Raw genomic sequence first — 55,955 nt, 5'->3', positions numbered from 1 at the left:
GGCTTCGACCTGGGCGCAGCGTGGGCACAGGCAGGACTGATCGCGCAGTTCGGCCGGCAATGCTTCAAGCACCGCCGGGTCGATGCTCACGCCATAACACCAGCAGGCCCGGTCGGCGGTTCGTGGGTCGGCCAGGGTGCAGTCGTTGGTGCCGCCGCAGGCCGGACAAAGGTCGGGTTTATTCATAACTGGAGTGAGGCATGTCCACGCAGGTTCGGTTGCGCCCGGTCTGCCGGGCGCGTTGCAACGCATGATCGGTCCGCGACAGCAAGCTGTGCAAGGTGTCTTCGTCCTGCAAGGTGGTGAGGCCGAGGCTGACGGTGACCAGCAATTGTTTACCACTGCAGAAATAGCGCTGCTTTTCGATGTGCTGACGAATTTTCTCCGCGATTTTCAGACCGGTCTGTCCGTCGGTGTCCTTGAGCAGGACGACAAAGGCTTCGGCGCTCCAGCGACAGACGATGTCCGAATGCCGCAGGCTCTCAGTCAGGCTGCGGGCGAACCCGGTCAACAGTTGATCGGTGGCGATATGACCGTGAGTGGTGTCCAGCCGCTTGAAGTCGTCCAGTTCCACCAGCAGCGCCGTCAAGGGTCTGGGTTCGCGCTGGGCTTCGTGCAGGGCTTGCACGGCCAGCAGGTCGAAGCCACGGCGGTTTGGCAATTCGGTCAGGCTGTCGAGGGTGGCCTGGGCGTCGATGCGTTGCTGGTAGTTGTTGATCAGCCGACAAAGAATGGCCAGGACCGCCAGCGTCACGAGCAGGCCGACCAACAGGTTCACGTACAGCGTCTTGAGAATGTGATCGCGTATCGAGGTATGGGCGGCGTAATAGCCCAACAATGAAATGATCAGGAAGCTTGTACCAAGCAACGCCACCACGACCAGCAGCGGCTTGCGCTGGGAATACAACGGCGAACGAAGCGACATGGCGATTCCCTTGGCTAGGACCCAATGGAGTCAGTTTAGTGGCCTTGTGGGAAAAGACAGTCGAATTTGCAGGTTTGCAAGATTGTGGCGAGGGGATTTATCCCCGTTGGGCCGCGAAGCGGCCCCAATGCATTCTGTCTGATACACCACGTTGACAGGTTTTGGGGCTGCTGCGCAGCCCAGCGGGGATAAATCCCCTCGCCACAGGGTACTGTTTACTCAAGGGTCGTTAGATAAGCCCGCCATCCCCCCAGATGGCTGATGTCCCGTGCGCCTTCCAGGCCATACGACTCACAGATGAATCCGCTTTCCCAGCGCCCATCGGCCAGTTGCACCTTGCCCAGTCCCAACGGTGCGGGAATGCCCGTCAGGAACGAGCCCAGTTCACTACTCGGCAGCTCCCAGACTTCGACCTCGATCGCCACGCCGCCTTCACGAACCCGAACCATGCCGGGACGCAAGGGTGGGCCGCCGGCCAACGCATGGAGGCGGTAGTCCGGCGAGCTTTGGGTAGCCTCGATCAGCCGGGCACCGCGTTGCTTGAGCTGCCAGTTCAGTGCCAACCCGTCCAGGTGTGCGCCGCACACGACCAGCCGCGCCCGGTCGTGGCGCGCCGGGTGGGCGGGCACGGGCAAGGTTTTGTCCTGTTGACGCTGCAAGGCATCGGCCAGGCCCAAGAGGTATTGATCGGTGAAGGCTCGGCCGAACAGCGTCACGCCCCAGGGCAAGCCGTTGGCCATGAACGCGCTGGGAACGGCGACGGCGGCGTAGTCCAGCAGGTTCATGAAATTGGTGTAGTAACCCAGTTCCGAGTTGCGTAGCACCGGTTCGGCGGTCAGTTCGGCGAGGGTCACTGGCCGGCCGATGGTCGGTGTGAGTACGCAGTCAAACGCGTCCATGGCCCGGTCGCATTGGGCTTTGAGCGCTTGCAAACGGTAACGGGCGCGGAAGGTTTGTACGCCATCTACCGTAGGCGCTTTCGCCAATACGGCACGGATGACGGGCAGCACGGCGTCGGGCTCGCGCTCCATCAATGGGCCGGCGACGCTGTAGCGTTCGGCCACCCACGGGCCTTCATAAAGCAGCCGTGCGGCCTCCAGGAACGGCGACAGGTCCAGTTCCACGGCTTCGCCGCCCAGACGTTCGAGTCGCTCGATGGCATCCAGAAACAGGTGCGGACCTTCAGGACAGCCGAAAAACGCCAGGTCCTGCTGGCGCGGCACACCGAAACGAAAGCGCCGAGGCGCGCCGAACGCAGAGCCATCGTTCCACTGCGGATTGTGGCGGCTGTAGTCGTCACGAGAGTCTGGACGGGCCGTCAGCGCCAATAATTGGCTGGCTTCCTTGGCCGTCGCCGTGAAGGTCGTGACGCAGTCCAGTGTGCGACAGGCCGGGACCACGCCCGCCGTGGAGATCAAGCCCAGGGTGGCTTTCAATCCCACCAGATTGTTCAGCGCGGCGGGCACCCGACCGGAGCCGGCGGTATCGGTGCCCAAGGCAAAACTCGCCACCCCCAGGGCCACGGCCAGCGACGAACCAGCGCTCGAACCACCGGCCGGATAGTCGGGCAACACGCTGTTGCGGCAGGCGCCGTAGGGCGAGCGGGTGCCATTGAGCCCGGTGGCGAATTGGTCGAGGTTGGTCTTGCCCAGGGGGATCGCGCCCAGTGCCAGCAATTGCTCGACGATGGTCGCCGAGCGTGGCGGCACGTAGGCAAACGCCGGGCAGGCTGCGGTGGTCGGAATGCCGGCCAGGTCGATGTTGTCTTTGATGGCAAAAGGTACGCCATACAGGGGCAAGCTTTCCAGGTCGCGGCCTTCCAACGTGGCCAGGTAGGGCTCCAGTTCCTCGACTGTCAGCAGGTGGATGAACAGGTGATAGTCCGGGTTCAGCGCCGCGGCTTTTTCCCGCAGGTCCAACAGCAATTTGCGAGGCGTCAGTTCGCCGCTGCGGTAGGCATTGCGCAGGTCGTCCAAGCGAAGCGAGAGGTTCATGGTGTTAATCCTTTGATTGAGTTCAGTCACGTTCCAGCACCACGACGCGCTGTCCGGCGCGCACCGCCGAACCGGCCTGGACGCGCACCTCGCGCACCACGCCGGCCGAGGGCGCAAGCACCGGGATTTCCATCTTCATCGACTCCAGGATGACCAGCACATCACCGGCGGCCACCCGCGTGCCAACGTCGACCTGCACTTGCCAGAGGTTGCCAGCGATGTGGCTGTCGACGCTCAGTTGACCTTCGGTCAGCAGCGAATCTTCGCTCGGCGCGGTGGTTGGTTCTTCACTGTCGAAGTGCGCCTGGCCGCTGGCGATCCAACGCTCGCGCTCGGCATCGAAGGCACCTTGTTGCTGTTGTCGGAACGCGGCGATGCTGTCGGCTTCCTGCACCAGGAAACGCTGGTAGTCGGCGAGGTTGAGCTGGCTGTGCTCGATCTTCAGGTCGAAGCGGCCCAGGGGGAATTCGCGGCGGATGTGCAGCAACTCATCGGCGCTGACCGGGTAGAAGCGGATCTGATCGAAGAACCGCAGCAACCAGGGCTTGCCGTCGAATGCGGCGACCTCCCGATAACGGTTCCACATCTGCAGCGTGCGCCCGACGAACTGATAGCCGCCCGGGCCTTCCATGCCGTACACGCACAGGTAGGCGCCGCCGATGCCCACCGAGTTTTCCGCGGTCCAGGTCCGGGCCGGGTTGTATTTGGTGGTCACCAGTCGATGGCGAGGGTCGAGCGGTGTGGCGACCGGTGCGCCGAGGTAGACGTCCCCCAGACCCATCACCAGGTAGCTGGCGTCAAACACCGTGCGTTGCACCGCGTCGAGGTTGGGCAGGTCGTTGATGCGTCGAATGAACTCCAGGTTGCTCGGGCACCAGGGCGCGTCCTTGCGCACTGTAGTCATGTATTTCTCGATGGCCAGCTGACAGGCCGGATCATCCCAGGACAGCGGCAGGTGAACGATGCGCGACGGCACTTGCAGGTCCTGGGCGGCACACACGGCGTCCCACTCACCGGCGACGATGCTCAGTAGAGCGGCCAGGGGCAGTTGTTCGGGTTGATAGTGCACCTGCAGCGAGCGAATGCCCGGCGTCAGGTCGATCACACCGTGCAATTGTTTGTGTTCCAAAGCCTGCATCAAGGCATGGGCACGAAAGCGCAGCACCAGGTCCAGTTCGGGGGCGCCGATTTCCAGCAGCAGGTGGGTGTCGCCGGCTAATCTCGCCACCAGATGGGTATCGTCCTGGCCGATATCCAATACCACAGGCGACACGATCCCCTGTGGGAGCGAGCTTGCTCGCGATAGCGGCGGGACATCCAGAATCGATGGAACTGACAGATCGCTATCGCGAGCAAGCTCGCTCCCACACTGATGCCATTTCAGGGCCAGTGAACGTGCGGTCGATATATCCACCGGCACAAACCGCACCTTGTCCCCGGCCTTGAGTTGCCCCAACTGCCAGAGATCCGCTTCGATCACCGTCACCGGGCAGACGAAACCGCCCAGGCTCGGGCCGTCGGGGCCGAGGATGACGGGCATGTCGCCGGTGAAGTCCACGGCGCCGATGGCGTAGGGGTTGTCATGGATGTTGGAAGGATGCAGCCCGGCCTCGCCACCGTCGGCGCGAACCCATTCAGGTTTCGGCCCGATCAGTCGGACGCCGGTGCGGCTGGAGTTGAAGTGCACTTCCCAGGCGGTGTCGAAGAACGTCTGGATGTAGCGTTCGGTAAAATATTCGGGCGCGCCGTGGGGGCCGTAGATCACACGGATCTGGCGCACGCTTGGCAATTCGAGGATCGGCGCGCTGGTTGGCGCCGGGGGCGTGTGATCATCCAGCGGCACCAGATGCAACACATCGCCGGTACACAACGCCCGTCCGCCATGGCCGCCGAACTGACCGAGGGTAAAGGTGCTTTTGCTGCCCAGGTAATCCGGCACTTGTACGCCACCTTGCAGGCACAGGTAGCTGCGTGCCCCGGCACCGGAAATATTGCCGATGGCGAGGGTGGCGCCGGCAGCGATCGACAACGGTGTGTTCATCGGTACGGCTTCACCGTCGAGCGTGAGGGCAATCACCGCACCGGTCACCGCCACCCGGGCATCGCAGTTGAAACGCAGCAGCGGCCCGTTCATGGTGATTTCCAATGCCGCCGCACCTTCTTCATTGCCCAGCAGGCGATTGCCCAGGCGTAACGAACGGCTGTCCATCGGTCCTGACGGCGGCACCCCCACCGCCCAGTAACCGAGGCGGCCGGGATAGTCCTGGACGCTGGTCTGGGTGCCGGGGCTGAGCACTTCAACGGTGTGGGCACGGTAGACCAACGCGTCCAGGCAGCGGGTCCAGGGCTGGCCGTTGGCAAACGGTGCATCGAGGAGAATCTGTTGCAGGTAGTCGCGATTGGTTTCGACGCCGTACAGCAGGCTTTCCTCCAGCGCTTGGTGCAAGCCCAGGCGGGACTGTTCGCGGGTTGGCGCCCAGCGAATGACCTTGGCGATCATCGGGTCGAAGTAGGGCGGGATCTGGCAACCGGCCTCGACCCAGGTGTCGATGCGCAACTGTTTGCCGTCGGCCTCGGGGAATTTCACGGCGGTCAAAAGCCCCGGGCTTGGCTGGAAATCCCGGCCTGGATCCTCGGCATACAAGCGGGCCTGGATCGCGTGGCCCTCGGCTTTTAAACCCACGCTCAACTCGTTCAGTGGCGGCAGGTCTCCGGCAGCCAGTTGCACCATCCAGCGCACCAGGTCCACGCCCCACACCTGTTCGGTGACACCGTGCTCCACTTGCAGGCGGGTGTTCACTTCCAGGAAATAGAAGCGCCCCGCATCGCTGTCAAAGACGAATTCCACAGTGCCGGCGCTGCGGTAGTTCACGGCCTGGGCCAGTTGGATCGCCGCTGCGCAGAGTGCGTCGGCCATGCCCTCGGGCAGATTGGGGGCCGGCGTTTCTTCGAGGACTTTCTGGTTGCGCCGTTGCACCGAGCAGTCGCGTACGCCCAGGGCGATCACCTGGCCCTGGCCATCGCCGAACACCTGCACTTCCAGATGCCGCGCGCGTTCGATGTACTTTTCGATGAATACCCCGGCGTCGCTGAAGTTGTTCTGGCCCAGGCGTTTGACCGCTTCGAAGGATTCGCTCAGCTCGGCGGCGCTGCGACACACGCGCATGCCGATTCCGCCGCCGCCGGCCGTGCTTTTGAGCATCACCGGATAACCGATCCGGGTGCCGGCCAACAGTGCGGCGTCGAGGCTGTCGAGCAGTTCGGTGCCTTCGAGCAGGGGCACGCCGTGTTGCCGCGCCAGGTCGCGGGCGGTGTGCTTGAGACCGAACACGCGCAGTTGTTGTGGCGTCGGACCAATGAAGGCGACACCGGCCGCTTCGCAGGCTTCGGCGAAGGCTGCGTTTTCCGAGAGAAAACCGTAGCCGGGATGAATCGCCGTCGCGCCGCTGCTTTTGGCAATCGCCAGGAGCTTGTCCACCGCCAGATACGTATTGGCCGCCGCGCCTTCGCCCAGGCAGTGGGCTTCGTCGGCCTGCAGGATATGCAGGCTGGCGGCGTCGGCTTGGGAATACACCGCGACGCCCTGGACCTTCAGTTCGCCCAGGGTCCGCAGGATGCGGCAAGCGATGGCGCCACGGTTGGCGATGAGGATTTTTTCGAACATGGCATTGCCCCCTCAGGCTTGCGTGCTGCCTGAACTGGGATGCGGGCCGTCCCGCAGTTGTCGATGGCCACCGGGGTCGTCCCAGGTGGCAAACCTCCAAACATCACTGCGCCCCTTGTGGGAGCGAGCTTGCTCGCGATTGCGGTCTGTCAGTCACATTGATGCTGGATGTACCACCGCTATCGCGAGCAAGCTCGCTCCCACAGGGGATCAGGGCGTTATTTGATGCATTGCCCCGATCGGCTCTGGCACAGCGTGAACAGCCAGCGACGCAGGCGGGTGAGTTTCAGTTCCATATCAAAAGCTCCGCTGGCGTGGGGTTGTAGGCGTTGCACGGGTTATTCAGTTGCGGGCAGTTGGAGATCAGCACGATCACGTCCATCTCGGCCCGCAGGTCGACGTATTTGCCTGGCGCCGAGATCCCGTCTTCGAAGGTCAGCCCGCCGTCGGCGGTGACCGGCACGTTCATGAAGAAGTTGATGTTCGGCCCGATATCGCCCTTGCCCAGGCGACCATCGTGGGCGCAGGCCCGCAGGTAGTTGTCACGGCAGCTGTGCATGTAGCGTTTTTCCAGGGCGTAGCGCACGGTGTTGCTTTCCTGGGCGCAGGCGCCGCCGAGGGTATCGTGGCGTCCACAGGTGTCTTCGACGATGGTCAGCATCGGGTGGCCGAGGTTCGAATAGAGCACGCTGCCGGTGCTCAAATAAACGCTGTTTTGCCGGCGCAGGGTGCGCTGTACGTCGTAGCGTTCCTTGGAGTTGGCCAGGCTGTAGAACAGCGTATCGACGGCCTGGTTGCCTTCCAGGTCGAGGATGCGCAGGGTCTGGCCGGCCTTGACCTCCACCAGCCAGGGTTCCCCGGCGGGAATCGTGGCACGGTAGACGGCGGTATCGGGTTGCTTGTGTGCGGTGGCGATGGCGAGTGACATGGCAGCGATCCTCAGGCGAACAGGCGGTCGGTGTTGATGAAGCCGCGCTGGTTTTCCGGGCGCGAAAGGCGGCAGTGCTCGGCGACGCTGGCGTCGGCGTTCATCCAGCTGAGCTTGATCGGTTGCGGGGCGTATTGCGGGTTGGGGTCCATCGGGTGTTGCAGCGCGGTCAGCACCACCAGGGTATCCATCGGCGCGTACAGCTCGATGTAGTCGCCGGTCAGGGAATTGCCCTCGACGAAGTGAAAGTTTCCCGCCTCATCGACATCGACCCGGCTGAACAGGTTGAGGGTCATCAGCAGGTCGGACAGGCCCAGGCCCCATTTGCCCAGTTCCACCAACAGGTTGTCGGTGCCGTTGCGAAAGAAACCGTTGCGCAGTTCCTGGTAGCGGCCCTGACCGTATTTTTGCGCGACTTCCTCGGCGCAGAGCACGCCGCCCAGGCTGTCGCTCCAGCCGCAGGTGTCGGCGGTGATGGCCGCCAGCACCCGGCCCATGTCCGAGTAGAGGCAGTGGCCGGCGGTGAGTTTGGCGGTGTGTTGGCATTTGAGGCTGTCGGGCAGGTTCAGGCGTTCGGTTTTCTCGTTGGCATTGAGTAGCGTCAGGCTCACGTTGGCCCCGCCGCGCAGATCGGTCAGGCGCAGCAGCTGGCCGCGCTTGAGCACGAACGAACGGTGGCCGCCGCCGGGCAGCAGTTCTTCGGCGAAGGGGGTAAACAAGCGGGTCGAGTCGGGCATGGAAAAACTCCTTTCAAGCGATACGCAAGGTGCCGGCCAGTTCGGCGGGCAGGGCGTCGACGGCGGCACGGGCGGTGCGGCGGTCGCTGTTCAATGGAATGTCGTAGGTGATGCGTGCGCCATAGGCGCCAGGGGCGTGGGGATCGACACGGACTTTGTCGAACACCAGCAGGCGCGTGCCGAGGCTGAAGCCTTCGGACAGGTCATGGGTGACCATGAACACCGTCAGGCGGGTTTCGCGCCACAGCTCCAGCAACAAGGCATGCATGTCCTTGCGAATGCCCGGGTCGAGGGCACCGAAGGGTTCGTCCAGCAGCAGGACCCGCGGCTTCATGATCAGTGCCTGGGCGATGGCCAGTCGCTGCTGCATGCCCCCGGACAGTTGCGTCGGGTATTTATCCTGCCCATGGCCGAGTCCGACCTTGTCCAGCAAGTGTGCGGCTTCTTCCCGGGCCTGACGCTTGGCACTGCCGAACAGACGGCCCAGCAGCGGCGAGCGCGGCAACTCCAGGCCCAGGGCGACGTTGTCCAGCACGCTCAGGTGCGGGAACACCGAATAGCGTTGGAACACCACGCCCCGGCTGGCATCCGGCTCGCCGGCCAAGGGCTCGCCATCCAGGAGAATCTGTCCGCGACTGGCACGTTCCTGGCCCAGCAGCAAGCGCAGGAAGGTCGACTTGCCGCAACCCGACGCCCCCACCAAGGTGCAGAACTCACCCTCGGCGACACTCAGGTTCAAGCGTTCGAGCACGACTTGGTCGCCGTACTGTTGCCAGACATTGTTCACGTTAATGAAACTCATGCCTTCGTCCCCTCATACCAGGGGAACGCTTGCCGGGTCAGGCGCTTGAGGCCCCAATCCATCAGCCAGGCGAGCAAGGTGATCCACACCACGTACGGCAAGATCACGTCCATCGCCAGGTAGCGCCGCACGAGGAAAATCCGATAGCCCAGCCCATCGGTGGAGGCGATGGCTTCGGCGGCGATCAGAAACAGCCAGGCCGAACCGAGCATCAGTCGCAGGGAAATCAACAGGCGCGGCAGCAGTTGCGGCAGCACTACCCGCAGCATCAGGGTCCAGGTCGAAGCACCGAGGGTCTGGGCCTTGATCAGCAGCTCGGTGGGAATTTCCCGGGCGCGCTGTTCCAGGTCCCGGGCCAGGCACGGTGTGATGCCAATCACGATCAGCATCACTTTCGACAACTCTCCCAGGCCGAAGACGATGAACAGGATCGGCAGGATAGCCAGCGGCGGCACCATCGACACCACGGTGAGCAGCGGCGATAACGGCGCGCCCAATAGCGGCAACGTGCCGGCGGCAATGCCCAGGCACAGCCCGGCCAGGGCACTGATGCCCAGGCCGATGACCAACCGGCGCAGGCTTGAGGCGGTGTCTTGCCAGAGCAGGTATTCGCCGCTGCGGGCATCAGCGGTGAAGGCCAGGCGCTTGACCGCATCGGCCATTTGCACGGCGCTGGGCAGCAGTTTGTCGTTGGGGTTGTCCGTCAACCGTTCGGCCGAGCCCATGAAGTAGGCGAACAACACCAGCGCGAAGGGCAGGATCACCAGCAACAAGCGGCTGGGACGATCCGGGTAGCGGTTGATCAGGCGCATGCCAGGTCCTCCAGTTTACAGCTTGGCGTCGGCGGCCAGCTGTACGTAGGTCGGGTCGAAACGCAGCTTGAGGTTGGCCTTGTCGCCGCGGGTCACGCCATTGGCGAATGCCATGCCGACCGCGTTCGTGTCCTTGGCGCCTTCGCCCAGCAAGCCGTGCTGGAACGAGAATTCGGCGACTTTGCCCATGGTGGCGGGCAGTTGTTCGCTGGTGGCGAAACCGAGGGCTTCTTTGGGCGTGGCGAACAGCTTGGTGGTGTCCAGTTGCGCCTGGAAACCTTTGAGGTCGGTGCCCGAGGCTTTGGCCATGTGTTCCAACGCGGCCTGGCTGGCTGCGTTTTTCGCATTCATCAGCGCCACCACTTCAAACCAGGCGCCGGTCAACGCTTTGCCCAGGGCCGGGTTGTCCTGCAGGGTCTGGGTGTTGACCACCATCATGTCCATGATCTCGCCGGGAACCTGGCTGGAATTGAACACTTCGCTCACGCCTGGCTGGGCCTTGATGTCCGAAAGCATCGGGTTCCAGGTGGTGACGGCCTTGACCTGATCGGTGTTGAACGCGGCGGAGATGTCGGCGTCGGAGGTGTTGACGACTTTCAGGTCTTTCTCGGCGAGGCCCACGGAATCCAGGGCGCGGGCCAGCAGGTAATGGGACACCGACAGTTCCACCAGGTTGACGTCCATGCCCTTGAGGTCGGCCACTTTCTTGCCTTCGCCCTTGAGGACGATGCCGTCGTTGCCGTTGGAGAAATCGCTGACGATCAGCGCGGTGCTGTCCACGCCACCGGCGGCGGGAATGGTCAGGGCGTCCATGTTGGTCATGGTGCAGCCGTCGAACTGACCGGCGGTGTACTGGTTGATGGATTCGACGTAATCGTTGAGCTGCACGACGTCGATCTTGATGCCGTATTTTTTCGCCCATTTGTCGACGATGCCCTGGCTGCCGGCGTATTCCCAGGGCATCCAGCCGGCGTAAATGGTCCAGCAGACGCTGAAGTGGTCTTTTTGTGCGGCGGCGGATGAAAAGCTCACGAGGGCCGAGAGGGCGGCGAGGAGCAGGGCGGACAGACGAAGCTTGAGCATGGTGGTTCTCCAGTTGATCAAGGGCGGACAGGAGCAACGCGGCACCGCGAACGGTGGCTTGTCTCCCGGGCTTTTGTCCCGCCGTGTAACCTCAACTGGAGGTCGCCAACTCTCGGACCAGCCACTCGCCAGAAGCGAGCCGGAACCCTAGTCAGCCATTGCAAATTGTGGTGCCGCGAACCTGTGATGACTCCTGCACGGAGTTTGTTAAAGCGAGAGCCGTGCCAATTCCGGCAAAGGCCCGGGCCAGAGAGGGCAGGTGTTGAAGAAGGAGGATCGAGGGCGGATTTGTGCTTGCTTGTGGTGCTCTCGCGCACCGGAAGAGGGCGACGAGGGACATGTTTCTAGTTGTTGCCAGGTCGCACCAGATTCCGATTTTGCTGTCTGAATATGCGTCAGTCACACAAAGTTGACTGCCGCCCATCAGCGTCGCTGATGTGGCCCATCCGCGGTCCAGGAGGCCGCCATGTATCGACGACTGCTCCTCATTGCGTTTCTCGGTTTGACTCTTTCGGCCTGCGTGCCTTATTACGACGGAGACTCGAGCTACTACCGTTCCGAGGTCTACACCTCACCGGCGCCGGTCTATTACGGTGGCGGGAGTTATTATTCGGCGCCGCGTGGCTATTACGCCCCGCGGTATTACCAACCGGCGCCGCGCTATTACTCGGCACCGCGTTACTACCAACAAGGCCCGCGCTACTACTCGCCACCGCGAGCGGCGTACCGGTCTTATCCGAATCGGGGCGGCTGGGATGGCCGTGACCGGGGCGGTTGGAATGACGACCGAGGCGGTCGAGGCGGACGTGATCATCGGGGACGCGGTGATCATGACGGAAGGGGCGGTCACCGCTGATCCCGGGGCAACAGAAAGCGGCGCATTGAGCGCCGCTTTTTTTGTGCCTGCCATAAACCCGATGGGATAACTCTTGTGGGAGCGAGCTTGCTCGCGATGGCGTCGGGTCAGCCAGCATTGATGTGTCTGACATGCCGCCATCGCGAGCAAGCTCGCTCCCACAGGGGGGGCTGGCTCGTTACTCGTTGGACAAATCCGCCAACGGATGCCGCCCTTCCCATGTCTTGTGAAAGTGCGCCTCGACCGCCGCTTCGGGCACGTGATTGATGTCCGGCCAGTGCCAGCGTGGCTTGTGGTCCTTGTCGATCAATCGCGCCCGCACGCCCTCGCTGAATTCCGGATGACGGCAGCAGTTGAGGCTCAAGGTGTATTCCATCCGGAACACACCGGCCAGGGACAAATGCCGAGCCCGGGCGATCTGCTCCCAGACCAGATGAGCGGTCAACGGCGAGCCTTCGGCCATGGTCTTGGCGGCCCGGGCGATCAGTGGATCAGGGTGGTCCACCAACAGGCTGAGGGCTTTCCAGGCGCAGCGCACATCGCTGACATCCAGCCACTCGTCGATTTTCGGCCGCCGCGGCAGCCATTGGGCTTCGGGCAGTTGGGCGGCAGCTTCCTGCTGCAAGGCCTTGAGCAGGCTGTTGAGTTGCATCTCGGTCTGCTCTTGCCAGTTGAGTTGCAGCAGGCCTTCGATCAGGTCGTCCTGTTGTTCATCCAGCAAGAAGCGGTCGGCCAGGCCCAGGTCGATGGCGTCCCGGGCATTCATGTGGGCGCCGGTCAGGCCGAGAAACAGCCCGAGCTTGCCGGGCAAGCGTGACAAGAACCAACTGGCGCCGACATCCGGGTACAGGCCGATGCTGATTTCCGGCATGGCCAGGCGGCTGCTTGGCGTGACGATGCGGGTACTGGCGCCTTGCAGCAGCCCCATGCCACCGCCCAGTACATAGCCGTGGCCCCAGCACAGCAAGGGTTTGGGGTAGGTGTGCAGGTTGAAGTCCAAGCGGTATTCCGCCGCGAAGAATTGTGCCGCCAACGGCGGTACTTCGCCGGGATGTGCGCGGCAGGCCTCCACCAGGCTGCGCACCTCACCGCCGGCGCAGAAGGCCTTGGCGCCATTGCCACGCAACAGCACACAAACGACCTGCGGTTCCCGAGCCCAGGCATCGAGGCGATCACGCAAGGCGTTGATCATCGGCAGGGACAGGGCGTTCAGGGATTTTTCGGCATCCAGGGTGGCGATGCCGATGCGGGCACCGTCGATACCAGTGAGCTCTTCGAAGTGCAGATTCATCGTGACCTCGATCAGAAATTTGAATGTTCAGTATGACCGCTATGTAGGAAAGTGCCGGTTCTGCGTCAGATCAATTGACAAGCCCTGTAGGCTTTCCTAGGGTGCGGCCATTGTTTTTTACCGGATGCAACCATGACTGCCGACGACCGTATCAAACTCGAACCGAGCTGGAAGCAGGCCCTGCGTGCCGAGTTCGACCAGCCCTACATGGCGGAGTTGCGTGAGTTCCTACGCAGTGAATACGCCGCTGGCAAGGAGATCTATCCGCCGGCTTCGCTGATTTTCAACGCCCTCAATTCCACGCCGCTGGATAAGGTCAAGGTGGTGATTCTCGGCCAGGACCCTTACCACGGTCCAGGCCAGGCCCATGGCTTGTGCTTCTCGGTTCAGCCGGGCGTGCCGACACCGCCGTCCCTGGTGAACATCTACAAGGAATTGAAGCGCGACCTGAACATCGACATCCCGAATCACGGCTACCTGCAAAGCTGGGCCGACCAGGGCGTGTTGCTACTCAACACGACCCTGACCGTGGAGCGCGCCAATGCCAACGCCCACGCCAAAAAAGGCTGGCAGCACTTTACCGACAGGATCATTGAAGTCGTCAGTGAACACCAGCCGCACTTGGTGTTCCTGTTGTGGGGCGCCCATGCCCAGAGCAAGCAGAGGCTGATCGATGCGACCAAGCATTTGGTGCTGACTTCGGTCCACCCGTCGCCGCTGTCGGCCCACCGAGGTTTCATCGGCTGCGGGCATTTCAGCCGGACCAACAAGTTTCTCCAGCAGCATGGCGAGACGCCGATCGATTGGCGGTTGCCGCCGCTTTAAGTGGTCGGCAGTCAGGGCCCCATCGCGAGCGAGCTCGCTCCCACAGGTTCAGGGCAACACGAATCCCCTGTGGGAGCGAGCTTGCTCGCGATGAAGGCGTCGCGGATGATCAGGCCGAACTCGACTGGCGCATCCAATACCTGAACAACGGCTCCGCCAGAAACAGCACGAACAGCAACCGCATCACCTGCAACGCCGTCACCAATGGCACCGACAGTTGCAGCGTCTCCGCCGTCAGGCTCATTTCCGCGATGCCGCCGGGCATCATGCCCAGCGTCAACGAACGCAGATCCAGATGGGTCAAGGTGCTCAAGCCTAGGGCTGCAAGCGTGGCGATCAGCATCGTCAATACCGTGCCAACCAACGTGCGGCCCATGAACGACGGTGCCCGACGAAAGAACTGCCGGTTGAAATGACAACCCAACCCGCTGCCGATCAGCCACTGGCCGATCTGGCTGGCGCCGTTGGGCAGGCCGATGTGCAGGTCCCAACCGACGCTCACCGCCGCGCTCACCAGCAACGGCCCGAACAACCAGGGATTGGGTTGGCGCAAGCGCTCCCAGACCCAGGCGAGCAGGGCGCCCGCCGGAAACAGGAGCGCCAGCCACAGCCAGTCCACTGTCGTGGCATGTTGCACCGGAGCACCTTCGCCCAACAGGTACTTGAAGGCCGCCGGCACGCACAGCACCACCACCAGCACCCGCAAGCTCTGGCCCGCGGCGACACGGCTGAGGTCCGCGCCGTTGCGGGCACCGAGGTTGACCATTTCGCCGGAACCGCCGGGCATGCTCGAGAAAAACGCGGTAGCACGGTCCTCGCCGGTGCGACGCATCAGCCAGACACTTACCACGCTGGACACGCTGGTGATCAGCGCGCCGAAAAAGATCAGGCCGAAGTGGCTCAGGACCTGTTCCATCACCACCGGGGTGAAGTGCAGGCCGATGCCGATGCCCACCACCCATTGGCCGCATTTGCGGCCGCCGGGGATTTCCGCCAATTGCCACGGCGTCAGGCAGCGCACCAGGATGATCGCCAGCAACGAGCCGACCATCCAGGGCAAAGGCCAGCCGATCAGGCTGGCCAGGTAACCGCCGGCCAGGCCGACCAGCGGTGTTCCCCACCATTGTTTGAAAGTCGCTTCAGACATTGGCCAGGGCGCGACGTTGTGCGGCGCGGCGACGCCAGATCCGCAGCAATGGCATGAACAGCATGATCGCCGTCAGGATCCAGCAGCCGAAGGTGATCGGGCTCGACCAGAGGATTTCCAGCGCACCGTTGGAGATCGACAGCGCACGCCGCAGGTTCTGCTCCATCAGGCCGCCGAGAATGAAGCCCAGCAGGACCGGCGACAGCGGGAAATCCAGTTTGCGCAGGATGTAGCCGAAGATACCAATGCCGATCATCAGGAACAGGTCGAACGTCGTGGCATGTACTGCGTAGACGCCGATGCCGGTGATGATCGCGATGACCGGTACCAATGCCCAGTTCGGCACGGCCAGGATACGGGTGAAGATGCGGATCATCGGGATGTTGAGGATCACCAGCATGATGTTGGCGACGAACAACGAGGCGATCAGGCCCCAGACGATGTCCGGCTGTTGCTGGAACAGCAGCGGACCGGGCGTGATGTTGTACAGCGACAGTGCGCCGATCATCACCGCCGTGGTGCCCGAGCCAGGCACACCGAGGGTCAGCATCGGCACCAGCGCGCCGCAGGCTGCGCCGCCAATGGCGGTTTCCGGAGCAGCGAGGCCGCGTTTGTCACCCTGGCCGAACTTGCCACTGGCACCGGCGATGCGCTTCTCGGTCATGTAGGCCACGGCACTGGCCAGGGTCGCCCCTGCACCGGGCAACACGCCCATGATGAAGCCGAGCACGCCGCAACGCAGGTTCACGACGAAGACCGACGCCGCTTCCTTGAAGTTGAACATCATCCGCCCGGTGGCTTCCACCGCTTCCTGGCCGCGATGGGTTTTCTCCAGCAGCAACAGGATTTCACTGATGGAGAACAAACCCAGCACCAGCACGACGAATTGAATGCCGTCGGTCAGGTGGATGTTGTCACCGGTGAAGCGGTAGACGCCGCTGTTGGCATCGATCCCGACACTGGACAGGAACAGCCCGATCAGCGCCGCAATGAACGTCTTGAGCGGTCGGTCGCCGGCCATGCCGCCCAGGCAGACAATGGCGAACACCATCAGGACGAAATATTCCGCCGGTCCGAAGGCAATCGCCCATTTGGCCAGCAACGGCGCGAACAGCACCATCCCGCAGGTGGCGATGAACGCGCCGATGAACGAACTCCAGGCCGACAGCGACAACGCCACCCCGGCCAGGCCTTGGCGAGCCATCGGGTAGCCGTCGAGGGTGGTCATCACGGTGGAGGCTTCACCGGGAATGTTGAGCAGGATCGAGCTGATGCGCCCGCCGTATTCGCAACCCAGGTACACCGCCGCCAGCAGGATCAACGCCGACTCCGGCGGCAGCCCCAGTGCGAAGGCGATCGGGATCAGCAGCGCCACGCCGTTGATCGGGCCCAGGCCCGGCAGCAGCCCGACCACCGTGCCGATCAGCGTACCGGTCAACGCGGTGACGAGGTTGTAGGGGGTCAGTGCAACGCCAAAACCCTGGCCGAGATAATTCAGGGTATCCATATCAATTCTCCAGGACGTCGAGCAGGCCCAGGGGCAGCGGCACGTCCATCAGCTTGTCGAACAACAGATAAAGACCGATGGCCATCAGGCTGATGATCACCACGCTCGGCACCCAGCGCCCGCCATACAGGCGCGCCATCGGCACGCCGATCAGGATGCTGGCGACAATGAAGCCCAGGGGTTCGAAGGTCCCGGCGAATACCAGCAGCAGCGCCACACAGATGCCGATCTTCTGCAGGGTTTCACGGTCCAGCTGCGGGTCTTCGTCGCTGTGCACGATGGGGGTCGGACGAAACAGCATGTACAGCAGCGCCAGGCCCATCAGCCCCAGCATCAGCAGGGGAAAGGCGCGCGGGCCGACTGGTTCGTAGGAAAAGGCGGCCTGATACGGCCAGGCCATCAGCGCGAAGCCGATGCAAACCAGCAGCAGCACCGCGGCAAAAATACGTTGGATGGTGAGCATGACTAACTCCTGGGCGGCGCCGGTGATGCCAGCGCCGCCACGCGAACAGAGACGGTTACTGGATCAGGCCGAACTCTTTGGCCAGCACCTTGTAATCAGCCACTTGTTTCTTCACGTAGGTGTCCAGTTCCGGGCCGGTCATGGCAAACGGGAACAGCTCGCGCTGGTCGCGCAGCTTGGCGAACTCTTCGGAAGCCAGCAGCTTGTCGAATGCCTCTTTCCACCAGGCGTAGTCTTCATCGCTGACTTTTGGCCCGAGGTAGAAGCCGCGGACCACCGGCCAGACGATGTCATAGCCTTGCTCGCGGGCGGTGGGGATGTTTTTCATCTCCGGCTCGTCGATGCGCTTCTCGGCAAACACCGCCAGCAGGCGCATGTCGCCGCTCTGGATGTGGGGCATGGAGTCGGAAATGTCGGTACTGCCGACCTGGATGTGGCCGCCGAGCAGCGCCGTGGCGATCTCGCCGCCGCCTTCGAGGGCCACGTAACGCAGGTCGCGGGGGTTGATGCCGGCGGCCTTGGCGATCAGGGCGGTCTGCATCCAGTCCTGGCTGCCGACGGTGCCGCCGGAACCGATGACTACCGACCCCGGATCTTTCTTCAGGGCCTGTACCAGATCGTCGAGGTTCTTGTAGGGCGAATCGCTTTTCACCGCGATGGCGCCATAGCTGGTGCCGACGGCGGCCAACCAACGCACGGCGCTTTCATCGAAACGACCGAACTTGCCCTGGGCCAGGTTCAGCAACGAGCCACTGGACCAGGCCACCAATGTGCCGGCGTCGGCCGGACGCTGGGCGACCACTGCGTTGTAGGCTACCGCGCCGACGCCGCCGGGCATGTAGGTGACGCGCATCGGCTTGGTCAACAGCTTCTGGTTGACCAGCGCGCTTTGCACCAGCTTGCACGTCAGGTCGAAGCCGCCGCCAGGGGAGGCCGGGGCGATGCATTCGGGGCGCTTGGGTTCTTTGGCCGGATCAGCGGCGAGCAACTGCCCGGCGAACATCAGGCATCCGGCGGCCAAGGCTACTTTACGCAGTGATAGGTTCATCGTTATCTCCACAGGAGTTGTTGTTGTGTGTGGTGTAGATTTGGTGTTGCTGGCCCCCGGCCCTCGCGGCGCGGATGGCGGGCGCAGGTTGTTTGCCGAACGTATCGGGATTGAAGGCGTGGGAGGGCACCAGACCGAGGCGTGATGGCGCTGGCCAGGGTGGTCTGATTGAAGCGGGAAAGGCGGGTAGGCATTGGGGCCTGGAGCTGTAGAGACAGCATGTGATGACTCCGCTTTTATTGTTTTTATTCGGCGAAAACGCTTCGAGGCGTTTTTCGTTCGCGAGGTGCGTCGCGGCGGGCAGTCGAAACCGTCCGTGGGAGGACTCTAACGGCTCAACCTTTCGCTAACCTTTCAAAATCTTTCAACGTGTTTTTGGCTTCACAGGGGCGGATGCGGCTGTAAACTCCGCGCCAAAGAATGGCGTCGACCATCCCTGAATCGAGGAATAACCCATGCGTGTTCTGCTCGTCGAAGACCATCTGCAGCTCGCCGAAAGCGTTGCCCAGGCGCTCAAGAGCACCGGTTTGACCGTGGACGTGCTGCACGACGGCGTCGCGGCCGACCTGGCCTTGAGCAGCGAGGAATACGCCGTGGCGGTGCTCGATGTCGGGCTGCCGCGCATGGACGGTTTCGAGGTGCTGGCGCGCCTGCGGGCTCGCGGCAAGACTTTGCCCGTGCTGATGTTGACCGCCCGCAGCGACGTCAAGGACCGCGTCCATGGCCTCAACCTCGGTGCCGACGACTACCTGGCCAAGCCATTCGAGCTCACTGAGCTTGAGGCCCGGGTCAAGGCCCTGTTGCGCCGCAGCGTACTGGGCGGCGAACGCCAGCAGCGCTGCGGCGGGCTGGTCTATGACCTGGACACCCGGCGTTTTACCCTCGACGATGAATTGCTGACCCTGACCTCCCGCGAGCAAGCCGTGCTCGAAGCATTGATTGCCCGGCCGGGGCGGGTGATGAGCAAGGAGCAACTGGCGGCCCAGGTGTTCGGCCTGGACGAAGAAGCCAGCCCGGATGCCATCGAAATCTACGTCCATCGCCTGCGCAAGAAACTCGACGGCCATGCAGTCGCGATCGTGACGTTCCGCGGCTTGGGCTACCTGCTGGAAAACCGCAATGCATAAGCCCGACAGCCTGCGCTGGCGGCTGCTCTGGAACCTGGCGTTGCTGCTGGTGGTGCTGATGCTCGCCAGCGGCCTGAGCGCCTACTGGAACGGCCGCGAAGCGGCGGACACCGCCTATGACCGGACCCTGCTGGCCTCGGCCCGGACCATCGCCGCGGGCCTGTCCCAGCGCGACGGCAGCCTCAGCGCGGATGTGCCCTACGTGGCCCTGGACACCTTTGCCTACGACAGTGCCGGGCGCATTTATTACCAAGTCAATGACATCGACAAGAAGTTGATCTCTGGCTACGAAAATCTTCCCGGCCCGCCGCCCGGGACGCCCCGCACGGACGATTACCCGGCCCTGGCGCGCTTCTATAACGCCCAATACCAGGGGCAGAGCGTGCGGGTGGTGAGCCTGCTCAAGGCGGTGAGCGAGCCGAACATGAATGGCATGGCGGAAATTCGCGTGGCCGAGACCGAAGAGGCGCGGGTCAGCATGGCCCGTGGCCTGATGGCCGACACCCTGTTGCGCCTGGGCATGCTGGCCGTGGGCGCGCTGCTGTTGGTGTGGTTTGCGGTCAGTGCGGCGTTGCGCCCGTTGGAGCGCTTGCGCACGGCGGTGGAGGAGCGCCAGCCGGACGATCTGCGGCCGTTGCCGCTGGTGGAGGTGCAGCACGAATTATGGCCGCTGGTGCGGGCCCTGAACCATTTCACCGAACGCCTGCGCGGGCAATTCGAGCGGCAGGCTCAGTTCATCGCCGATGCCGCCCATGAACTGCGTACGCCGCTGGCCGCGCTCAAGGCGCGCCTGGAGCTGGGTTTGCGCGCCAGCGAGCCGGCGACCTGGCGTGAAACCCTGGAGACCGCGGCTCAGGGGACCGATCGATTGACCCACCTGGCCAACCAGTTGCTGTCCCTGGCGCGGGTGGAAAATGGCGCCCGGGCCATTGCCGAAGGCGGTGCTCAGTTGCTCGATCTCAGCCAGTTGGCCCGTGAGCTGGGCATGGCCATGGCCCCGCTGGCCCATGCCCGAGGCGTGGCGCTGGCCCTGGAAGCCGACGAGCCGGTATGGCTGCGGGGCGAGCCGACCTTGTTGAACGAGCTGTTGAGCAACCTGGTGGACAACGCCCTGGCCCACACTCCGTCGGGCGGCAACGTGATCCTGCGGGTCACCGCACCGGCGGTCCTGGAAGTCGAGGACGACGGGCCAGGCATTCCGCTGCATGAGCGGGACCGGGTGTTCGAGCGCTTCTATCGACGCAACCAGCAAGTGGCCGGTTCCGGGCTGGGGTTGGCGATCGTCGGCGAAATCTGCCGCGCGCATCTGGCGCAGATCACCTTGCATGACGGGCAGGAACGCGGGCTGAAGGTGCGGGTGAGCTTTATCCCTGGTTCAGATTAAGCCCGCTATTGTGGCGAGGGGATTTATCCCCGCTGGGCTGCGAAGCGGCCCCAACTGGCGATTGCGGCCTGTTCAAACAGACTGCGAGGGGCGCTTCGCGCCCCAGCGGGGATAAATCCCCTCGCCACAGGTCAGCGCCTGATCCAGGTTTCGTGGTGTCAGCCTGGGGCTCAATAAAACATCGACCGCGCTTCTTCGATATCCGCACACCGGGCCTTGTTCTCCGGGTCGATGCCCAGTTTCTTGAAGGCTGGGACGCCGAATACATCAATCTTGCTCAGGGGATGGTCGGTGTCCTTGTAGCAATACAGCGCAGCGACCTGCACCAGGTCGACATAATCGATTTGCCTGGAGTCGCGGTTGAAATCCAGATACAGCCCCGGCAGCTTCACCAACCGCTCCGGAAATTCCCAGACACTGAGCAATTTGTCCCCCAGCACCGGGTGAATCGTTTCGATCACATGGTTGAGGCTGACCGGGTCCGAGAGCAGTTCATTATTGTCCTGTGCGTACGTAAGGATCGGCAGCACGCCGATCTGATGCACCAGACCACCCAACGCAGCCTGGTCCGGCTTGAGTTGGGTGTAGCCGCGACACAACGCATAGCTGACGCCGGCGATCTCCAGGCTTTTGCGCCAGACTTCGCGCATCTTCAGTTCCACCACCTCGGAGCGGGCGTGGAAAATCTGCTCCATCACCAGGCCAATGGCCAAGTTGCTGCTGTAGTTGACGCCCAGTCGAGTGATGGCCGTGTGCAGGTCAGTGACTTCCTGGGTGGCCCGCAACAGCGGGCTGTTGACCACTTTTATCAGGCGTGCCGAGAGGGCCGTATCGCGGCCGATCACTTTGCTCAGGTTGCTGACGCTGATTTCCGGGTCTTCGGCGGCCCGGCGAATCTGCATGGCCACTTCCGGTAATGTTGGCAGAACCAGGTCATCGTTATCGATGGCCTGCACCAAATCCCGTTGGACCTTATCCGCCAAATCGCTCATTTCGGTTCTCTAGGGTGTTGCGACAAATGCTGCGATCAGCGCTGGATTTCGCGGTCGCGGTCCAGTTCGTAAGGCAGGTCCAACAATTGAAGGCGAGGGCCTTCCAAGGCACCGAGGTGCAGATTGTCATCTTCTGCAGCTTCGGCCTGTAATACCGCCAGCAGTTCAATGTTTCCTTCGCCGCGGGCGGCAATCACCACTTCGCCGATGGAACTGCCGTGAGTGGGGGAGAACAGCGCCGTGCCGGGTTCCGGCAGTTCGCTGGCGTCCAGTTGCAGGCGATACAGGCGTCGCTTGAGCTTGCCCAGGTATTGCATGCGCGCGACGATTTCCTGGCCGGTGTAGCAGCCTTTCTTGAAGCTGACGCCGCCGACGGCCTGCAGGTTGAGCATCTGTGGGATGAACAGTTCGCGGGTGGTTGGCATGACCTGGCCGATCCCGGCACGGACCTGGCCCAGCAGCCAGGGGTTCAGGTCCGCCTCGGCCAGCTCCGCGCCCAGGCGGGTTCGCAGTGCCTGTGCCTGTTCGGCGGGTGCCCAGAGCTCGGCGCGGCCGGGAGACACGCGGATGGCGATCAAGGCTTCATGGCGCGCCACGCTGTCGGTGTCGCTCGGCAGTTCGAGGCCCAGTCCAGCCAGGGCATCGTCGGCATTTTCCAGGCCGAAGCGAACCCAGGCGGCGCTTTCGTCGGTGAGCTTGGATTTGGAGAACACGGCGTATTTTTTCAGGTCCGCCAATTGCGGTTCGAGCAGTTCGGTGGCCATGGCCATCAACACACCGTCGCCTTCGAGCAGGATGCGGAAGCTCGATTGCATCCGGCCTTTCTGCGTGCAGCGGGCGCCGAGGCTGGCCCGGTTGTCGCTCAGGTAGTCGAGGTTGCAGGTCAATTGGCCTTGCAGGAATTTGCTGGCATCCACGCCGCGGACCGCAAGGACGCCTTCGTGGGACAGGGTGCAGAAAAAAGCGAAATCAGCCATGGGTCATCGCAGGGTAAAAAGTCTGGTAGACATCATAAGGGGACGCCCTTGAAATGGGTAGTTCACAAAGGATCGGTGGTGCCTGACCAAAGCCGTCTGTCGCGCTGTGGCGAGGCCTGTATACTTGCGCTCTATTTGAGGAGCGCTCCATGGTCGAAGATGTTGAACTGAATCGCCTCTACTGGCACAGCCGCCGCGGCATGCTTGAGCTGGACGTGTTGCTGGTGCCGTTCGTGAAAGAGGTTTACCCCCACCTCAATGAAGTGGACCGTGCATGCTACGTCCGCCTGCTCGAATGCGAGGATCAGGACATGTTCGGCTGGTTCATGGAGCGCAGCGAATCCGAAGACCCCGAGTTGCAGCGCATGGTCCGGATGATCCTGGACCGTGTCCAACCCAAGTAATCGCTTCGAATGCCGCTGGCAGGCCTCCGGGCAACTGCTGGCGGCCTATCTGCTGGCCCAGGTGTTCGCCCTGGGTTCGTTGTTGCTGTTGTCCATCGCGTCCTGGTGCGCCGCGCTTGGCATTATCGTGTGCCTGGCCCATGGCGCCTGGGCGATCCCCCGGCATGTGGTGCTGACCCATCGCCGGGCCTTTTGCGGATTGCGCCACAATGCCGCGGGCTGGCAGCTCTGGAGCCGGGCCGATGGCTGGCGGGCTGTGCAGTTGCGCCCCGATAGCCTGGCGCTGCCGCTGATCATCGTGCTGCGTTTCCGATTGCAGGGTGAGCGACGGGTCCGATCGCTGTGCGTGCTCCGCGACGCGCTGGCGCCGGATGTCCATCGGCGCCTGCGGGTGCGGCTCAGGTTCAGTCGGCGTAGGTGGGCGGCACCAGGATAGTGTCCAGTGCCTCGGGCAGCAGGTTCGGGTAGTCGAGGGTGTAATGCAGCCCCCGGCTTTCCTTGCGTTCCATGGCCGAGCGAATCATCAGTTCCGCCACCTGGGCCAGGTTGCGCAGTTCGATCAGGTCGCGGCTGACTTTGTAGTTGCTGTAGAACTCGTCGATCTCATCCAGCAGCAAGCGCACCCGATGCTGTGCCCGTTGCAGGCGTTTGTTGGTGCGTACGATGCCCACGTAGTCCCACATGAAGCGCCGCAGTTCATCCCAGTTGTGGGCAATGATCACGTCTTCGTCCGAGTCGGTGACCTGGCTGGCGTCCCACGAGGGCAGGGCGACCGGAATGGCGATCTGCGGCAGTTGCTCGAGGATGTCTGCCGCCGCCGAACGGGCGTAGACGAAACATTCCAGCAGCGAATTGCTGGCCATGCGATTGGCGCCGTGCAGGCCGGTGAAGCTGGTTTCGCCAATGGCATACAGGCCAGGCACGTCGGTGCGGCCGTGTTGGTCGACCATCACGCCGCCGCAGGTATAGTGCGCCGCCGGCACCACCGGGATCGGTTGTTTGGTGATGTCGATGGAAAACTCCAGGCAGCGCTCGTACACCGTCGGGAAGTGGCTCTTGATGAACGCTTCGGGCTTGTGGCTGATGTCCAGGTAGACGCAATCGATACCCAGGCGCTTCATTTCGTGGTCGATGGCCCGGGCGACGATGTCGCGCGGCGCCAGTTCGGCGCGCGGATCGAAGCGTTGCATGAAGCGTTCGCCGTTGGGGAGCTTCAAATGGGCCCCTTCGCCACGCAGGGCCTCGGTCACCAGGAAGCTCTTGGCCAGTGGGTGATAGAGGCAGGTGGGGTGGAACTGGTTGAACTCCAGGTTCGCCACCCGGCAACCCGAACGCCAGGCCATGGCGATGCCGTCGCCGCAAGCGCCGTCGGGGTTGCTGGTATAGAGGTAGACTTTCGCCGCGCCACCGGATGCCAGGACGACGAAGCGCGCGCCGTAGGTGTCGACTTCGCCAGTGCCGCGATTGAGCACGTAGGCGCCCAGGCAGCGGTCACCGTCCAGGCCCAGGCGTTTTTGGGTGATCAGGTCGACCGCGACGCGCTGTTCCAGCAATTCGATGTTCGGTCGTAATCGCGCCTGGGCGAGCAGGGTCTTGAAGATCGCCGCCCCCGTGGCGTCGGCCGCGTGGATGATGCGCCGATGGCTATGGCCGCCTTCGCGGGTCAGATGGAACTCGAAACCGCCGTCTTCGGTGCCCGATTGTTCGTCACGGGTAAACGGCACGCCCTGGTCGATCAGCCACTGGATGGCTTCCCGGCTGTGCTCGACGGTGAAACGCACCGCTTGCGGATCGCAAAGGCCACCGCCGGCGTTGAGGGTGTCGTCGACATGGGATTCAATGGTGTCGGTATCGTCCAGCACGGCGGCGACACCGCCCTGGGCCCAGAAGGTCGAACCGTTGGCCAGATCGCCCTTGCTCAGCACTGCGATGCGCAAATGCGCAGGCAAGGTCAGCGCCAGGCTCAATCCGGCGGCTCCGCTGCCGATTACCAGAACATCGTGTTGAAACTGTTGGCTCATTCGAATGGTTTCCGCTCAAGGCGACCCGGGTCGGGGTTGGCGCCAGACACCGCTTCAACGGGTCGGGCAGCCACGCAGCCCACTAGTATATAGAGGGGGGGATCGGCACAATAGTCGGGCATTCATGGCAATGTGAAACCAGCGTGACAGAAAAGCGACACGCTTCGTCGGATCATCCGCTTGGCTTTGAGCCGATAAAGGCGGCCGTTTCGAGGACAGAACGCTGTTTATCACGTCATGGGGGCCTGATATTCAGTTCATGGTGGTGTAAATAGCGGGAACTTTTGCCAAGCGCCTACGTTCAATAGACGGTTGTCTGCAAAAGGGAGCAGCGTCGGGTTGGTGCAAGATTTCGATTGGAATCTCGGCCGACAGACCCGATGACAGATTATTCGCGCAGCCGGGGAATCTCCTGCTGCGTTTTTCGTGCGTGCCGAGATCAGAGCGCGCCGGAAACTTGCTTGGAAGGGGGAGAACTTTTGCGAAAAGCCCGAGTCTATGTTTGCAAGCCCGGTCAATTAGTAATGCAAGCCTCCTTCGAGCTTATCGAGGAGTGTTCATGCTAACCCAGGAAGAGGATCAGCAGCTGGTCGAGCGGGTCCAACGCGGCGACAAGCGAGCTTTCGATCTGCTAGTGCTGAAATACCAGCACAAAATTCTCGGGTTGATCGTGCGTTTCGTGCACGACACCCATGAAGCGCAGGATGTCGCTCAGGAAGCCTTCATCAAGGCCTACCGCGCACTTGGTAATTTCCGCGGGGACAGCGCGTTTTACACGTGGCTTTACCGCATCGCCATTAACACGGCGAAAAACTATCTGGTTTCACGCGGCCGCCGGCCGCCGGATAGTGACGTAAGTTCTGAAGATGCCGAGTTCTATGATGGCGATCATGGCCTCAAGGATCTCGAATCACCGGAACGTGCGTTGCTGCGGGATGAGATTGAAGGCACCGTCCATCGAACCATCCAGCAACTGCCTGAAGATTTGCGTACGGCTTTAACTTTACGTGAATTCGACGGTCTGAGTTACGAAGACATTGCGAGCGTCATGCAATGTCCTGTGGGCACCGTGCGCTCCCGGATTTTCCGCGCTCGGGAGGCCATCGATAAAGCCCTGCAACCCTTGTTGCAGGAAAACTAGAGACAGCGGCGACAGCCAAGAGAGGAACGCCATGAGTCGTGAAGCCCTGCAGGAATCGCTGTCCGCAGTTATGGACAACGAAGCGGACGAACTTGAATTGCGTCGGGTACTGAATGCCTTCGACGATGTTGAAACACGTGAGACCTGGGCTCGTTACCAGATCGCCCGGGCTGTCATGCACAAGGATTTGCTGCTTCCACGCCTGGACATCGCCGCGGCCGTTTCTGCTGCATTGGCTGACGAAGCCGTACCGGCAAAAGCCTCACGCGGATCATGGCGCAGCCTGGGTCGCCTGGCGGTAGCCGCGTCGGTCACCGTTGCCGTATTGGCCGGTGTGCGCCTGTACAACCAGGATGAGATTGCCGGCGTGCAAATGGCGCAGCAGTCCAACCAGCCTGGCTTGGCCGCTCCACAGGTCAAGGGCCCAGCGGTATTGGCCGGTTACAGCGAAGGTTCGGAAACCGCGGGCCCGATGGTCAACGGTGTTCTGCAAGGCCAGCCCGGCTGGCATGATCAGCGTCTGCCCAACTACCTGCGTCAGCATGCCCAGCAAGCTGCCCTGAAAGGTACCGAAAGCGCGCTGCCTTACGCCCGTGCCGCCAGCCTGGAAAACCGTTAATAAGGAAAACCATTGCGCGCCATACCTCTATTCACGCTTATGCTTGGTGGCTGGTGTGCGATTCCAGCCCATGCCGATGAGGCTCAGGACTGGTTGAGCCGCCTGAGTCAAGCCGAGCAACAGCAGAGCTTCCAGGGCACTTTCGTTTACGAGCGCAACGGTAGTTTTTCTACGCATAACATCTGGCATCGCGTCCAGGATGGCAAGGTCCGCGAGCGGTTACTCCAGCTCGACGGCTCGGCACAGGAAGTCCTGCGCATTGATGGGCATACTCAATGCGTCAGCGGCTCCTTGATCGCGGGGCTGGGCAATGCGCCGGACGGCACTTCACGTGCGCTCGATCCGCAAAAACTCAAGAATTGGTATGACCTTGCCGTCGTAGGCAAGTCGCGCGTGGCCGGGCGTCAAGCGGTCATCGTGGCGTTGACGCCCAAGGACCAGCATCGTTATGGCTTCGAGCTGCACCTGGACAAAGAGACCGGCCTGCCGCTCAAGTCCCTGTTGCTCAATGACAAGGGCCAGTTGCTCGAACGTTTCCAGTTCACTCGCTTGAACGTCGCAGTGCCCACGGACGGTGAGTTGCAAGCCAGCGCCGAATGCAAGGCTGTCGCGCAGGATCCCGGCAAGGCCGTTGCGGTGAAAGCCGCCTGGCACTCGGACTGGTTGCCGCCCGGCTTTGAACTGACCAGCAGTGCCATGCGCAAGGACCCGGACACCCAGATCCAGGTCAGCAGCTTGATGTACGACGATGGCCTGGCACGCTTCTCGGTGTTCCTGGAGCCGTTGAACGGTGCCAATGCCACCGATACCCGTACTCAACTCGGTCCGACGGCTGCCGTCTCCCGCAGGCTCACGACGCCCCAAGGCGAAATGATGGTCACGGTGGTCGGTGAGATTCCTATCGGTACGGCGGAACGGATCGCGCTTTCCATGCGCTCCGACGTCACCGCGACTCAATAGCCGGTTGACGGCGCGGGTGATTCGATTGCGCGAGAGGCTGATGACGCCAGGGCTTGATCGAAATGCCGAAACTTCCTGTCAGCATTTTCATTTGCAAAAACCCAGCTTTTTTTCTATAGGTCAGAGCCGCTCGGCTCTGGCCTTGTCTGTTCCCGGAACAAAAATACCGGCGTATCTTTCCCTGGTATTCCTTGCTCCATATCGCTTAACCATGCTCGTCGTAACGGGAGCCGTATGTCGATACCACGCTTGAAAACCTATCTCTCCATTTTTGCCACCGTGCTTGTGCTCGGCCAGGCCGTTCCTGCCGTGGCGGTCGAATTGCCTGATTTCACGCAACTGGTCGAGCAGGCTTCACCCGCCGTGGTGAACATCAGCACGACCCAGAAGCTGCCGGATCGCCGTGTATCGGACCAGCAGATGCCGGACCTGGAAGGCTTGCCGCCGATGCTGCGGGAGTTCTTCGAGCGTGGCATGCCACAACAACCCCGTTCGCCCGGCGGTGGCCGTCAGCGCGAAGCCCAATCCCTGGGGTCGGGCTTCATCATTTCGCCTGATGGCTACATCCTGACCAACAACCATGTGATCGCCGATGCCGACGAAATCCTGGTTCGCCTGGCCGACCGCAGCGAGCTCAAGGCCAAGCTGATTGGCACCGACCCACGTTCCGACGTGGCGCTGTTGAAAATCGAGGCCAAGGACCTGCCGGTGCTCAAACTGGGTAAATCCCAGGACCTGAAAGCCGGCCAATGGGTCGTTGCCATCGGTTCGCCGTTCGGCTTCGACCACACCGTGACCCAGGGTATTGTCAGTGCCATCGGTCGCAGCCTGCCGAACGAAAACTACGTGCCGTTCATCCAGACTGACGTACCGATCAACCCGGGTAACTCCGGTGGCCCGCTGTTCAACCTCAACGGTGAAGTGGTCGGTATCAATTCCCAGATCTACACCCGTTCGGGCGGCTTCATGGGCGTGTCGTTCGCGATTCCGATCGACGTTGCCCTGGACGTGTCCAACCAACTGAAGAGCGAAGGCAAGGTCAGCCGTGGCTGGTTGGGGGTGGTGATCCAGGAAGTGAACAAGGACCTGGCCGAGTCGTTCGGGCTGGATAAACCCGCCGGTGCGCTGGTGGCGCAGATCCAGGAAGGTGGCCCGGCTGCCAAGGGCGGTCTGCAAGTGGGTGACGTGATTCTGAGCATGAATGGTCAGCCGATCATCATGTCCGCCGACCTGCCGCACCTGGTGGGGGCCCTCAAGGCTGGCTCCAAGGCCAATCTGGAAGTGATTCGCGAGGGCAAGCGCAAGAATGTCGAGTTGACCGTCGGGGCCATTCCTGAAGAGGGCAAGGAGCTGGATTCGCTGCCCAAGTCCGGCGTCGAGCGCAGCAGCAACCGCCTGGGCGTGGCCGTGGCAGAGCTGACCGAAGAGCAGAAGCGCACCCTGGAGCTCCAGGGCGGTGTGGTGATCAAGGAAGTGCAGGACGGTCCTGCCGCGTTGATCGGTCTCCAGCCGGGCGACATCATCACGCACCTGAACAACCAGGCCATCGGTTCGGCCAAGGAATTCACCGACATTGCCAAGGCATTGCCGAAGAATCGTTCGGTGTCGATGCGGGTCCTGCGTCAGGGGCGTGCGAGCTTCATCACCTTCAAGCTGGCCGAATGATCGGTTAGCCGCTGAAAAAAAACCGCCTCGAAAGAGGCGGTTTTTTTACGCCTGGCGAATGCTCAGCCCATCATGTCCTTGACCATGCGTTCCTGCTCCATGAGTTCCCGCTGGCGGGCATCGATGCGCGACGACAGGGGGAAATTGGTGCCGGCGCGCCGTTTGGCGAAGTCCAGTTGCTGGATGGCCTGACGGTAGTCGCCCACCAGGGCGAAATACTCGGCACGGGCCTGATGCAGGCCAATGATGTTGCCTGACAGCCCGCGGGTCTCGGCCACCATGTACCAGATGTCCGGATCGTCCGGGCGCGACTTGAGCAAGGTTTCCAGGGCTTTCTCGGCATCGGCGGGGCGGTTCTGCTTGAGCAGCAGGTCGACGCGTACCTGGTTCAGCGGATAGTTGCCCGGGTACTGGCTCAGCATCCGGTCGACGCGGGATTGAGCGTCGGCCAGTTTGTTGCTGGTGATGTCCAGGTCCACCTGGGCGAGGTTGTAGATGATCTCGTTGGGCGATTTAGCCAGTAACGGCTTGAGATTCTCCCGTGCGTCATTCAACTGGCCGCCCTTGATCTGCGCGATCGCCAGGCCATAGCGGGCCACGTCGTTCTTCGGGTTCTCATCCAGCTGTGCCCGGAAACGCTTGGCGCCCAGGCCCGGGGTTTCTTCGTAGGTCAGCTGGACCCGCGCGCGAATCAGTTGATAGCGCACACTGTCTTCGATGCCGCCCGGCCTGGCCTGTTCGGCGCGGTTGCGGGTGTCGGCGATCCGCGATTCGGTCACCGGGTGAGTCAGCAGGAATTCCGGCGGCCTGGCGTCGAACCGGTACTGGCGCATCAGGCGCTCGAACATGGTTGGCATGGACCGCGGGTCGTAGCCGGCCTTCTCGAGGTTCTGGATGCCGATGCGATCGGCTTCCTGTTCGTTCTGGCGCGAGAAGCGCCGTTGTTCCTGGATGGCGGCGGCCTGGGTCCCGGCGATGGCCGCGATCCCGGCGTCACCGCCACCGGCGGCGGCAATCACGATGCCAGCCAGCAGCGCCGCCATCATCGGCACCTGCATGCGTTGCTGGGCTTCGACGCCGCGGGCGAAGTGGCGTTGTGACAAGTGCGCCAGTTCGTGGGCCATGACCGAGGCGTATTCGCCTTCGGTCTGTGCGTTGAGGAACAGGCCGCCGTTGACCCCGACGATGCCGCCCGGTGCGGCGAAGGCGTTGAGCTGCGGGCTGTTGATCAGGATGAACTCCAGGCGCCGGTCGTTGACCTGGCTGGTTTCCACCAGCTTGTACACGCTGGTTTCGACGTAGTCCTTGAGCTGTGGATCGTTGAGCTGTGAAACCTGGCTGCGCAGCAGGGCCAGCCAGGCGCGGCCCAGTTGGTGCTCCTGTTCTGGCGAGACGATGGCAGAACTGGCATCGCCAAGTGACGGCAAGTCGTCGGCGAAGCCCGGTGAGGCAAGCAGGCAAGCGAGCGTCAGCAGGGTGGGGCGCAGAAATGTCATGCACGAAGCCTTAGTTGACAAAGACCCTACTGTAGCCGGACACCGGGCCCGGGACCAGATATTCTAGGCCGCTCAACGACCTGCCGCGGAGCGAACCCATGACTGATGCTGTAGCCCACGATGCCGAACTGGACGCCAGCGGCCTGAATTGTCCGTTGCCGTTGCTCAAGGCCAAGCTGGAACTCAACCGCCTGGCCAGCGGCAGTGTGCTCAAGGTGATCGCCACGGATGCGGGCTCGCAACGTGACTTTCGCACCTTCGCCCGATTGGCCGGTCATACGCTGCTGCGTGAAGAAGACGAAAACGGCGTCTACCGTTACTGGCTGAAAAAGGCCTGAAAAGAACCGATAGCGTCTCTTAAGGATTTTTAATGTTCAAAGTGTTACGCGATTGGATTCAGCGCTACTTCTCCGATGAAGAGGCGGTGGTTCTGGCAGTGCTGCTGTTCCTGGCGTTTACCGCCGTGCTGACCCTGGGCGGCATGCTGGCACCGGTGCTGGCGGGAATGGTGCTGGCGTATCTCATGCAGGGGCTGGTCACGACGCTGGAGCGTTTGCGGCTGCCCGGCGCTGCGGCAGTCGGGCTGGTGTTTGCCCTGTTCATGGGCGTGCTGGTGGTGTTTATCGTGGTGATCGTACCGTTGCTCTGGCACCAGTTGGTGACCTTGTTCAACGAGTTGCCGGGGATGCTCGCCAAGTGGCAGTCCCTGCTATTGCTGCTGCCTGAGCGTTATCCACACCTGGTGTCCGACGAGCAGGTTTTGCAGACCATCGAAGTGGTACGCGGCGAGATCGGCAAGTTCGGCCAATGGGCCCTGACGTTCTCGCTGTCCAGCCTGCCGCTTCTGGTCAACATCATGATCTACCTGGTGCTGGTACCGATCCTGGTGTTCTTCTTCCTCAAGGACCGGGAAATGATCGGGCGTTGGGTGCGTGGCTACCTGCCTCGTGAGCGTGCGCTGATCACTCGAGTGGCCCAGGAGATGAATCGGCAGATCGCCAATTACATTCGCGGAAAAGTCATCGAGATTTTCATCTGCGGCGGCGTGACCTATATCGGTTTCGTGACCATGGGGCTCAACTACGCCGCCCTGCTGGCGCTGCTGGTGGGCATTTCAGTGGTGGTGCCTTACGTCGGCACCGTGGTGGTGACCGTGCCGGTGGCCTTGATTGCGCTGTTCCAGTGGGGCTGGAGCGATCAGTTCATCTACCTGATGGCGGTCTACGGGATCATCCAGACCCTGGACGGCAACGTGCTGGTGCCGCTGCTGTTCTCCGAGGCGGTGAACCTGCATCCGGTGGCGATCATCTGTGCGGTGCTGCTGTTTGGCGGGCTGTGGGGATTCTGGGGGGTGTTCTTTGCGATTCCCCTGGCGACGCTATTCAAGGCGGTGCTGGATGCGTGGCCGAGCAAGGAGCCGGTTGTCGCGCCGCTGTTGTAGCTTTGACCGATGGGGTGAGGCGGATGGCCTCATCGCGAGCAAGCTCGCTCCCACACTGGATTGGTGATGTTAATCAATCGGTGTGGGAGCGAGCTTGCTCGCGATAGCGCCAGTAAATGCAGCTAAAGTTTCAGCCCTTGTTGAGGGCCTGGGCCGCCGCCAGCACCGCATCCACATGCCCCGGCACCTTCACGCCACGCCATTCCTGGCGCAGCACGCCGTTCTTGTCGATCAGGAAGGTGCTGCGATCAACGCCCAGGTATTCCTTGCCGTAGAGCTTCTTCAGCTTGATCACGTCGAACAGCTGGCAGACCGTCTCGTCCTTGTCGCTGATCAGTTCGAACGGGAACTCCTGCTTGCACTTGAAGTTCTCGTGGGACTTGAGACTGTCCCGGGAGACGCCGAACACTTCGGTGTTGGCGGCCTGGAATTGCGCGTACTGATCGCGAAAGCCCTGGCCTTCGGTGGTGCAGCCGGGAGTGCTGTCCTTGGGGTAGAAATAGATCACCACCTGCTTGCCCTTGAGGGCGGCGAGGCTGATGGTCTGCCCGCTGGTGGCGGGCGCCTGGAAATCGGTAACCGGCTGGTCGACGGCAACGGTCATGAACGCTTCCTTACATTGGGTTTTGTGGGCGCCACGGTTCGATCAGGGCATCCAGGTTCATCGCATCGGCGAAGTCCAGGAACTGATCGCGCAGCCAGCTGATCTGGGTGCCGGCGGGCAGGGTCACGGTGAACGTGGCGTTGAGCATGGTGCCGCCGGTCTGTGGGGCCTGATAGGTGTCGCAGGTCAGGTTCTCCAGCTCGACGTGGTGGTCCATGAAGAACTGGCACAGCTCGTTGATGATGTCCGGACGGTAGGCCGAGCTCACGTAGGCCACATAGGGCAGGGCCTGTGGACGGTTCTCCAGGGCGGCGCTGCGCACGACGTTGACGGTAAAGGCATGCTTCTTGGCCAGCACCGGCAGGCTGCCTTCCAGGCGCGCCAGGGCGTCCCAGCTGCCGGAGATCTCGAGCACGAGTGCACTGCATTCGCCATGGCGGGTCAGGCGTGAGGTCACGACGGCGCAGCGATTTTCATGGCTGGCGCGGCACAGGACGTTAGTCAGCTCCATGGGGTTGGCGCCAAGGGCACTGATAACAAGGAATTGTTCGCGGACTGTGGGGGTGGACATGCAGCATTCCTAAAGCGATGAGCGGTCGGTACCTTTGCCGCTCGACACAGCGCCCGGCCCGGGAAAACGAACGGCTCAAGCCTTGTGCCCGGGGTTGCGCTGCATTCCGCGACAGCGGGAAAGCACCAGGACAAACCCGGGATCGGGGCTTGTGGCGTCGAAAACGGAGGCTGGAAACCGGCGTATGAGCTTGTCGGTACCGATCAAAGCCTGAAGGGTAGCGAAAACCATCGCCCAGGGGAATGGTAGTTCGCTTGTACAAGCATCTTGGCGCCAGTACCATTACCGCTCTCTTTTTCCGGCAGGAGCGGTTTCATGATTGCGGGCAGTATGGTGGCACTGGTCACACCCATGGATGCACAAGGGCATCTTGACTGGGCCAGCCTCAGCAAACTCGTGGACTTCCACCTTGAGAACGGCACCCATGCCATTGTCGCCGTCGGTACCACCGGCGAGTCGGCAACCCTCGACGTCAATGAGCACATCGAAGTCATCCGTGCCGTGGTCAAGCAGGTCAACGGTCGCATCCCCGTCATCGCCGGTACCGGCGCCAACTCGACTCGCGAAGCCGTCGAGCTGACCCGCAACGCCAAGGAAGCCGGTGCCGACGCCTGCCTGCTGGTCGTCCCGTACTACAACAAGCCGACCCAGGAAGGCTTGTACCAGCACTTCAAGCACATCGCCGAAGCCGTCGACATCCCGCAGATCCTCTATAACGTTCCTGGCCGCACCTCCTGCGACATGCAGGCCGAGACCGTGATCCGCCTGTCCACCGTGCCGAACATCATCGGCATCAAGGAAGCCACCGGCGACATGAAGCGCGCCAAGGCCATCCTCGATGGCGTGAGCAAGGACTTCATCGTGCTGTCCGGGGATGATCCGACAGCGGTGGAGCTGATCCTGCTGGGTGGCAAGGGCAACATCTCCGTCACCGCCAACGTTGCCCCGCGCGAAATGGCCGACCTGTGCGAGGCCGCGCTCAAGGGCGACGCCGAGACCGCTCGGGCCATCAACGAAAAACTGATGCCGCTGCACAAGGACCTGTTCATCGAGGCCAACCCGATTCCGGTGAAGTGGGCCTTGGTCGAAATGGGCCTGATGCACGAAGGCATCCGCTTGCCACTGACCTGGCTGAGCACCCCCTGTCACGAACCGCTGCGGCAGGCCCTGCGCCAGTCCGGCGTCCTGGTTTAATTGAGGAAGTACAACGCATGAAGCGAATGGCCGGACTTTCCGCACTTGCCTTGATTATCTCCAGCACCAGCGGCTGCGGATGGATCTGGGGACCGGAAGGTTACTTCCGCGACCGTGGTAGCGATTACCTGCAAGCGCAACAGACTGCACCGATGCAACTGCCGCAAGACGTCAACATCGCCAAGCGCCTGGATCCGCTGCTGCCGATTCCGCGCAACGTCGCGGACGACAGCGTCAAGGGCGAATACGTCGTCCCTCGTCCGCAGCCGCTGTCGGCCGTGGCCGACGCCAGCGACTACACCCTGCAGAAGAGTGGCGATTCCAGCTGGGTCATGGGCCAGCATCCGCCAGCCGAAGTCTGGCCGGTGGCGATCCAGTTCTTCCAGGACAACGGTTTCCGCCTGGACGAACAGCGCCCGCAGACCGGCGAGTTCACCACCACCTGGCAGCGCTCCGATGAACTGTCCGCCGCCATGGCCAAGCGCTTGAGCGCCGCCGGTGTCGCGGCCGACAGCGAAACCCGCGTGCGGGTGCGTATCGAGCCGGGCGTGCAGCGCAACACCAGTGAAATCTATGTGGTCAGCGCCGAGCGTCCTGCCGGCAGCACCACCGACGTGGCCTTCACCAACCGTTCGGTCAACACCGGCCTCGACGCTGCGCTGGTGGATGACATGCTCGCCAGCATGAGCCGTACGGCGGAGCAGGGTGGTTCGGTCTCGATGCTGGCATCCAAGGAATTCGATGCGCCGAGCCGCGTCAGCCTGAGCGAAGACGGCAGCGGCAACCCGGTGCTCAACGTCGGCTCCGACCTGGACCGTGCCTGGTCGAGCGTTGGTCGTGCGCTGGAACAGGGTGAGTGGCGCGTCGAGGACATCAACCGCAGCCTGGGCCTGTACTACATCAACCTCGCCGAGAAGGCCGAGAAGAAAGACGACAAGCCTGGCTTCTTCAGTGGCCTGTTCGGCAGCAAGCCGGACAAGGAAGAGATCGAAGCCCGGGCCGAGCGTTACCAGGTTCGCCTGAGCAAGGTCGGCGAAAGCGTCCAGGTCACTGTCGAGAAGAACATCAACACCGTGGCGCCGGCCGATGTGGCCCGCAAGGTATTGAGCGTGATTCAGGATAACCTGGGCTGATCCGATGCGTTTTGCCGTTCTCGGCAGCGGTAGCCAGGGCAACGGCACGCTGGTCGCCAGTGCTGGCACGTACGTGTTGGTCGATTGTGGTTTCTCCCTGCGGGAAACCGAGAAACGCCTGTTGCGCCTGGGTGTGCACCCGGCGCAACTGAGCGCGATACTTGTGACCCACGAGCATGCCGACCACGTGCATGGCGTGGGTTTGCTGTCTCGGCGCTACAATCTGCCGGTGTACCTGAGTCGTGGGACACTGGCAGGCCTGCGCAAGCCCATCGAGCCAGCCGGCTTCGTGGTCGGTGGCGAGCAACTGCGTGTCGGTAGCCTGGACATCAGCGTGGTCAGTGTGGCGCACGATGCCCGGGAACCGACGCAATATGTATTCAGCGACGGCGAGCGGCGCTTCGGGCTGCTCACCGACCTGGGGTCGTATTGCGACAGGGTGATGGACAGTTACCGGGACCTCGATGCATTGATGATCGAGTCCAACCACTGCCGTGACATGCTGGCCCGTGGTTACTACCCGTACTTCCTCAAGCAGCGGGTAGGCGGGGAGCACGGACATTTGAACAACCACCAGGCCGCGTTCCTGGTGGCCGAGTTGGGCTGGCAAGGCCTGCAACACCTGGTCCTGGCCCATCTGAGCAGCAAGAACAACCTGCCGCAGCTGGCCCGGCAATGTTTCGTCGACACCCTCGGGTGCGACCCGGACTGGCTGCAACTGGCCGATCAAGATTCAGGGCTCGACTGGCGACATATCGCCTAGCCCACTACTTAGCAAGCGGAGCCCATCATGGAAAAACGTGAAGAACTCTACCGCGGCAAAGCCAAGTCGGTTTACAAGACCGACGACGCTGACCGCTTGATCCTGCTGTTTCGCAACGACACCTCGGCGTTCGACGGCAAGCGCATCGAACAGCTGGACCGCAAGGGCATGGTGAACAACAAGTTCAACGCCTTCATCATGCAAAAACTCGAAGCCGCCGGCGTGCCGACCCAGTTCGACAAGCTGCTGGGCGACAACGAATGCCTGGTCAAGAAGCTGGACATGATCCCGGTCGAATGCGTCGTGCGTAACTACGCCGCCGGCAGCCTGGTCAAGCGCCTGGGCGTGGAAGAGGGCATGAAGCTCAACCCCTACACCTTCGAGCTGTTCCTGAAGGACGACGCCAAGGGCGACCCGTTCATCAACGAATCCCACGTCGTGGCATTCGGTTGGGGCACCACCGAGCAACTGGCCCGCATGAAGGAATTGTCCCTCAAGGTCAATGAGGTGCTGACCAAGCTGTTCGACGACGCCGGCCTGCTGCTGGTGGACTTCAAGCTTGAATTCGGCGTGTTCAGCGACGGTTCCATCGTCCTGGGCGACGAATTCAGCCCGGACGGTTGCCGACTGTGGGACAAGGACACCAAGAAGAAGATGGACAAGGACCGCTTCCGCCAGGGCCTCGGTGACGTCATCGAAGCCTACGAAGAAGTCGCCCAGCGCCTGGGTGTACCGCTGTAATCGACGCAAGCATCTGATAGCACGGAAAAAATTTCGCTCGGGGGTTCGCTTCCGGCGAATGTGCTGGTATGATGCGCGCCACTGGAGAGATGCCGGAGTGGCCGAACGGGACGGATTCGAAATCCGTTGTACTGGCGACAGTACCTAGGGTTCAAATCCCTATCTCTCCGCCATTATTGAATACGACTAAGCCCCTGAAGTGGTTGAACATTTCAGGGGCTTTTTCGTTTGGTTTGGCGGGCAAAGGACTCGCCATGACGCCGTCTCAGCCTCAGGAGATGGCCCATTAAATAGGATGCTGGAGAAAGACTGGGGGCAGACGACAATTGTGAATTCATATGTAATCAGCCTGCCTCTAATCGTGTCCCCGTTCTCTGCTGATCCGCTTGTAATCGATCCGGGCAAGCCGGAGGGGCTTCAGCATCGTGAATGAGGCTCGCCCCTGACTAAATGGCCCTCTGTGAGAGTCTAATACCAGTCAGTTAACCCCCAAATCCGTGGGAGCAAAGCTTGCTCGCGGTTGGGGTGAGCCAGTCAACAACGGCATTGACCGGTCTGCCGTCATCGCGAGCAAGCTTTGCTCCCACAGGTTGTGTGTCGTTCGATCCTTAGACTGGCATTACCTGTGACAGGCCGGCTCCGCATCCAAGCGCCGAGCTATGACATCGAGTCGTCGCAGCCATCCCTCAAGGGAATGCAGCTCAGTTGTGCAAAGTCCTGGAGGACCACTGAGTCACTCGGAATGTCTCCTCGCATTGCGAGGTTCTCTAAAAGCTGGAGAAATCATCAATCAGATGATGAGTCAGAAAATTCTCTAAATTATGTGGGCGGTAAATGTCAGAAAACTCCCCGCAGCTATTGCCTCCCCCCGCCTTTTTTTATCCCGCACGACCCCCTCCGCAACCTGCATGATCACAGCCCAAGGCTTTGTAACAATTGGACTAATGGTCTATAGCTCAAGGCATGGCTGCCGATAGGCAAGTTAATCCCCATGAAAGGAGTCACCCCATGCCACGGTTTTTCGCCGATCTGGGTTTTCGCTGGAAAATCACTCTGCCCATTGGGTTTCTGGCGCTGTTGTTGGTACTGATGGGGTGGTCGGGCATGCGTGGCATCGGCCAGGTGACTGAATCGAGCACGCAGTTGACCAAGCGCTACCTGCCGGCCATCAGCCTGCTGCTCAACGCGGATCGCGATCTCTACCAGGCCTTTGTGGCCGAGCGAAGCCTGCTCGGGGGCAATGCCGGCAGTCATGCCGAGGCGCTGCGTGCCAGTCATCGGGACAATCTGAAGCAAGCTTATGATCGTGTGCAGAAATATGCCGCGATGCAACCCAGTGCCGAGGCGTTGGCGCTGGTCAGTCAGTTCAACGATCGTTTTGCACAGTGGTCGCAGGTTTCGCGGCAGGTGGTCGAGCAGGCCGCGAGCAATCCGCAGGCGGCCAGTGCGCTGAGTTTTGGTGACGGCGAAAGTAAGTTCGACACCATGCGTGATGCCATCGACAAGCTGGGTGAGCTGGAAGACGAAGCGTCGCTGCGCGAGGGGCAAGCGGCGATTGACCATGGCCAGGCGGTTGGGATACAGCAGGGCGGTATTCTGCTGATCGGCCTGCTGGGATGCATCCTGCTGATTGTTGTCTTGCCAATGGTCGTGCTGCGCCCCATGCGCCGCCTGTTGCATCGGGTCGAACAGATCGCCGAGGGTGGTGGCGATCTGAAAGGCCGTCTCGAAGTGCGTTCAGCTGATGAACTGGGGCAGCTTGGCAGTGCGTTCAACCGATTCCTCGATAAACTGCAACCGCTGATTGCCGAAGTGGGCCGGGTAACCGGCGAGGTCGATGCCGCGGCGCGCGCCATGGCCACGATGGCGGCGACCAACGATCGGTTGATCAGCAGCGAACATGCAGCCCTCGACCAGGTCAGTACCGCCGCGACCCAGATGAGCGCGGCTGTGCATGAGGTAGCCCATAACGCCGTGAACGCGTCGGACGCCGCGCAGCAAGCCAGTAGCCAGTCTCGCGACGGCACCGAGGTCGTCAATAACACCATCGAGTCGATCCGCCAATTGGCCCAGGAAGTGGAGAGCGCTTCGGGCACGATCGAGGCACTGGCCCAGGAAACCTCCAGCATCGGCGCCGTGCTCGAAGTGATTCGGGGCATTGCCGAACAGACCAACCTGCTCGCGCTGAACGCGGCCATCGAGGCGGCACGGGCGGGTGAGCAAGGCCGCGGTTTCGCTGTCGTGGCCGACGAAGTCAGGGCCTTGGCGGCACGCACCCAGGACTCGACCAAGGACATTCAGGTGCGCATCGAGCGCTTGCAAAACGGTGTCGCCAAGGCCGTGCAAGCCATGCATGTGGGCAGCAGCAAGGCCCGGGACAGCGTCGAGCGCGCCGCAGGGGTCGATCAGGTGCTCAGCGGTACCAGCGGCTCGATCCAGCGGATCAACGACATGGCCGCGCAAATCGCCAACGCGTGTGAGGAGCAGAGCAGTGTCACCGAAGAGATCGCCCGCAACATCTCCGACATCCGCGACTTGTCCAACGAAGCGGCATCCAATTCCGCCCAGAGCATGCAGGCCAGTCAGCAGCTTTCGAGCCTGTCGAGAAACCTGGCGGAACTGACCGGCCGCTTCCGCACCTGAAGCCGGTGGTGTCGTGTCTACTGACGACCTCCTGGAAGCCCTGCATCAGCAGGGCTTTGTCCTGATGCCCGGTGTGTTGGATGCCGGGCAGATCGCCGACCTGTGTTGGCCGATCGATGCAGGTGTGTTGGGCGACCATCAGGAAGCTGAATACGATTGAGCCTGGCTCAGTCAGATCCAGACGTCGTTGACCGCCGTTCGCTCATTGGTTTCTTCGCCGGTATTGATCACGCCGCGAGGCTCGATCAACAGCAGTTTCACTTCCCGGGCGGCGCTGGGCTTATGCTCCACACCTTTTTTGACCACGTACATCTCGCCCGGGCCAATCGTCACTGCGCCGTCGCGAAAGTCGATACGCAGCTCGCCCTCCAGCACGATGAAGGTTTCATCCGTATCGGCATGGGCGTGCCAGATGAAGTCGCCTTCGAGCCGGGCGAGCTTGAATTGGTAGTCGTTCATTTCGGCCACGACTTTCGGCGTCCACTGTTCCTGGAACAGGGTGTATTTCTGGGCGAAGTTGATGGGGGCGTAACGGGTCATCGAGGCATCTCCTTGGTGGGTGGTGCGTCCTACTTTATTGTTCGAACCAGCGTGCGTATTGGATGATCGTGCAGCTTTTTTGCGCTGCCAAGTCGCTGTCTCAGCGCAGCATGTTCAGCCAGCGTGCCGGTGAAATACCGAAGGCCTGGGTATGCAACCGGGTCATGTGGCTTTGATCGAAAAAACCACAGGCCAGGGCCACTTCGCTCAATGGCGTACCGTGGAAGGCCAGGCGCCGGGCTTCGCTCAAGCGGCGCTGGGTGATGTAGCGGTAGGGGCTGGTGCCGTACAGCGCCCGGAAATCCCGGGACAGACTCCATCGGTCCCTGCCGCTTGCCTGCACCAGATCGTCCAGGGTGATCACCTGGTCGAGGGCATCGTGGATGAACAGACGGGCACGTTCTGCCGCCGGGTAGTCGATCAGCCGCCGTCCGCGCCTGTTGCCCGCCGCAACGTCGAGGGCCTGGGCCACATCGTAGATGGCGTCCTCTTCCTCCAGCGGGTCGAGGGGATGATCCAGGCTGTTCAACAATCGACGAGTCGCGATGTTGAGGCGAGGATCGCTGGACAATCCACCTTCGATGAAAGGCAGCGGCTTGCCCCCCAACACCTGCTGGATCACCGACGGCTCTATATAGAACATCCGGTAGCGAAAGCCATCGCGGGTCCCTGCTTCGCCATCGTGCACCTCGTCCGGGTGCAGGACGATGGTGCCGCCGGGTTGGCTATGACGCTTGCTGTGGCGATAGTTGAAGCTCTGGACGCCCGAAAGCGTGATGCCGATGGCGTAGGTGTCATGGCGATGGCTGGTATAGCCGTGCCCACTGAAGTAAGCCTCGATGCGTTCCATTTTCCTCGATTCGGGCGCCCGCACTAGCCAGTCGCGGTTGTGGGTGGATCGAGTCATTGCACCGGCCTCCTGCTTTTGTCCGTATACCCTACCTGCCTGGCAACCATCGTCACAGCAAAAAAAGAATCGGTGTAGGAGCTGTCGAGTGCAACGAGGCTGCGATCTTTTCCCTGACACTTGAATCTCAAGCGAAAGATCAAGATCAAAAGATCGCAGGCTTCGCCAGCGCCTACGGACCCCGCCTGGCGCTGTTCAGATTTCTTTTACGGGCGTCTCGTCATGGACGTTCTTGATCAACCTGACGGCGTGAAGGCAGTCACTCTTGTTCACATAGGCTTCGCCACTGGCGATCGTTTCGTGGTTGCCGGCTCTCAAGCGCCAGCGCCATTGGCCTTTTCCGGTGCTCGGGGTGCCTCGGGTCTGTCGATAGATTTCAAAATACATCGGTTCGCTCCCTGCGATTCATTCACTCAAGACATGCGTTGAACATGTGGCTGCAAGCCTAGCCAAGTGGTTGGTTTTGGCTATGGGAAATTCGTTTCCATTGGTTATCGGATATTGCTGGGCAGGGGCCCTGATCGGAAGTTAGACCGTTTCCAGGGGGAAAGTCATGTTGCGAACATGTAGTCGGCTGAAGTTCTGACTTGATCCTTGCGTTGCCCTGCCTGGTCCTGCTTAATACGGTTCGACGCCCAGGGCCGGAAGCCCGATGGGACTGAAAACACTATAAGAAAAAGAGCCATCAAGTGACTGAATATCCAGGAGCGGATCTGCAAGGTCGTCTAGCGCTTTCGCTCGTCATTCCGGTCTATAACGAAGCCCAGTCCATCGAATTGTTCATGGCCAGGATCGAGCAGGTCTTTGCCCGTGAATCGCTGGTGAGCCTGGAACTGGTGTTCGTCAACGACGGCAGCGTGGACGATACGTTGGCGCTGCTGCTGGACAGGCAGAAGGCCGACCCGCGTATCCGCATCGTCGACCTGAGTCGCAACTTCGGCAAGGAAGCAGCATTGAGCGCCGGCCTGCAAGCCGCCCGTGGCCAGGCGGTGGTGCCGATCGACGTCGATTTGCAGGACCCTCCCGAAGTGATCCTGGAAATGATCACCCACTGGCGCAACGGCGCCGAAGTGGTGCTGGGGCATCGGATCAATCGCGACTCCGACTCCTGGGCCAAACAGGTTTCCGCCAACGGGTTCTACCGGCTGCACAACAAAATCGCCGACCACAAGCTGCCGGAGAATGTCGGCGATTTCCGCTTGATGGATCGCTGTGTGGTCGATGCCCTTCTAACCTTGCCTGAATCGCGCCGCTTCATGAAAGGGCTGTTTGCCTGGGTGGGGTTCCGGACCACCCACGTGGACTACGTCAGGCCTGAGCGGTCCGCCGGTGAAAGCAAGTTCAATGGCTGGCGCCTGTGGAATTTTGCCCTGGAAGGCATCACCAGCTTCAGCACCGAACCGCTGCGTATCTGGACATACCTGGGGCTTTGCGTCTCGCTGGTGTCCTTTGCGTTCGCCATATTCATCGTGTTGCGGACCCTGATTTCCGGGGTCGACCTGCCGGGCTATGCCTCGCTGATGGTCGCGGTCACGTTCCTGGGCGGACTGCAACTGATCGGTATCGGCGTGCTGGGGGAATACCTGGGCCGCACCTATATCGAATCCAAGCGTCGGCCGGTTTTCCTGGTGCGGCGCATCTATGACGCCAAGGACTGACCATGGACCTGAAGGAAACCGACATCCTCGGTCCCGATATCGAGCAGCATTGGTACTACCGATCGAAAGCGCGGGCCATGCTCCACCTGCTCAAGGGCACCTCGGCCAGTACGTTGCTGGACGTGGGCGCCGGCTCGGGCTTTTTTTCCCATCACCTGCTGACCCATACCGCAACGGCCCAGGCCTGGTGCGTGGACATCAGCTATCCGGCCGACTCCGACGCCAGCACCGCCGGTAAACCGGTCCGCTACCGACGCGCCATCGACACGCTGGACGCCGACCTGGTGTTGCTGATGGATGTGTTGGAGCACGTGGATGATGACGTGGGCCTGCTCAAGGCCTACGTCGACAAAGTGCCGTCCGGCAGCCGCTTCCTGATCACTGTGCCGGCGTTCCAGTTTCTCTGGAGCGGGCATGACGATTTTCTCGAGCACAAGCGCCGCTATACCCTCAGACAACTGGAAAGCGTCGTGGCGCAGGCCGGTTTGCGGGTCCAGCAAGGGGCTTATTACTTCGGCCTGGTATTTCCCATTGCCGCCGGCCTGCGCCTGTTGCAGCGCAAGGCCTCCGGGGCACCGGCCAAGTCGCAGCTTGCGCGGCATCATCCGCTGGTCAATGGCGTGTTGAGGGCATTGTGCAGCCTGGAGCGTCCGTTCATGGGGGCCAATCGTATCGCCGGCCTGACAGTGTTCTGCCTGGCGCAGAAGCCGTGACCTGGACGCACTCGCCGCTGCTGCGACGTGCCTTGCGCTTTGCCATGACCGGCCTGCTCGTCACCGCGGTCCATGTGGTGGCTGCGGTGCTGTTTGTGCACCTGATCCTGGCCAACCCGCCACTGGCCAACGGTTTCGCCTTTGTCGTGGCGACCGTGGTGTCGTACCTGATCAACACCCTCTGGAGCTTTTCCAGCCGCTTGCATGGTCGCACCCTTGGCCGTTTCGTGGTGGTATCGATCGGCGGGTTCTGGCTGGCGATGCTGGTGGCCTGGGTAGCCCAACGTGCCGGCCTGGATTACCTGGCGGGCATCGCGGCCGTGGCGCTGATCATCCCCGCGTTCACCTTCATCCTGCATAATTTCTGGACGTATCGATGACCGTTCGCGGCAAGCATCACCTGGTTTCCTTGTTGCCCATACTGCTGGGGACGCTGGCGTTCCTGCTGGTGATCGGCCCGCGGGTGCTGGACCCGACGAACATCGTCTGGTTGGGGGAGGGCGATGCGGCGACCCATTACATGGGCTGGGCGTTTTTTCGCAGTTCGCCCTGGACCTTTCCGTTGGGCATGAACCCTTCCTATGGGTTGGAGTTGGGCAATGGCATCATTTTTTCCGACTCCAATCCGCTGCTGGCATTTGTGTTCAAACCCTTCAACGCCTGGCTTCCCGAGACGTTCCAGTATTTTGGCCTGTGGTTGCTGGCCTGTTTCATCCTGCAAGCCTGGTTCGCCTGGAAACTGGTCGGCCTGCTGACGCCGTTACTGTGGATCAGGCTGTTGGGAGCCGGGTTGCTGGTGTTTTCGCCGCCGATGTTTCTGCGCATGGGCGGGCATCTGTCGCTGTCCGGACATTTCCTGATCCTGGCGGCCTTGTACCTGGCGCTGCGGCCCGGTCTGCAAAAACGCCGGCTGGCCTGGGGAGGGCTGTTGGCCGCCACCGCGCTGGTACACGCTTACCTGTTGGCCATGGTGGCGTTGATCTGGCTGGCCGACCTTGCAAGCCAGGCCAGCAAGGGCCGGCTGTCCCGGCGCGATGCCTGGATCGAGCTGGGTGGTTTGCTTTTGCTGGTTGCGTTCTGCTGCTGGCAGGCGGGTTATTTCAGCGTGGGTGGCGGGACCGTGGCGGGGGGGTATGGGCTGTATCGCTTGAACGTGATGTCGCTGGTCAACCCCGGCGGCTGGTCACACACCTTGCGCGACATGCCCCAGGGCCCCGGGGACTACGAAGGTTTCAATTACCTGGGATTGGGCGTCATCATGCTGGCGATCTGCGCTGGCGTGGCATTGTTGCAAGGCAACACCGGTCTGGCGAATGCCGTGCGCCACAGGCGACTGTTGCTGTTGGCATTGATCGGGCTGACGCTGTTTTCGCTGACCAACCACGTCGGCATCGGCATGCTGAATATGCACTACTGGCTGCCCAAGCCCCTTGAGCTTCTGGCAAACGTCTTTCGCGCGGCCGGTCGAATGTTTTGGCCAGTGTTCTACGCCATTGTATTTGCTGTCATCTTCGCGGTGATCCGCGGCAATAAGCCACGGGCCGCGGCGTGTCTGCTGGCCATCGCCCTGGTGGTGCAAGTGCTGGATACCCGCGCGGGGTGGGCCGGCCTGCGCCAGAGCCGGATGGTGCCGGCGGCCTCGAGTTGGCCCACGGCCATGGACGATCCGTTCTGGGCCAGTGCGGCCCGTCATTATTCGAAAGTCCGGACGCTGTTGCCGCAGAACCAGCCGGACAACTGGCTGCTGACCAGCCAATACGCCCTGGCGCATGGCCTGGAAACCGATGGCGTGTACCTGGGACGCATGAGCGACCGGGCGATCGAGCGAGCCCAGCGACGCGCCGATCAGATGCTTGCCAGCGGCCAGTACGCAGCCGATTCGCTGTACATCCTCGACCCTCGCGCCGCGCTCCAGGCGGCGAAAACCGTCAACCGCCAAACCGACCTGTTGACCCGTATCGACGGCCTCGTGGTGTTGGCGCCGGGCTGGAAAACCTGCGCCCAATGCCCGCCGTTTGCCGACGAAACGCTGGACGTGCAGGTCAAGCTCGGTGAGCGCCAGGTGTTCAGCCGAATCAACGCCATGTTGACCGAGGGCTGGGGGCGCGTTGAAGAGTGGGGCACCTGGTCTGAAGGGCCCGAGGCTGAGGTCGTTTTGCGCATACCGCCAGAAGCGCGGGCCATTTCGATCGAAGCGGCGGCGTTCGTGCAGCCCTCGCACACGCGCCAGCGGGTGGAGGTCTCGATCAACGGTATTGAGGCGCTGTCGACGCAGTTCACACGCCTGCAGGACAACACCCTTGAACTGCCCTTGACACCGGCCATTCGCGAAACGATTGGCGCGGATGGGCGGTTACGCGTGCATTTCCAGTTGCCTGATGCCATCAGCCCCGAGGCGCTGGGGTTGGGGAGCGACAAGCGAGTCATGGCGCTGGGACTGAAATCATTGACCGTAAGGTAGGTCTTCTTCACTTGGGTCAGCGATTGCTTCGCTGGACCGCGCCCGTAGGAGCTGTCGAGTGCAACGAGGCTGCGATCTTTCCCAAGACGCTTGAGTCTCAAGCAGAAGATCGCAGCCCTCGGCAGTTCCTACAGCCCCGCGTGGAATCAAGGACCAATGCTTTGGCTGGTATTGCGCAGATGCTTCGCCTTTTTGCGCATAGACGTGCGGCCCCCGGCATTTCTACACTGCATCCAGTCAAGGAATCGGGGGGCAGGGGATGAACCGCAACGAATTGCGCAAGGCCGACATCAACCTGATGGTGGTTTTCGAAACGTTGATGCTTGAGCGCAACGTGACGCGGGTGGCGGAAAAATTGTTCCTGGGCCAGCCGACCATCAGCTCGGCCCTCAATCGCTTGCGCAAAATGTTCAACGACCCGCTGTTCATTCGCGTCGGCCACCGCATGGAGCCGACGGCCCGGGCCGAGGAAATCATCCAGCATCTTTCGCCGGCGCTCGATTCGCTGTCGGTGGCTTTGAGCCTGACCCACGATTTCGATCCCGCCAACAGCACCATGACGTTTCGCATCGGCCTGTCGGACGACGTCGAGTTCGGCCTGTTGCCGCCGCTGTTGAGCAGCCTGCGGCAAGAGGCGCCGCAAATCGTGTTCGTGGTCCAGCATGTCGATTACTGGCGCATCCCTGATTTGCTGGCGTCAGGCGACATCACCGTGGGCATCAGCCAGACGCGCGGCCTGCCGGCCAACGCCAAGCGCAAACTGTTGCGACACATTCAACCGCGCGTATTGCGTGCCGATGCATCGGACACGCCGCTGACCCTGGACGAGTACTGCTCGCGACCTCATGTGCTGGTGTCCCATACCGCCAACGTCGCCGGGTTCGCTGATGAATGGCTGGCCGAGATCGGACGCACGCGCAAGGTCGTGCTGTCGGTGCCGCAATACAGCGCATTGCCGGCGTTGCTGGCCGGCACCGACTTGATCGCCAGCCTGCCGGACTATACCGCCGTCGCCATGGCCGCTTCTGGGCACCTGTTCAACGAACCCTTTCCTTTCAAGACCCCGACCCTGGATTTGTCCATGGTCTGGCTGAGCCATGTCGACAGTGACCCGGCCGAGCGCTGGTTGCGGTCGCGGCTGGAGGCCTTCATGGGCGAACGCGTGCCCCTGACAGAGCCCTGACACCGGCGTGGGGCGAAACAAAACCTGCCTGAACGAATAAAGTCGAGGTAAGGTTATGACGGCTGAAACCCCCTCGTCATATTTTCGAATCGGAGTCGAACACATGCCTCACCTGCACATGGAGTACACCGCCAACCTGCCCGAGCTGAAGGCCGAGGTCGCACTGCTGCGAATGAACAATACACTGGTGGCCTCCGGTCAATTTTCCGCCGAGCACGACATCAAGAGCCGGGCCGTGAAGCTCAAGACTTTTCGGGTGGGCACAGGGATAGGCGAGCAGGGTTTCGTGCACGTGAAACTGGCCTTGATCAGCGGACGCTCGCCAGAAATCAAGAAACAATTGTCCGATAGCCTGCTGGCGGTGATCCAGGACCTGGGGCCATGGCCGGCCGGGGTCAGCGTGCAGCTGTGCGTGGAGATCCTCGACATCGATCGGGACTCGTATGCCAAGGCCTTGATCGGTCAATGACGATCAGGCGTCGCTTGGGCGCAGGCCTTGATGATCTGTTCGCGTAGCCAGGCGTTGGCACTGTCCTGATCGAGGGCCAGGCTCCACTGCATGTTCAAGGTAAACCCTGGCAGCCCCCTGGGCACTTCGTGGTGATTGAAAATCGCCTCGTTGGCCAGCAGTTTCTGGATGCGGCGGGGCAGGGTCAGGATGAAGTCGGTGCCAGTGATCATCTTCAGTGCGGCACTGTAGCTGTTGGCGCGAGCGGCGATTTGCCGGTGATGCGCCTGCTGCGACAACCAGCCATCCACCATGTTGGTCGCTGACGCCCAGGGCGTCGGAAACACGTGTCGGCGCTGTACGAACGATTGAAGGCTCAGTTGCGTCTCAAGCGGCGTCGCCCGTTTATCCACGACGCAGACCAGGTCCTCCTGCAACAGCTGCCGGGATTTGAAATCGGTATGGTTGCTGTGGAAGTTCGGGCCGAAGCAGATCACCAGGTCCAGGCTGCCGTCGCGTAACTCTTCGGCGGGAATGTCGGCCTCGAGCTTGTGCACGTTCACCACCACCGGCAGATTGGCGTAATCGAAGCCTTGCAGCAGTTGCGGCAGGATCAGGTGTTCGAAATATTCCGGTGCGCAGATATTGAAGGTAACGGCTTGTCGGGTCGGATCAAAGGTTGGCCTGCCGGCATGGCACAGGTTGATGCTTTGCAAAATGCCGCGCACATGATCGTACATGCCCTCGGCCTTGCAGGTGGGGCGCATGCCGGTGCGGGTGTTGATAAACAGTTCGTCTTCGAAGCAGGTTCGCAGTTTCTTGAGGCAATAACTGACGGTTGACTGGCTGACACACAATGCCTCGGACACGCCGGTGACACTGCTTTGCTCGTACACGGCGCTAAACACCATGAGGTCCTGCATGTCGAGCTTTCTGAGGGCGTTACTGTTCAGCATCCGTTCTGTCTCTCGCTGTGCTCCTTGCGCGGATCTTGCGCAAACCAGGCTGATGATCCTAACGGAACGATGGTGCCAGGAGAATGCCGGGCAGGCGCTTTCATGGTCGGGAACGGGACAGATAATGTAGGGAACACGACGTGTCGATCAATGGCCGATTCGTTTGCCTATGTTTAGTTTGCGCCGATCCAAGCTCCAGCAAATCCAGGTTTAACCGTCCAGGGCGCCGTGGGACGCTTGCCCGATGTGCTTCCTGTGATGCGCTCATGGACGGTTCGCCCCTGGCATTCCAATACCCTTCATACGCCGCGGTCGATCCGGTCGGCCGGTTCGCGCCTGCCATGGCCCCAGCCCTTGGTGCGTTGCCTTCCGAGTTGGCCTTTTGGGCACTCTGGCATTGCCGTCATGCGCGCCCTCCAGATACTCGTGTTTCCTGTTGATCACTGATCGTGCTCGCACAACGGCGAGCACCCATTGACGGCGCTTTGCCGCCCGTCCGACATGGAAATACGAGCCTTCTCATGAGCCTTGCGAAAATTTCTTTTGCCCCCGTGCAAGACGCCTTGGCGTTCCTCGCGCAGAACCCCGATATCGAGCTGTTCGAGTTGTTCATTCTCGATAACAACGGCGTGCCTCGGGGCAAGTTGTTGCATCGGGACGAGTTGCTGGCGGTCTACGAAAGCGGCCGGCCACTGCCCAGTACGATTCTCGGGCTGACCATCAATGGCGACGATGTGGAAAACTCCGGGCTGGTATGGGACGTCGGAGACATCGATTGCCGCGCCTATCCCATCAGCGGCAGCTTGCAGCGCATGCCGTGGCGCTTGATTCCCTCGGCCGCGGTGCAGGTCAGCATGCATCCCCAGGAAGGTGGACCGGCGACCATCGCCGATCCGCGTTATTTGCTCAGCCAGGTGATCGAGGCCCTGCAGGCCGACGGTTATTACCCGGTGATGGCGGCGGAACTGGAGTTTTATCTGCTGGATGCGCACCGCGACGATCAAGGCCGGCCGCAGCCAGCGCGGGACGCCGACGGTGGAAGACCGCGTGCCACACAGGTCTATGGTTTACGCGAACTGGAGCAGATCGAGCCGTTCCTGGCCGACCTGTACGCCGCATGCAAACTGCAAGGCATCCCGGCCCGGACCGCCATTTCCGAATACGCACCAGGGCAAGTGGAGATCACCCTCGAACATCGCAGCGATGCCTTGCAAGCCATGGATGAAGCGGTGCGTTACAAACGACTGGTCAAGGGCGTGGCCCACAAGCACGGCATGCAGGCGTGTTTCATGGCCAAGCCGTTCGATCACTTGGCAGGCTCCGGCATGCACATGCATGTCAGTCTGGCGGACCGCGAGGGGCACAACCTGTTTGCCAGTGAAGCCGGCGATGGCACGCCGCTGCTGCGCCATGCGGTGGGCGGGATGCTCGACACCCTGCTCGATTCGCTGTTGATGTTTTGCCCGAACGCCAACTCCTACCGGCGATTCCAAAGCAACAGCTACGCGCCGCTGGCGGCGACCTGGGGCGTGGACAACCGCACCGTGAGCCTGAGAGTGCCGGGTGGCCCGGCATTCTCGCGGCACATCGAGCATCGTATCTGCGGCGCCGATGCCAACCCTTACCTGGCCGCGGCGGCGATTTTGGGCGGCATTCATCACGGCATACGTGAACAGTGCGATCCCGGGAAACCTGTGGAAGGCAACGGCTATGCCCAGGTGATCGAACCGCTGCCCACCGACTGGCTCACCACCCTGCGTGCGCTCGAGGCTTCGGCCTGGGCGCGGCAGGCGTTTGGCGAGGCGTTCCTGGGTGTTTATCTTGCGGTCAAGCGCGCCGAATACCGTCAGTTCATGGGGGAAGTCGGCGAGCAGGATTGGCGCTGGTATCTGCATCAGGCTTGAAACAGATGCCTGGCGGGCTCCTTAAATAATTATTTAATAGCAACTTTTTCACGAAAAATTGATGGTGGGCTACCTAAAGTTTGTGTTGCCGTAGGAAACGATTTTTTCATGTTTGCTGCGGCACTTCTTTTTCCAAGAGCAACTTCAGGAAGCCGTCAACCATCATGCTGACCATTAAAGCCGTGCGCCCCGAGTGGGTGACGCTGGCCGCCAGTGCCTTTTTGTTAGTGGGCTTCAACATCGTGCTCTGGCAACACTTGCTGGCGATCACCACGGCTGATGCCCGGGGCCTGCTGATGTGCGCGGCGTTTGGCGTGATGATTTTCTGCGCGTTCAACCTGGTGTTGACGCTCGTGGCCTTCCGTCCGCTGCTCAAGCCCGTGTTGATGCTGCTATTCCTGATCAGCGCTGGCGTGGCATATTTCATGGCCCAATACGGCGTACTGATCGACGCCGGCATGTTGCGCAACTTCGCTGAAACCAATGCCACGGAAGTCCGTGACCTGTTGTCGCTGAAGTTGTTTGTCTATATCGGCTTATTGGGTGTCTTGCCAGGCTGGTTGTTGTTCAAGACCCCGATCAACTACCGTAGTTGGCCCAAGGAGTTATTAAGTAAGTTGCTGGTCGGCGTGGCCTCGGCCGCCGTGATCGGCCTGGTCGCCCTGGCCAACTACCAAGGCCTGTCTTCGTTGTTTCGTAACCACCACGAATTGCGGTTGATGGTCGTGCCGAGCAACTACATCGGTGCTTCATTCGGTTACTTGCGTGAGCAGGTCGCGTCGGCCAAGCAGCCCTTCATCACCGTGGGCGAAGACGCGAGCCGCAACCCGGCCTGGCAAACCCACGGTCGCAAATCCCTGACTGTCCTGGTGGTGGGCGAGAGTGCCCGGGCCGAGAACTTCGGCATCCTCGGTTATAACCGCGACACCACGCCGACACTGGACAAAGAGGCTGGCCTGATCGCCTTCACCGACGTGCATTCCTGCGGCACCGAAACCGCTGTGTCGGTGCCCTGCATGTTTTCCAACATGGGACGCAAAAACTACGACGCCAGCAAGGCCAAGAATGAAGAGGGCTTGCTGGACGTGCTCAAGCGCGCCGGGCTGGAGGTGATCTGGCGAGACAACCAGTCCGGCTGCAAGGGCACCTGCGATCGGGTCACGCTGCAGGATGTCAGCAATCTCAAGGACCCGGCCCTGTGCGCCAACAGTGAATGCCGCGACGAGATCCTGCTCCAGGGCCTGCAGCACTTCATCGACACGCTCGACAAGGACACGGTACTGGTGCTGCACCAGATGGGCAGTCACGGGCCGGAGTACTTCAAGCGCTATCCCAAGGAGTACGAGCATTTCACCCCGGTGTGCGAAAGCAACGCGCTGAACAATTGCAGCCGCGAGAGCATCGTCAATGGCTACGACAACACGCTGGTGTACACCGACCACGTGCTGTCGACCCTGATCGACCTGCTGCGGGCCAATCAGGACAAGGTCGACACGGCCATGCTGTACCTGTCGGACCACGGCGAGTCCCTGGGCGAATACAACCTGTTTCTCCATGGCACGCCCTACATGCTCGCCCCGGAGCAACAGAAGCACGTGGCGATGCTGGCCTGGTTCTCCGACAGCTACCAGAAGTCTTTTTCGGTCGACACCCATTGCCTGCAACTGAGTCGGGAAAAGCCCTTGAGCCAGGACAACCTGTTTCACTCGATGCTCGGGCTGCTGGAAGTCAACAGCCAGGTCTACAACCGGGACCTGGACCTGTTCGCCAACTGCCGCGGCGCGGTCATCGACGGCGTGCTCGCCCGGGAATGATCGCCTCCACCTTTTTTTCACGCCGGGTTGTTTAACCTGTCCCCATTCATTCCCCAAGAGCCGTTTGTATGTCCGGGCAGCCCCCTTCCACCGTCGAGCTTGAGTTCGCCAGGCAACACGACCGGGAGCACGCGCAAGTGTGCTGCCAGCCGGCGCCTCGGCGCCTGCGCCTGGCGTTCTGGCGTGACGAGCACATGGTGCGCAATGCCCTGAAGGTGGCGGGCGAGCCGGGGCTGGTGTTGGATGTGGCCTGTGGGGCAGGGCGGTTCTGGCCGGTACTGGCCGAGCATGCCAACCGGGTGATCCTGGCGGCGGACCCGTCGCCGGACATGCTCGAACATGCGCTCACCCACCATGGCGGCGCGTTGCTCCAGCGGGTCAGGACCTTCCCGAGTTCGGCCTTCACCCTCGGGCTGTCGGCCAACGCGGTGGATTGTATTCTCTGCCTGCAGCTGTTTCGCCACGTCAGTGCCAGCGAGCATCGCCTGGCGCTGTTGCGTGAGTTTCATCGGGTCAGTCGCGACACGGTGATCGTTTCGGTGCAAATCGAAGGACGCCTCAAGATCGGCCAGGCCCCACGACGGAGCATGGCCGACAAGGCTGATGTCGAAGCCGAGTTCCGCCAGGCCGGTTTCAGCGTGCTTTGGTACCAGGATTTCCTGCCCGGTTTTGCGCTGACGCGAGTTTATGTGTTGCGTAAGACCGGTTAATTCTTGATGTAGGACTATTCTTGCTTTTTCGCAGGCGATTTCTCTCAGGCGGCCGCTCTATGGATGCTCGCAATCGCCAGCGGCGATATATACTGCGCGCCATTCTTCAAGGGAGAGCCGTGTGGCCATCGATATTCACTGGATTCGCGACAACGATAGCCTCGGTCAGTTTTGCGCCGAGTGGCAGCAATTGCCATTCGTCGCCCTCGACACCGAATTCATGCGGGTCGACACCTTTTATCCCATTGCCGGTTTGCTGCAGATCGGCGACGGCAAGCGTGCCTACCTGATCGACCCCTTGACCATCGACAATTGGCAGCCCCTGGCCGCCCTGCTGGAAAACCCGGCGGTGCTCAAGGTGCTGCACGCCTGTAGCGAAGACCTTGAAGTGCTGCTGCGCCTCACTGGCAGCCTGCCCGCGCCGCTGTTCGATACTCAACTGGCCGCCGCCTACCTGAACCTGGGGTTCTCCATGGGCTATTCGCGGCTGGTGCAGGACGTGCTGGGCATCGAGTTGCCCAAGGGCGAGACCCGTTCAGACTGGTTGCAGCGGCCCCTGTCCGAGACGCAGATCAGCTACGCGGCAGAGGATGCCGTGCATCTGGCAGAGGTTTTCGTACAACTGCGCCCGAAGCTTTCCGACGAAAAATACCGCTGGGTCCTGGAGGATGGCGCCGAACTGGTGGCCAACCTGCGTCGCGAAGTCGACCCGTACGAGGTCTACCGCGAGGCCAAGCTGGCCTGGAAACTGTCCCGGGCTCAGTTGGCCGTGCTGCGCGAGTTGTGCGCCTGGCGCGAACGCGAGGCGCGGGCACGTGACCTGCCGCGTAACCGCATCATCCGCGAGCATTCGCTGTGGCCCCTGGCCCGCACCCAGCCGGATAACCTCGGCGCGCTGGCGAAGATCGAAGACATGCACCCGCGTACCGTGCGCCAGGACGGCCAGTTTCTGCTGGACTTGATCCAGCGCGCCGCCAGCATTCCGCCCGAGCAATGGCCGCCGGCCGTGGCCGAGCCGTTGCCCATCGAGGCTTCCGCCCTGGTCAAGCGCCTGCGGGCGTTGGGACAGGCTGAAGCCGAGCGCCTGGAGATTGCTCCAGAGCTGATGCTGCGCAAGAAAACCCTCGAAGCGCTGATCAAGAGCGGCTTTCCCGAGGGCCCTTATCAATTGCCCGATTCGCTGCGTGGCTGGCGTCGCGAATTGATGGGCCAGGCGCTGCTCGACAGCCTGGCCACTGCCGGAGAACAGCCTTGAAACGTATCTGCTCCATCTACCGCAGCTCGAAGAAAAACGAGATGTACCTGTATGTGCTCAAGAGCGATGCCTTGAAGCGAGTACCCGAGCCCTTGATGGCCGCCTTTGGCAAGGCGATCCATGCCTTCGACCTGGTGCTGAGCCCCGAGCGGGAACTGTCCCGGGAAGACATCGGCAAGGTGCTGGAAAACCTCGACACCCAGGGCTATCACTTGCAGATGCCGCCGGCCGAAGACGAGTACATCGAGCATTTGCCCGAAGAGTTGCTGCGCCGCAACGACCCGGTCTGACGGCAGTGGGGGCACCTGTCCTGGGTGCCTTTTGTAATACTGGAATGGTTTATTGACGACGATCGCAGGGATGGAGCGACATTCTGCCGGCGCTCGTCTGCACTGTTTTTGAAAGGTTTGATTCATGCGCGTTCTGATTGCCGAACACGATCACTCGGTGTATGCCCAGCTTCTGCGTCAGGCTGCACCCGATATTGAAGTCCTGACCAGCGGCGATTCCGCCGAACTGTCGCGACTGGCCGCCGATTGTCCGGTCTGGCTTGGCCAGCCTGATCTGCTGGCCACCCTGTTGCGTCAAGGCCACCAGCCCCGTTGGCTGCAATCGACCTGGGCGGGCATCACGCCGTTGCTGGCCGATGGCTTGAGCCGCGATTACCGCCTGACCCGTGCGGTGGGCATTTTTGGCCAGGTGATGGCCGAGTACGTGCTCACCTACATGCTCGGCCATGAGCGCGAGGTGCTGGCCCGGTTGGTCAGCCAGGTCGAGCGCAAGTGGGACAACCGCCAGGGGCAAGGCCTGGCCGGGCGCAAGGTGTTGATCGTCGGGACGGGGGACATCGGCCAGCGTGTGGCGCAGTTCCTGGTACCGTTCGGCGTGCAGCTGTATGGCATCGCCAGCGAAGCCAGGACGTTGGCACCGTTTATCGAAGTCGGGGCGTTGAAGGACTTGCCTCGTCTGGTGGGCGAAATGGATTACGTGATCAATTTGCTGCCCAATACGCCGGACACCCATGACATCTACGACGCGGCGCTGTTCAAGCAATTCAAGCCGAGCGGGTTGTTCATCAACGTCGGTCGCGGCGTGGCGGTGGTGGATGCGGACCTGGTGCAAGCCTTGAAGGACGGACACCTGGCCGGTGCGGTGATCGACGTCTGCCGCCAGGAGCCATTGCCACAGCGCCATCCGTTCTGGACTGCCTGGGGGCTGCTGCTGACCGGCCACAGCTCGGCACCGACCTCGCCACCGATGATGGTGCAATTGTTCCTGGAAAACCTGCGGGCCTACCAGGCGGGCGAAGCGCTACGCGGGGAAGTGGATTTCAGCCGAGGTTACTGAAGCCCATTTTCAGTGGTCACAAAAAATGTGTTCGCCACAGATCGAAATGTGGGAGCGAGCTTGCTCGCGATAGCGGTGCTTCAGTCAACATCAAAGTGGCT

General features: G+C 61.8%; 52 protein-coding genes, 1 tRNA gene, 4 pseudogenes and 1 riboswitch (1 of these 58 running past the window's edge). Of the genes and pseudogenes, 32 read left to right on the top strand and 25 right to left on the bottom strand.

Annotated features, from left to right (window positions below; all coding sequences use genetic code 11):
- From BLU85_RS25135 to BLU85_RS25095, 9 genes and pseudogenes are all read right to left on the bottom strand, one after another.
- Window positions 1–186 carry the 5' portion of a cysteine-rich CWC family protein gene (locus BLU85_RS25135; RefSeq protein ID WP_092204414.1) on the bottom strand. Its footprint begins 33 nt before the window's first position, so only the first 186 of its 219 coding nucleotides appear in the window; it begins with the start codon at window positions 184–186; the stop codon falls past the left edge of the window.
- A pseudogene (locus BLU85_RS25130) lies at window positions 179–796 on the bottom strand (GGDEF domain-containing protein); the annotation flags it as partial. The gene BLU85_RS25135 and the pseudogene BLU85_RS25130, both read right to left, overlap by 8 nt.
- Window positions 797–1,140: 344 nt before the next feature.
- Window positions 1,141–2,919: an allophanate hydrolase gene (gene atzF, locus BLU85_RS25125; RefSeq protein ID WP_092204416.1), complete on the bottom strand. Its 1,779-nt coding sequence runs from the start codon at window positions 2,917–2,919 to the stop codon at window positions 1,141–1,143.
- A gap of 22 nt (window positions 2,920–2,941) precedes the next feature.
- A complete protein-coding gene (gene uca, locus BLU85_RS25120) occupies window positions 2,942–6,583 on the bottom strand; it encodes an urea carboxylase (RefSeq protein WP_092204417.1) in 3,642 nt (1,213 codons plus the stop codon).
- Window positions 6,584–6,869: 286 nt separating this feature from the next.
- Window positions 6,870–7,511: an urea amidolyase associated protein UAAP2 gene (locus BLU85_RS25115; protein ID WP_092204418.1), complete on the bottom strand. Its 642-nt coding sequence runs from the start codon at window positions 7,509–7,511 to the stop codon at window positions 6,870–6,872.
- Window positions 7,512–7,522: 11 nt separating this feature from the next.
- Window positions 7,523–8,248: an urea amidolyase associated protein UAAP1 gene (locus BLU85_RS25110; protein ID WP_060738779.1), complete on the bottom strand. Its 726-nt coding sequence runs from the start codon at window positions 8,246–8,248 to the stop codon at window positions 7,523–7,525.
- A gap of 13 nt (window positions 8,249–8,261) precedes the next feature.
- Window positions 8,262–9,050, bottom strand: coding sequence for an ABC transporter ATP-binding protein (locus BLU85_RS25105; protein WP_092204419.1), 789 nt, complete (start codon window positions 9,048–9,050; stop codon window positions 8,262–8,264).
- A complete protein-coding gene (locus tag BLU85_RS25100) occupies window positions 9,047–9,862 on the bottom strand; it encodes an ABC transporter permease (protein ID WP_092204420.1) in 816 nt (271 codons plus the stop codon). Before BLU85_RS25100 ends, BLU85_RS25105 begins: the two co-directional genes overlap by 4 nt.
- A gap of 15 nt (window positions 9,863–9,877) precedes the next feature.
- A complete protein-coding gene (locus tag BLU85_RS25095) occupies window positions 9,878–10,945 on the bottom strand; it encodes a putative urea ABC transporter substrate-binding protein (RefSeq protein WP_092204421.1) in 1,068 nt (355 codons plus the stop codon).
- A 60-nt stretch (window positions 10,946–11,005) separates the two neighbouring features.
- Window positions 11,006–11,107, bottom strand: a riboswitch (guanidine-I (ykkC/yxkD leader).
- Window positions 11,108–11,411: 304 nt separating this feature from the next.
- Between BLU85_RS25095 and BLU85_RS25090 the strand changes: the two genes are divergently transcribed.
- On the top strand, window positions 11,412–11,801 hold the full coding sequence (locus tag BLU85_RS25090) for a hypothetical protein (RefSeq protein WP_092204422.1): 390 nt from the start codon (window positions 11,412–11,414) through the stop codon (window positions 11,799–11,801).
- 178 nt (window positions 11,802–11,979) lie between these two features.
- Here the strand turns inward: BLU85_RS25090 and BLU85_RS25085 are convergent, their stop codons facing one another.
- On the bottom strand, window positions 11,980–13,092 hold the full coding sequence (locus BLU85_RS25085; RefSeq protein WP_092204423.1) for an enoyl-CoA hydratase/isomerase family protein: 1,113 nt from the start codon (window positions 13,090–13,092) through the stop codon (window positions 11,980–11,982).
- A gap of 132 nt (window positions 13,093–13,224) precedes the next feature.
- Between BLU85_RS25085 and ung the strand changes: the two genes are divergently transcribed.
- Complete coding sequence (gene ung, locus BLU85_RS25080; RefSeq protein ID WP_092204424.1) at window positions 13,225–13,917, top strand: uracil-DNA glycosylase; 693 nt, start codon at window positions 13,225–13,227, stop codon at window positions 13,915–13,917.
- A 109-nt stretch (window positions 13,918–14,026) separates the two neighbouring features.
- On the opposite strand, the gene BLU85_RS25075 is transcribed toward ung, so the two are convergent.
- Genes BLU85_RS25075 through BLU85_RS25060 form a run of 4 tightly spaced genes read right to left on the bottom strand, consistent with a single transcriptional unit; the run spans window position 14,027 to window position 18,088 of the window.
- Entirely contained in the window at window positions 14,027–15,064 is a 1,038-nt protein-coding gene (locus BLU85_RS25075) for an AbrB family transcriptional regulator (protein ID WP_092204425.1), read from the bottom strand.
- Entirely contained in the window at window positions 15,057–16,571 is a 1,515-nt protein-coding gene (locus BLU85_RS25070) for a tripartite tricarboxylate transporter permease (RefSeq protein ID WP_060738772.1), read from the bottom strand. Before BLU85_RS25070 ends, BLU85_RS25075 begins: the two co-directional genes overlap by 8 nt.
- A gap of 1 nt (window position 16,572) precedes the next feature.
- Window positions 16,573–17,034, bottom strand: coding sequence for a tripartite tricarboxylate transporter TctB family protein (locus tag BLU85_RS25065; RefSeq protein WP_092204426.1), 462 nt, complete (start codon window positions 17,032–17,034; stop codon window positions 16,573–16,575).
- Window positions 17,035–17,089: 55 nt separating this feature from the next.
- A complete protein-coding gene (locus BLU85_RS25060) occupies window positions 17,090–18,088 on the bottom strand; it encodes a Bug family tripartite tricarboxylate transporter substrate binding protein (protein ID WP_170847648.1) in 999 nt (332 codons plus the stop codon).
- A 449-nt stretch (window positions 18,089–18,537) separates the two neighbouring features.
- Here BLU85_RS25060 and BLU85_RS25055 point away from each other — a divergent pair, with 449 nt between their 5' ends.
- Together BLU85_RS25055 and BLU85_RS25050 are read left to right on the top strand one after the other, a co-directional pair.
- Window positions 18,538–19,209: a response regulator gene (locus BLU85_RS25055; protein ID WP_003198779.1), complete on the top strand. Its 672-nt coding sequence runs from the start codon at window positions 18,538–18,540 to the stop codon at window positions 19,207–19,209.
- Entirely contained in the window at window positions 19,202–20,593 is a 1,392-nt protein-coding gene (locus BLU85_RS25050; RefSeq protein WP_092172537.1) for a sensor histidine kinase, read from the top strand. The genes BLU85_RS25055 and BLU85_RS25050 overlap by 8 nt, the downstream gene beginning before the upstream one ends.
- 170 nt (window positions 20,594–20,763) lie before the next feature.
- On the opposite strand, the gene BLU85_RS25045 is transcribed toward BLU85_RS25050, so the two are convergent.
- Window positions 20,764–21,585 (bottom strand): HDOD domain-containing protein, encoded by an 822-nt coding sequence (locus BLU85_RS25045; protein WP_092204428.1) that lies wholly within the window; start codon window positions 21,583–21,585, stop codon window positions 20,764–20,766.
- Window positions 21,586–21,620: 35 nt separating this feature from the next.
- A complete protein-coding gene (locus tag BLU85_RS25040) occupies window positions 21,621–22,562 on the bottom strand; it encodes a CAF17-like 4Fe-4S cluster assembly/insertion protein YgfZ (RefSeq protein ID WP_092204429.1) in 942 nt (313 codons plus the stop codon).
- Between the two features lie 149 nt (window positions 22,563–22,711).
- Between BLU85_RS25040 and BLU85_RS25035 the strand changes: the two genes are divergently transcribed.
- A complete protein-coding gene (locus BLU85_RS25035; protein ID WP_003184348.1) occupies window positions 22,712–22,966 on the top strand; it encodes an FAD assembly factor SdhE in 255 nt (84 codons plus the stop codon).
- Window positions 22,950–23,402, top strand: a complete 453-nt coding sequence (locus BLU85_RS25030; RefSeq protein ID WP_092204430.1) for a protein YgfX — start codon at window positions 22,950–22,952, stop codon at window positions 23,400–23,402. Before BLU85_RS25035 ends, BLU85_RS25030 begins: the two co-directional genes overlap by 17 nt.
- On the opposite strand, the gene nadB is transcribed toward BLU85_RS25030, so the two are convergent.
- Window positions 23,371–24,987: an L-aspartate oxidase gene (gene nadB, locus BLU85_RS25025; RefSeq protein WP_092204431.1), complete on the bottom strand. Its 1,617-nt coding sequence runs from the start codon at window positions 24,985–24,987 to the stop codon at window positions 23,371–23,373. The two genes, BLU85_RS25030 and nadB, sit on opposite strands and share 32 nt — an antisense overlap.
- A 559-nt stretch (window positions 24,988–25,546) precedes the next feature.
- Here nadB and rpoE point away from each other — a divergent pair.
- The 4 genes from rpoE (at window position 25,547) to BLU85_RS25000 (ending at window position 29,372) form a co-directional block, all read left to right on the top strand.
- Window positions 25,547–26,128, top strand: a complete 582-nt coding sequence (rpoE, locus tag BLU85_RS25020; RefSeq protein ID WP_003172477.1) for an RNA polymerase sigma factor RpoE/AlgU — start codon at window positions 25,547–25,549, stop codon at window positions 26,126–26,128.
- Window positions 26,129–26,159: 31 nt separating this feature from the next.
- Window positions 26,160–26,747 carry a sigma-E factor negative regulatory protein gene (locus BLU85_RS25015; RefSeq protein ID WP_092204432.1) on the top strand — a complete coding sequence of 196 codons (588 nt, stop codon included), beginning with the start codon at window positions 26,160–26,162 and terminating at the stop codon, window positions 26,745–26,747.
- Window positions 26,748–26,759: 12 nt separating this feature from the next.
- Window positions 26,760–27,707 (top strand): MucB/RseB C-terminal domain-containing protein, encoded by a 948-nt coding sequence (locus tag BLU85_RS25010; RefSeq protein ID WP_092204433.1) that lies wholly within the window; start codon window positions 26,760–26,762, stop codon window positions 27,705–27,707.
- A gap of 234 nt (window positions 27,708–27,941) precedes the next feature.
- Window positions 27,942–29,372 (top strand): DegQ family serine endoprotease, encoded by a 1,431-nt coding sequence (locus BLU85_RS25000; RefSeq protein ID WP_092204434.1) that lies wholly within the window; start codon window positions 27,942–27,944, stop codon window positions 29,370–29,372.
- Window positions 29,373–29,434: 62 nt separating this feature from the next.
- Here BLU85_RS25000 and BLU85_RS24995 read toward each other — a convergent pair whose 3' ends face one another.
- Window positions 29,435–30,868: a M48 family metalloprotease gene (locus tag BLU85_RS24995; protein ID WP_092204435.1), complete on the bottom strand. Its 1,434-nt coding sequence runs from the start codon at window positions 30,866–30,868 to the stop codon at window positions 29,435–29,437.
- Window positions 30,869–30,966: 98 nt separating this feature from the next.
- Between BLU85_RS24995 and BLU85_RS24990 the strand changes: the two genes are divergently transcribed.
- Window positions 30,967–31,206: a sulfurtransferase TusA family protein gene (locus tag BLU85_RS24990; protein ID WP_053120054.1), complete on the top strand. Its 240-nt coding sequence runs from the start codon at window positions 30,967–30,969 to the stop codon at window positions 31,204–31,206.
- A gap of 32 nt (window positions 31,207–31,238) precedes the next feature.
- On the top strand, window positions 31,239–32,309 hold the full coding sequence (locus BLU85_RS24985; RefSeq protein WP_092204436.1) for an AI-2E family transporter: 1,071 nt from the start codon (window positions 31,239–31,241) through the stop codon (window positions 32,307–32,309).
- Between the two features lie 130 nt (window positions 32,310–32,439).
- On the opposite strand, the gene BLU85_RS24980 is transcribed toward BLU85_RS24985, so the two are convergent.
- Both BLU85_RS24980 and BLU85_RS24975 read right to left on the bottom strand, forming a co-directional pair.
- The gene (locus BLU85_RS24980; RefSeq protein ID WP_092204437.1) at window positions 32,440–32,913 is read right to left on the bottom strand and encodes a peroxiredoxin; all 474 of its coding nucleotides are present in this window, start codon (window positions 32,911–32,913) and stop codon (window positions 32,440–32,442) included.
- A 10-nt stretch (window positions 32,914–32,923) separates the two neighbouring features.
- Window positions 32,924–33,484 (bottom strand): glycine cleavage system transcriptional repressor, encoded by a 561-nt coding sequence (locus BLU85_RS24975; protein ID WP_003184325.1) that lies wholly within the window; start codon window positions 33,482–33,484, stop codon window positions 32,924–32,926.
- A 315-nt stretch (window positions 33,485–33,799) separates the two neighbouring features.
- Between BLU85_RS24975 and dapA the strand changes: the two genes are divergently transcribed.
- The 5 genes from dapA (at window position 33,800) to BLU85_RS24950 (ending at window position 37,488) form a co-directional block, all read left to right on the top strand.
- Entirely contained in the window at window positions 33,800–34,678 is an 879-nt protein-coding gene (gene dapA, locus BLU85_RS24970) for a 4-hydroxy-tetrahydrodipicolinate synthase (RefSeq protein ID WP_060738759.1), read from the top strand.
- A 17-nt stretch (window positions 34,679–34,695) separates the two neighbouring features.
- Window positions 34,696–35,811 (top strand): outer membrane protein assembly factor BamC, encoded by a 1,116-nt coding sequence (gene bamC, locus BLU85_RS24965; RefSeq protein ID WP_092204438.1) that lies wholly within the window; start codon window positions 34,696–34,698, stop codon window positions 35,809–35,811.
- Between the two features lie 4 nt (window positions 35,812–35,815).
- Window positions 35,816–36,574: an MBL fold metallo-hydrolase gene (locus BLU85_RS24960; protein ID WP_092204439.1), complete on the top strand. Its 759-nt coding sequence runs from the start codon at window positions 35,816–35,818 to the stop codon at window positions 36,572–36,574.
- 27 nt (window positions 36,575–36,601) lie between these two features.
- On the top strand, window positions 36,602–37,315 hold the full coding sequence (purC, locus tag BLU85_RS24955; protein ID WP_057449754.1) for a phosphoribosylaminoimidazolesuccinocarboxamide synthase: 714 nt from the start codon (window positions 36,602–36,604) through the stop codon (window positions 37,313–37,315).
- Window positions 37,316–37,398: 83 nt separating this feature from the next.
- Window positions 37,399–37,488 (top strand) — tRNA-Ser (locus BLU85_RS24950).
- 446 nt (window positions 37,489–37,934) lie between these two features.
- On the opposite strand, the pseudogene BLU85_RS31495 reads toward BLU85_RS24950, so the two are convergent.
- Window positions 37,935–38,092 (bottom strand): annotated as a pseudogene (locus BLU85_RS31495) (short-chain dehydrogenase); the annotation flags it as partial.
- A 186-nt stretch (window positions 38,093–38,278) separates the two neighbouring features.
- Between BLU85_RS31495 and BLU85_RS31880 the strand changes: the two are divergent.
- The 3 genes and pseudogenes from BLU85_RS31880 to BLU85_RS31490 form a co-directional block, all read left to right on the top strand.
- Window positions 38,279–39,100 (top strand): annotated as a pseudogene (locus BLU85_RS31880) (MCP four helix bundle domain-containing protein); the annotation flags it as partial.
- A gap of 69 nt (window positions 39,101–39,169) precedes the next feature.
- Window positions 39,170–39,958: a methyl-accepting chemotaxis protein gene (locus BLU85_RS31875; RefSeq protein ID WP_371128537.1), complete on the top strand. Its 789-nt coding sequence runs from the start codon at window positions 39,170–39,172 to the stop codon at window positions 39,956–39,958.
- 13 nt (window positions 39,959–39,971) lie between these two features.
- Window positions 39,972–40,076, top strand: a pseudogene (locus tag BLU85_RS31490) (dioxygenase); the annotation flags it as partial.
- Window positions 40,077–40,129: 53 nt separating this feature from the next.
- Here BLU85_RS31490 and BLU85_RS24935 read toward each other — a convergent pair.
- The 3 genes from BLU85_RS24935 to BLU85_RS24925 all read right to left on the bottom strand — a co-directional run bounded on the left by BLU85_RS24935 (window position 40,130) and on the right by BLU85_RS24925 (window position 41,792).
- Window positions 40,130–40,498 (bottom strand): cupin domain-containing protein, encoded by a 369-nt coding sequence (locus BLU85_RS24935; protein WP_092204441.1) that lies wholly within the window; start codon window positions 40,496–40,498, stop codon window positions 40,130–40,132.
- A gap of 100 nt (window positions 40,499–40,598) precedes the next feature.
- Window positions 40,599–41,405, bottom strand: a complete 807-nt coding sequence (locus BLU85_RS24930; protein ID WP_092204442.1) for an AraC family transcriptional regulator — start codon at window positions 41,403–41,405, stop codon at window positions 40,599–40,601.
- Window positions 41,406–41,600: 195 nt separating this feature from the next.
- Window positions 41,601–41,792, bottom strand: coding sequence for a YegP family protein (locus BLU85_RS24925; RefSeq protein ID WP_092204443.1), 192 nt, complete (start codon window positions 41,790–41,792; stop codon window positions 41,601–41,603).
- 302 nt (window positions 41,793–42,094) lie between these two features.
- On the opposite strand from BLU85_RS24925, the gene BLU85_RS24920 reads away from it, so the two are divergent.
- The 6 genes from BLU85_RS24920 to BLU85_RS24895 all read left to right on the top strand — a co-directional run bounded on the left by BLU85_RS24920 (window position 42,095) and on the right by BLU85_RS24895 (window position 47,889).
- Complete coding sequence (locus BLU85_RS24920) at window positions 42,095–43,063, top strand: glycosyltransferase family 2 protein (RefSeq protein ID WP_092204444.1); 969 nt, start codon at window positions 42,095–42,097, stop codon at window positions 43,061–43,063.
- A gap of 2 nt (window positions 43,064–43,065) precedes the next feature.
- Entirely contained in the window at window positions 43,066–43,776 is a 711-nt protein-coding gene (locus tag BLU85_RS24915; RefSeq protein ID WP_092204445.1) for a class I SAM-dependent methyltransferase, read from the top strand.
- A 44-nt stretch (window positions 43,777–43,820) separates the two neighbouring features.
- Window positions 43,821–44,156 carry a GtrA family protein gene (locus BLU85_RS24910; RefSeq protein WP_092204456.1) on the top strand — a complete coding sequence of 112 codons (336 nt, stop codon included), beginning with the start codon at window positions 43,821–43,823 and terminating at the stop codon, window positions 44,154–44,156.
- Window positions 44,153–46,237 carry a DUF6311 domain-containing protein gene (locus BLU85_RS24905; RefSeq protein ID WP_092204446.1) on the top strand — a complete coding sequence of 695 codons (2,085 nt, stop codon included), beginning with the start codon at window positions 44,153–44,155 and terminating at the stop codon, window positions 46,235–46,237. Before BLU85_RS24910 ends, BLU85_RS24905 begins: the two co-directional genes overlap by 4 nt.
- Window positions 46,238–46,496: 259 nt before the next feature.
- Window positions 46,497–47,420, top strand: a complete 924-nt coding sequence (locus BLU85_RS24900; RefSeq protein WP_092204447.1) for a LysR substrate-binding domain-containing protein — start codon at window positions 46,497–46,499, stop codon at window positions 47,418–47,420.
- A 103-nt stretch (window positions 47,421–47,523) separates the two neighbouring features.
- Complete coding sequence (locus BLU85_RS24895) at window positions 47,524–47,889, top strand: 5-carboxymethyl-2-hydroxymuconate Delta-isomerase (protein WP_092204448.1); 366 nt, start codon at window positions 47,524–47,526, stop codon at window positions 47,887–47,889.
- Here BLU85_RS24895 and BLU85_RS24890 read toward each other — a convergent pair.
- On the bottom strand, window positions 47,883–48,824 hold the full coding sequence (locus BLU85_RS24890; protein ID WP_092204449.1) for a LysR family transcriptional regulator: 942 nt from the start codon (window positions 48,822–48,824) through the stop codon (window positions 47,883–47,885). The two genes, BLU85_RS24895 and BLU85_RS24890, sit on opposite strands and share 7 nt — an antisense overlap.
- Before the next feature lie 536 nt (window positions 48,825–49,360).
- On the opposite strand from BLU85_RS24890, the gene BLU85_RS24885 reads away from it, so the two are divergent.
- From BLU85_RS24885 to BLU85_RS24860, 6 genes are all read left to right on the top strand, one after another.
- The gene (locus tag BLU85_RS24885; protein WP_170847649.1) at window positions 49,361–50,728 is read left to right on the top strand and encodes a glutamine synthetase family protein; all 1,368 of its coding nucleotides are present in this window, start codon (window positions 49,361–49,363) and stop codon (window positions 50,726–50,728) included.
- Between the two features lie 164 nt (window positions 50,729–50,892).
- The gene (locus tag BLU85_RS24880) at window positions 50,893–52,542 is read left to right on the top strand and encodes a phosphoethanolamine transferase (RefSeq protein ID WP_092204451.1); all 1,650 of its coding nucleotides are present in this window, start codon (window positions 50,893–50,895) and stop codon (window positions 52,540–52,542) included.
- A 68-nt stretch (window positions 52,543–52,610) separates the two neighbouring features.
- Window positions 52,611–53,252, top strand: coding sequence for a class I SAM-dependent methyltransferase (locus BLU85_RS24875; protein ID WP_092204452.1), 642 nt, complete (start codon window positions 52,611–52,613; stop codon window positions 53,250–53,252).
- 121 nt (window positions 53,253–53,373) lie between these two features.
- Window positions 53,374–54,507, top strand: coding sequence for a ribonuclease D (rnd, locus tag BLU85_RS24870; RefSeq protein ID WP_092204453.1), 1,134 nt, complete (start codon window positions 53,374–53,376; stop codon window positions 54,505–54,507).
- A complete protein-coding gene (locus BLU85_RS24865) occupies window positions 54,504–54,797 on the top strand; it encodes a YcgL domain-containing protein (RefSeq protein ID WP_092204454.1) in 294 nt (97 codons plus the stop codon). Before rnd ends, BLU85_RS24865 begins: the two co-directional genes overlap by 4 nt.
- Before the next feature lie 124 nt (window positions 54,798–54,921).
- Window positions 54,922–55,854, top strand: coding sequence for a D-2-hydroxyacid dehydrogenase (locus tag BLU85_RS24860; RefSeq protein ID WP_092204455.1), 933 nt, complete (start codon window positions 54,922–54,924; stop codon window positions 55,852–55,854).
- Window positions 55,855–55,955 lie beyond the last annotated feature (101 nt).

Origin of the sequence: Pseudomonas sp. NFACC14, from assembly GCF_900106885.1 — a bacterium.
Lineage (GTDB): Bacteria > Pseudomonadota > Gammaproteobacteria > Pseudomonadales > Pseudomonadaceae > Aquipseudomonas > Aquipseudomonas fluorescens_AA.
Note: the sequence above shows the minus strand (reverse complement) of the source record. Positions and strands in the feature narration are given on the sequence as shown.

Excerpts from the sequence above, each read along its gene's own strand:
- atzF (WP_092204416.1), bottom strand. The coding sequence starts at position 2,919 with ATGAACCTCTCGCTTCGCTTGGACGACCTGCGCAATGCCTACCGCAGC.
- uca (WP_092204417.1), bottom strand. The coding sequence starts at position 6,583 with ATGTTCGAAAAAATCCTCATCGCCAACCGTGGCGCCATCGCTTGCCGC.
- BLU85_RS25115 (WP_092204418.1), bottom strand. The coding sequence starts at position 7,511 with ATGTCACTCGCCATCGCCACCGCACACAAGCAACCCGATACCGCCGTC.
- BLU85_RS25110 (WP_060738779.1), bottom strand. The coding sequence starts at position 8,248 with ATGCCCGACTCGACCCGCTTGTTTACCCCCTTCGCCGAAGAACTGCTG.
- BLU85_RS25105 (WP_092204419.1), bottom strand. The coding sequence starts at position 9,050 with ATGAGTTTCATTAACGTGAACAATGTCTGGCAACAGTACGGCGACCAA.
- BLU85_RS25100 (WP_092204420.1), bottom strand. The coding sequence starts at position 9,862 with ATGCGCCTGATCAACCGCTACCCGGATCGTCCCAGCCGCTTGTTGCTG.
- BLU85_RS25095 (WP_092204421.1), bottom strand. The coding sequence starts at position 10,945 with ATGCTCAAGCTTCGTCTGTCCGCCCTGCTCCTCGCCGCCCTCTCGGCC.
- BLU85_RS25090 (WP_092204422.1), top strand. The coding sequence starts at position 11,412 with ATGTATCGACGACTGCTCCTCATTGCGTTTCTCGGTTTGACTCTTTCG.
- BLU85_RS25085 (WP_092204423.1), bottom strand. The coding sequence starts at position 13,092 with ATGAATCTGCACTTCGAAGAGCTCACTGGTATCGACGGTGCCCGCATC.
- ung (WP_092204424.1), top strand. The coding sequence starts at position 13,225 with ATGACTGCCGACGACCGTATCAAACTCGAACCGAGCTGGAAGCAGGCC.
- BLU85_RS25075 (WP_092204425.1), bottom strand. The coding sequence starts at position 15,064 with ATGTCTGAAGCGACTTTCAAACAATGGTGGGGAACACCGCTGGTCGGC.
- BLU85_RS25070 (WP_060738772.1), bottom strand. The coding sequence starts at position 16,571 with ATGGATACCCTGAATTATCTCGGCCAGGGTTTTGGCGTTGCACTGACC.
- BLU85_RS25065 (WP_092204426.1), bottom strand. The coding sequence starts at position 17,034 with ATGCTCACCATCCAACGTATTTTTGCCGCGGTGCTGCTGCTGGTTTGC.
- BLU85_RS25055 (WP_003198779.1), top strand. The coding sequence starts at position 18,538 with ATGCGTGTTCTGCTCGTCGAAGACCATCTGCAGCTCGCCGAAAGCGTT.
- BLU85_RS25050 (WP_092172537.1), top strand. The coding sequence starts at position 19,202 with ATGCATAAGCCCGACAGCCTGCGCTGGCGGCTGCTCTGGAACCTGGCG.
- BLU85_RS25045 (WP_092204428.1), bottom strand. The coding sequence starts at position 21,585 with ATGAGCGATTTGGCGGATAAGGTCCAACGGGATTTGGTGCAGGCCATC.
- BLU85_RS25040 (WP_092204429.1), bottom strand. The coding sequence starts at position 22,562 with ATGGCTGATTTCGCTTTTTTCTGCACCCTGTCCCACGAAGGCGTCCTT.
- BLU85_RS25035 (WP_003184348.1), top strand. The coding sequence starts at position 22,712 with ATGGTCGAAGATGTTGAACTGAATCGCCTCTACTGGCACAGCCGCCGC.
- nadB (WP_092204431.1), bottom strand. The coding sequence starts at position 24,987 with ATGAGCCAACAGTTTCAACACGATGTTCTGGTAATCGGCAGCGGAGCC.
- rpoE (WP_003172477.1), top strand. The coding sequence starts at position 25,547 with ATGCTAACCCAGGAAGAGGATCAGCAGCTGGTCGAGCGGGTCCAACGC.
- BLU85_RS25015 (WP_092204432.1), top strand. The coding sequence starts at position 26,160 with ATGAGTCGTGAAGCCCTGCAGGAATCGCTGTCCGCAGTTATGGACAAC.
- BLU85_RS25000 (WP_092204434.1), top strand. The coding sequence starts at position 27,942 with ATGTCGATACCACGCTTGAAAACCTATCTCTCCATTTTTGCCACCGTG.
- BLU85_RS24995 (WP_092204435.1), bottom strand. The coding sequence starts at position 30,868 with ATGACATTTCTGCGCCCCACCCTGCTGACGCTCGCTTGCCTGCTTGCC.
- BLU85_RS24990 (WP_053120054.1), top strand. The coding sequence starts at position 30,967 with ATGACTGATGCTGTAGCCCACGATGCCGAACTGGACGCCAGCGGCCTG.
- BLU85_RS24985 (WP_092204436.1), top strand. The coding sequence starts at position 31,239 with ATGTTCAAAGTGTTACGCGATTGGATTCAGCGCTACTTCTCCGATGAA.
- BLU85_RS24980 (WP_092204437.1), bottom strand. The coding sequence starts at position 32,913 with ATGACCGTTGCCGTCGACCAGCCGGTTACCGATTTCCAGGCGCCCGCC.
- BLU85_RS24975 (WP_003184325.1), bottom strand. The coding sequence starts at position 33,484 with ATGTCCACCCCCACAGTCCGCGAACAATTCCTTGTTATCAGTGCCCTT.
- dapA (WP_060738759.1), top strand. The coding sequence starts at position 33,800 with ATGATTGCGGGCAGTATGGTGGCACTGGTCACACCCATGGATGCACAA.
- bamC (WP_092204438.1), top strand. The coding sequence starts at position 34,696 with ATGAAGCGAATGGCCGGACTTTCCGCACTTGCCTTGATTATCTCCAGC.
- BLU85_RS24960 (WP_092204439.1), top strand. The coding sequence starts at position 35,816 with ATGCGTTTTGCCGTTCTCGGCAGCGGTAGCCAGGGCAACGGCACGCTG.
- purC (WP_057449754.1), top strand. The coding sequence starts at position 36,602 with ATGGAAAAACGTGAAGAACTCTACCGCGGCAAAGCCAAGTCGGTTTAC.
- BLU85_RS31875 (WP_371128537.1), top strand. The coding sequence starts at position 39,170 with ATGGCCACGATGGCGGCGACCAACGATCGGTTGATCAGCAGCGAACAT.
- BLU85_RS24935 (WP_092204441.1), bottom strand. The coding sequence starts at position 40,498 with ATGACCCGTTACGCCCCCATCAACTTCGCCCAGAAATACACCCTGTTC.
- BLU85_RS24930 (WP_092204442.1), bottom strand. The coding sequence starts at position 41,405 with ATGACTCGATCCACCCACAACCGCGACTGGCTAGTGCGGGCGCCCGAA.
- BLU85_RS24925 (WP_092204443.1), bottom strand. The coding sequence starts at position 41,792 with ATGTATTTTGAAATCTATCGACAGACCCGAGGCACCCCGAGCACCGGA.
- BLU85_RS24915 (WP_092204445.1), top strand. The coding sequence starts at position 43,066 with ATGGACCTGAAGGAAACCGACATCCTCGGTCCCGATATCGAGCAGCAT.
- BLU85_RS24910 (WP_092204456.1), top strand. The coding sequence starts at position 43,821 with ATGACCGGCCTGCTCGTCACCGCGGTCCATGTGGTGGCTGCGGTGCTG.
- BLU85_RS24905 (WP_092204446.1), top strand. The coding sequence starts at position 44,153 with ATGACCGTTCGCGGCAAGCATCACCTGGTTTCCTTGTTGCCCATACTG.
- BLU85_RS24900 (WP_092204447.1), top strand. The coding sequence starts at position 46,497 with ATGAACCGCAACGAATTGCGCAAGGCCGACATCAACCTGATGGTGGTT.
- BLU85_RS24895 (WP_092204448.1), top strand. The coding sequence starts at position 47,524 with ATGCCTCACCTGCACATGGAGTACACCGCCAACCTGCCCGAGCTGAAG.
- BLU85_RS24890 (WP_092204449.1), bottom strand. The coding sequence starts at position 48,824 with ATGCTGAACAGTAACGCCCTCAGAAAGCTCGACATGCAGGACCTCATG.
- BLU85_RS24880 (WP_092204451.1), top strand. The coding sequence starts at position 50,893 with ATGCTGACCATTAAAGCCGTGCGCCCCGAGTGGGTGACGCTGGCCGCC.
- BLU85_RS24875 (WP_092204452.1), top strand. The coding sequence starts at position 52,611 with ATGTCCGGGCAGCCCCCTTCCACCGTCGAGCTTGAGTTCGCCAGGCAA.
- BLU85_RS24860 (WP_092204455.1), top strand. The coding sequence starts at position 54,922 with ATGCGCGTTCTGATTGCCGAACACGATCACTCGGTGTATGCCCAGCTT.